The organism is Polaromonas vacuolata (genome assembly GCF_012584515.1).
GTDB classification, from domain to species: domain Bacteria; phylum Pseudomonadota; class Gammaproteobacteria; order Burkholderiales; family Burkholderiaceae_C; genus Polaromonas; species Polaromonas vacuolata.
On the sequence record NZ_CP051461.1, the window covers coordinates 1,340,269 to 1,397,257 of the forward strand.

Annotated in this window: 55 protein-coding genes and 2 riboswitches (2 of these 57 running past the window's edge); of the genes, 30 read left to right on the forward strand and 25 right to left on the reverse strand. The window is 52.7% G+C overall.

Features of this window, described 5'->3' with window-relative positions:
• Positions 1-1,074, forward strand: partial view of a DNA repair helicase YoaA gene (locus HC248_RS06255; RefSeq protein ID WP_168921755.1) — the 3' portion only. It extends 942 nt beyond the left edge of the window; only the last 1,074 of its 2,016 coding nucleotides appear in the window; the start codon falls outside the window, past its left edge; the stop codon is at positions 1,072-1,074.
• Here the strand turns inward: HC248_RS06255 and HC248_RS06260 are convergent.
• Entirely contained in the window at positions 1,049-1,873 is an 825-nt protein-coding gene (locus HC248_RS06260; RefSeq protein WP_168921756.1) for an outer membrane protein assembly factor BamD, read from the reverse strand. The genes HC248_RS06255 and HC248_RS06260 overlap by 26 nt on opposite strands.
• Positions 1,874-1,991: 118 nt before the next feature.
• On the opposite strand from HC248_RS06260, the gene HC248_RS06265 reads away from it, so the two are divergent.
• The 20 genes from HC248_RS06265 (at position 1,992) to HC248_RS06360 (ending at position 22,682) form a co-directional block, all read left to right on the forward strand.
• Positions 1,992-3,002, forward strand: coding sequence for an RluA family pseudouridine synthase (locus tag HC248_RS06265; RefSeq protein WP_168921757.1), 1,011 nt, complete (start codon positions 1,992-1,994; stop codon positions 3,000-3,002).
• Between the two features lie 118 nt (positions 3,003-3,120).
• A complete protein-coding gene (gene scpB, locus HC248_RS06270) occupies positions 3,121-3,963 on the forward strand; it encodes an SMC-Scp complex subunit ScpB (RefSeq protein WP_168921758.1) in 843 nt (280 codons plus the stop codon).
• Positions 3,964-4,003: 40 nt separating this feature from the next.
• On the forward strand, positions 4,004-5,656 hold the full coding sequence (locus tag HC248_RS06275; protein ID WP_238342741.1) for a pseudouridine synthase: 1,653 nt from the start codon (positions 4,004-4,006) through the stop codon (positions 5,654-5,656).
• 201 nt (positions 5,657-5,857) lie between these two features.
• A complete protein-coding gene (gene ndk / locus HC248_RS06280; RefSeq protein WP_168921759.1) occupies positions 5,858-6,283 on the forward strand; it encodes a nucleoside-diphosphate kinase in 426 nt (141 codons plus the stop codon).
• Positions 6,284-6,404: 121 nt separating this feature from the next.
• A complete protein-coding gene (gene rlmN / locus HC248_RS06285; RefSeq protein ID WP_168921760.1) occupies positions 6,405-7,553 on the forward strand; it encodes a dual-specificity RNA methyltransferase RlmN in 1,149 nt (382 codons plus the stop codon).
• Positions 7,550-8,386, forward strand: coding sequence for a type IV pilus biogenesis/stability protein PilW (gene pilW, locus HC248_RS06290; RefSeq protein WP_168921761.1), 837 nt, complete (start codon positions 7,550-7,552; stop codon positions 8,384-8,386). The genes rlmN and pilW overlap by 4 nt, the downstream gene beginning before the upstream one ends.
• A complete protein-coding gene (locus tag HC248_RS06295) occupies positions 8,379-9,356 on the forward strand; it encodes a helix-turn-helix domain-containing protein (RefSeq protein WP_168921762.1) in 978 nt (325 codons plus the stop codon). The genes pilW and HC248_RS06295 overlap by 8 nt, the downstream gene beginning before the upstream one ends.
• Positions 9,357-9,415: 59 nt before the next feature.
• On the forward strand, positions 9,416-10,678 hold the full coding sequence (gene ispG, locus HC248_RS06300; protein WP_168923705.1) for a flavodoxin-dependent (E)-4-hydroxy-3-methylbut-2-enyl-diphosphate synthase: 1,263 nt from the start codon (positions 9,416-9,418) through the stop codon (positions 10,676-10,678).
• Between the two features lie 8 nt (positions 10,679-10,686).
• Positions 10,687-11,982, forward strand: a complete 1,296-nt coding sequence (gene hisS, locus HC248_RS06305; RefSeq protein ID WP_168921763.1) for a histidine--tRNA ligase — start codon at positions 10,687-10,689, stop codon at positions 11,980-11,982.
• A 68-nt stretch (positions 11,983-12,050) separates the two neighbouring features.
• Entirely contained in the window at positions 12,051-12,740 is a 690-nt protein-coding gene (locus tag HC248_RS06310; RefSeq protein WP_168921764.1) for a YfgM family protein, read from the forward strand.
• Positions 12,737-13,903 carry an outer membrane protein assembly factor BamB gene (gene bamB, locus HC248_RS06315; RefSeq protein WP_168921765.1) on the forward strand — a complete coding sequence of 389 codons (1,167 nt, stop codon included), beginning with the start codon at positions 12,737-12,739 and terminating at the stop codon, positions 13,901-13,903. The genes HC248_RS06310 and bamB overlap by 4 nt, the downstream gene beginning before the upstream one ends.
• A 47-nt stretch (positions 13,904-13,950) precedes the next feature.
• A complete protein-coding gene (gene der / locus HC248_RS06320; protein ID WP_168921766.1) occupies positions 13,951-15,288 on the forward strand; it encodes a ribosome biogenesis GTPase Der in 1,338 nt (445 codons plus the stop codon).
• 56 nt (positions 15,289-15,344) lie between these two features.
• Positions 15,345-15,617, forward strand: a complete 273-nt coding sequence (gene hfq / locus HC248_RS06325) for an RNA chaperone Hfq (protein ID WP_168921767.1) — start codon at positions 15,345-15,347, stop codon at positions 15,615-15,617.
• Entirely contained in the window at positions 15,614-16,807 is a 1,194-nt protein-coding gene (hflX, locus tag HC248_RS06330) for a GTPase HflX (RefSeq protein WP_168923706.1), read from the forward strand. The genes hfq and hflX overlap by 4 nt, the downstream gene beginning before the upstream one ends.
• Before the next feature lie 44 nt (positions 16,808-16,851).
• Positions 16,852-18,216, forward strand: coding sequence for an FtsH protease activity modulator HflK (gene hflK / locus HC248_RS06335; protein ID WP_168921768.1), 1,365 nt, complete (start codon positions 16,852-16,854; stop codon positions 18,214-18,216).
• 11 nt (positions 18,217-18,227) lie between these two features.
• Positions 18,228-19,127, forward strand: coding sequence for a protease modulator HflC (gene hflC / locus HC248_RS06340; RefSeq protein ID WP_168921769.1), 900 nt, complete (start codon positions 18,228-18,230; stop codon positions 19,125-19,127).
• A 20-nt stretch (positions 19,128-19,147) separates the two neighbouring features.
• Complete coding sequence (locus tag HC248_RS06345; protein ID WP_168921770.1) at positions 19,148-19,336, forward strand: DUF2065 domain-containing protein; 189 nt, start codon at positions 19,148-19,150, stop codon at positions 19,334-19,336.
• A 179-nt stretch (positions 19,337-19,515) separates the two neighbouring features.
• Positions 19,516-20,697: an ATP phosphoribosyltransferase regulatory subunit gene (locus tag HC248_RS06350; RefSeq protein ID WP_168921771.1), complete on the forward strand. Its 1,182-nt coding sequence runs from the start codon at positions 19,516-19,518 to the stop codon at positions 20,695-20,697.
• A 74-nt stretch (positions 20,698-20,771) separates the two neighbouring features.
• Entirely contained in the window at positions 20,772-22,112 is a 1,341-nt protein-coding gene (locus tag HC248_RS06355) for an adenylosuccinate synthase (RefSeq protein ID WP_168923707.1), read from the forward strand.
• Positions 22,113-22,157: 45 nt separating this feature from the next.
• The gene (locus HC248_RS06360) at positions 22,158-22,682 is read left to right on the forward strand and encodes a phosphoribosyltransferase (RefSeq protein ID WP_168921772.1); all 525 of its coding nucleotides are present in this window, start codon (positions 22,158-22,160) and stop codon (positions 22,680-22,682) included.
• A 120-nt stretch (positions 22,683-22,802) separates the two neighbouring features.
• On the opposite strand, the gene HC248_RS06365 is transcribed toward HC248_RS06360, so the two are convergent.
• The 6 genes from HC248_RS06365 to HC248_RS06390 all read right to left on the reverse strand — a co-directional run bounded on the left by HC248_RS06365 (position 22,803) and on the right by HC248_RS06390 (position 28,712).
• A complete protein-coding gene (locus HC248_RS06365; protein WP_168921773.1) occupies positions 22,803-24,506 on the reverse strand; it encodes a thiamine pyrophosphate-binding protein in 1,704 nt (567 codons plus the stop codon).
• A 72-nt stretch (positions 24,507-24,578) separates the two neighbouring features.
• On the reverse strand, positions 24,579-24,887 hold the full coding sequence (locus HC248_RS06370) for a hypothetical protein (RefSeq protein WP_168921774.1): 309 nt from the start codon (positions 24,885-24,887) through the stop codon (positions 24,579-24,581).
• 63 nt (positions 24,888-24,950) lie between these two features.
• A complete protein-coding gene (locus tag HC248_RS06375; RefSeq protein ID WP_168921775.1) occupies positions 24,951-25,730 on the reverse strand; it encodes a MipA/OmpV family protein in 780 nt (259 codons plus the stop codon).
• Positions 25,731-25,803: 73 nt separating this feature from the next.
• On the reverse strand, positions 25,804-27,045 hold the full coding sequence (locus tag HC248_RS06380; RefSeq protein WP_168921776.1) for an MFS transporter: 1,242 nt from the start codon (positions 27,043-27,045) through the stop codon (positions 25,804-25,806).
• 172 nt (positions 27,046-27,217) lie between these two features.
• Entirely contained in the window at positions 27,218-27,964 is a 747-nt protein-coding gene (gene rlmB, locus HC248_RS06385; protein ID WP_168921777.1) for a 23S rRNA (guanosine(2251)-2'-O)-methyltransferase RlmB, read from the reverse strand.
• A 52-nt stretch (positions 27,965-28,016) separates the two neighbouring features.
• Positions 28,017-28,712: an ABC transporter ATP-binding protein gene (locus HC248_RS06390; RefSeq protein WP_168921778.1), complete on the reverse strand. Its 696-nt coding sequence runs from the start codon at positions 28,710-28,712 to the stop codon at positions 28,017-28,019.
• A 121-nt stretch (positions 28,713-28,833) separates the two neighbouring features.
• On the opposite strand from HC248_RS06390, the gene HC248_RS06395 reads away from it, so the two are divergent.
• The 4 genes from HC248_RS06395 (at position 28,834) to HC248_RS06410 (ending at position 32,068) form a co-directional block, all read left to right on the forward strand.
• A complete protein-coding gene (locus HC248_RS06395; RefSeq protein ID WP_168923708.1) occupies positions 28,834-29,463 on the forward strand; it encodes an arylesterase in 630 nt (209 codons plus the stop codon).
• Positions 29,460-30,512, forward strand: a complete 1,053-nt coding sequence (gene mnmH / locus HC248_RS06400) for a tRNA 2-selenouridine(34) synthase MnmH (RefSeq protein WP_168921779.1) — start codon at positions 29,460-29,462, stop codon at positions 30,510-30,512. Before HC248_RS06395 ends, mnmH begins: the two co-directional genes overlap by 4 nt.
• 143 nt (positions 30,513-30,655) lie before the next feature.
• Positions 30,656-31,873 carry a PLP-dependent transferase gene (locus HC248_RS06405; protein ID WP_168921780.1) on the forward strand — a complete coding sequence of 406 codons (1,218 nt, stop codon included), beginning with the start codon at positions 30,656-30,658 and terminating at the stop codon, positions 31,871-31,873.
• A gap of 21 nt (positions 31,874-31,894) precedes the next feature.
• Entirely contained in the window at positions 31,895-32,068 is a 174-nt protein-coding gene (locus tag HC248_RS06410) for a hypothetical protein (protein WP_168921781.1), read from the forward strand.
• Positions 32,069-32,281: 213 nt separating this feature from the next.
• On the opposite strand, the gene HC248_RS06415 is transcribed toward HC248_RS06410, so the two are convergent.
• The 9 genes from HC248_RS06415 to HC248_RS06455 all read right to left on the reverse strand — a co-directional run bounded on the left by HC248_RS06415 (position 32,282) and on the right by HC248_RS06455 (position 40,987).
• On the reverse strand, positions 32,282-33,934 hold the full coding sequence (locus HC248_RS06415) for an ABC transporter substrate-binding protein (protein ID WP_168921782.1): 1,653 nt from the start codon (positions 33,932-33,934) through the stop codon (positions 32,282-32,284).
• Positions 33,935-33,990: 56 nt separating this feature from the next.
• A complete protein-coding gene (locus HC248_RS06420) occupies positions 33,991-34,992 on the reverse strand; it encodes a dipeptide ABC transporter ATP-binding protein (protein ID WP_168921783.1) in 1,002 nt (333 codons plus the stop codon).
• Positions 34,989-36,026 (reverse strand): ABC transporter ATP-binding protein, encoded by a 1,038-nt coding sequence (locus HC248_RS06425; protein ID WP_168921784.1) that lies wholly within the window; start codon positions 36,024-36,026, stop codon positions 34,989-34,991. Before HC248_RS06425 ends, HC248_RS06420 begins: the two co-directional genes overlap by 4 nt.
• Before the next feature lie 22 nt (positions 36,027-36,048).
• On the reverse strand, positions 36,049-36,960 hold the full coding sequence (locus HC248_RS06430) for an ABC transporter permease subunit (protein WP_168921785.1): 912 nt from the start codon (positions 36,958-36,960) through the stop codon (positions 36,049-36,051).
• Positions 36,957-37,967 carry an ABC transporter permease subunit gene (locus tag HC248_RS06435; protein WP_168921786.1) on the reverse strand — a complete coding sequence of 337 codons (1,011 nt, stop codon included), beginning with the start codon at positions 37,965-37,967 and terminating at the stop codon, positions 36,957-36,959. The genes HC248_RS06430 and HC248_RS06435 overlap by 4 nt, the downstream gene beginning before the upstream one ends.
• A gap of 493 nt (positions 37,968-38,460) precedes the next feature.
• Positions 38,461-38,916 carry an SWIB/MDM2 domain-containing protein gene (locus HC248_RS06440; RefSeq protein WP_168921787.1) on the reverse strand — a complete coding sequence of 152 codons (456 nt, stop codon included), beginning with the start codon at positions 38,914-38,916 and terminating at the stop codon, positions 38,461-38,463.
• 286 nt (positions 38,917-39,202) lie between these two features.
• Entirely contained in the window at positions 39,203-40,021 is an 819-nt protein-coding gene (locus tag HC248_RS06445) for a sulfite exporter TauE/SafE family protein (protein ID WP_168921788.1), read from the reverse strand.
• A 346-nt stretch (positions 40,022-40,367) separates the two neighbouring features.
• The gene (locus HC248_RS06450) at positions 40,368-40,727 is read right to left on the reverse strand and encodes a cell division protein ZapA (protein WP_168921789.1); all 360 of its coding nucleotides are present in this window, start codon (positions 40,725-40,727) and stop codon (positions 40,368-40,370) included.
• A complete protein-coding gene (locus HC248_RS06455; protein WP_168921790.1) occupies positions 40,724-40,987 on the reverse strand; it encodes a DUF904 domain-containing protein in 264 nt (87 codons plus the stop codon). Before HC248_RS06455 ends, HC248_RS06450 begins: the two co-directional genes overlap by 4 nt.
• A gap of 35 nt (positions 40,988-41,022) precedes the next feature.
• Positions 41,023-41,316, forward strand: a riboswitch (cobalamin riboswitch).
• Between the two features lie 79 nt (positions 41,317-41,395).
• On the opposite strand from HC248_RS06455, the gene HC248_RS06460 reads away from it, so the two are divergent.
• The 4 genes from HC248_RS06460 (at position 41,396) to HC248_RS06475 (ending at position 47,064) form a co-directional block, all read left to right on the forward strand.
• Positions 41,396-43,393, forward strand: coding sequence for a TonB-dependent receptor (locus HC248_RS06460; protein ID WP_168921791.1), 1,998 nt, complete (start codon positions 41,396-41,398; stop codon positions 43,391-43,393).
• A 201-nt stretch (positions 43,394-43,594) separates the two neighbouring features.
• Positions 43,595-44,338, forward strand: coding sequence for an ABC transporter substrate-binding protein (locus HC248_RS06465; RefSeq protein ID WP_238342787.1), 744 nt, complete (start codon positions 43,595-43,597; stop codon positions 44,336-44,338).
• Between the two features lie 196 nt (positions 44,339-44,534).
• Complete coding sequence (locus HC248_RS06470; protein ID WP_168921793.1) at positions 44,535-45,233, forward strand: hypothetical protein; 699 nt, start codon at positions 44,535-44,537, stop codon at positions 45,231-45,233.
• 685 nt (positions 45,234-45,918) lie between these two features.
• On the forward strand, positions 45,919-47,064 hold the full coding sequence (locus HC248_RS06475; protein ID WP_168921794.1) for a hypothetical protein: 1,146 nt from the start codon (positions 45,919-45,921) through the stop codon (positions 47,062-47,064).
• Here HC248_RS06475 and HC248_RS06480 read toward each other — a convergent pair.
• Complete coding sequence (locus HC248_RS06480; RefSeq protein ID WP_168921224.1) at positions 47,015-47,995, reverse strand: IS30 family transposase; 981 nt, start codon at positions 47,993-47,995, stop codon at positions 47,015-47,017. The two genes, HC248_RS06475 and HC248_RS06480, sit on opposite strands and share 50 nt — an antisense overlap.
• A gap of 125 nt (positions 47,996-48,120) precedes the next feature.
• On the opposite strand from HC248_RS06480, the gene HC248_RS06485 reads away from it, so the two are divergent.
• A complete protein-coding gene (locus HC248_RS06485; RefSeq protein WP_168921795.1) occupies positions 48,121-48,879 on the forward strand; it encodes a hypothetical protein in 759 nt (252 codons plus the stop codon).
• A gap of 124 nt (positions 48,880-49,003) precedes the next feature.
• Here the strand turns inward: HC248_RS06485 and HC248_RS06490 are convergent, their stop codons facing one another.
• The 8 genes from HC248_RS06490 to HC248_RS06525 all read right to left on the reverse strand — a co-directional run.
• Positions 49,004-49,564: a histidine phosphatase family protein gene (locus HC248_RS06490; RefSeq protein WP_168921796.1), complete on the reverse strand. Its 561-nt coding sequence runs from the start codon at positions 49,562-49,564 to the stop codon at positions 49,004-49,006.
• Between the two features lie 10 nt (positions 49,565-49,574).
• Positions 49,575-50,402, reverse strand: coding sequence for an adenosylcobinamide-GDP ribazoletransferase (locus HC248_RS06495; RefSeq protein ID WP_168923709.1), 828 nt, complete (start codon positions 50,400-50,402; stop codon positions 49,575-49,577).
• Positions 50,403-50,455: 53 nt separating this feature from the next.
• On the reverse strand, positions 50,456-51,544 hold the full coding sequence (gene cobT / locus HC248_RS06500) for a nicotinate-nucleotide--dimethylbenzimidazole phosphoribosyltransferase (protein ID WP_168921797.1): 1,089 nt from the start codon (positions 51,542-51,544) through the stop codon (positions 50,456-50,458).
• Positions 51,545-51,571: 27 nt separating this feature from the next.
• On the reverse strand, positions 51,572-52,381 hold the full coding sequence (locus HC248_RS06505; RefSeq protein WP_168921798.1) for an ABC transporter ATP-binding protein: 810 nt from the start codon (positions 52,379-52,381) through the stop codon (positions 51,572-51,574).
• Positions 52,378-53,436, reverse strand: a complete 1,059-nt coding sequence (locus HC248_RS06510; protein WP_168921799.1) for a FecCD family ABC transporter permease — start codon at positions 53,434-53,436, stop codon at positions 52,378-52,380. Before HC248_RS06510 ends, HC248_RS06505 begins: the two co-directional genes overlap by 4 nt.
• A complete protein-coding gene (locus HC248_RS06515; RefSeq protein WP_168921800.1) occupies positions 53,412-54,275 on the reverse strand; it encodes an ABC transporter substrate-binding protein in 864 nt (287 codons plus the stop codon). The genes HC248_RS06510 and HC248_RS06515 overlap by 25 nt, the downstream gene beginning before the upstream one ends.
• The gene (locus tag HC248_RS06520) at positions 54,272-54,853 is read right to left on the reverse strand and encodes a bifunctional adenosylcobinamide kinase/adenosylcobinamide-phosphate guanylyltransferase (protein WP_168923710.1); all 582 of its coding nucleotides are present in this window, start codon (positions 54,851-54,853) and stop codon (positions 54,272-54,274) included. Before HC248_RS06520 ends, HC248_RS06515 begins: the two co-directional genes overlap by 4 nt.
• A 169-nt stretch (positions 54,854-55,022) precedes the next feature.
• A riboswitch (cobalamin riboswitch) is annotated at positions 55,023-55,282 on the reverse strand.
• Positions 55,283-55,318: 36 nt separating this feature from the next.
• A protein-coding gene (locus tag HC248_RS06525; RefSeq protein WP_168923711.1) for an ABC transporter ATP-binding protein crosses the window boundary here: on the reverse strand, positions 55,319-56,989 show its 3' portion. The gene runs 162 nt beyond the window's last position; the window shows 1,671 of its 1,833 coding nt (coding positions 163-1,833); its start codon lies beyond the right edge, outside the window — the gene reads right to left on this strand; it ends in the stop codon at positions 55,319-55,321.

The window sequence follows — 56,989 nt, forward strand, 5'->3', positions numbered from 1 at the left end:
GCTTGGCGTGCCGCGCTGTTAGATATTCATCAGGCGTTTGAGCAAGCCTGCGAAGTTTTGTTAACCGTGAGTGAAATCGCCGCTGACTTTGTGCGTCTGCACGACCGCGCTACTGAGCTATCTGCGCGCGCCTTGAAATTTTCTCAAGACGCTGTACCGGGTTGTGTGCGGTGGGTGGATGTAGGCCTTCAGCTGCGTTTGGTGGAGTCACCATTGACGATTGCAGACGCTGTCAAAACTCGCATGCTTGAACCCTCGGCGCTACACAGTAGCACGCCAGCGCTGCCGGCTAAAAGTTGGATATTTACCTCGGCAACGCTGGGTGATGATGCCAAGCTGAGTTGGTTTACCGAGCCTTGTGGCCTGAGTGATGCGCGGATTTTGCGCATCGGCAGCCCGTTTGATTATGCGAGTCAAGCCGCGCTGTACGTGCCCTTAGATTTTCCTAAGCCGGGAGATGCCGCGCATCCGGCTAGCGTCGCCCAGTCCGCTGCAGCTTGGGCTAGCCGACTTGGCGGGCGCACCATGGTGCTGACTACGTCGCTTCGTTCGCTCAAATTAATTGCGCAAGCGCTGCAAACTGCGCTTGCGCCGGTTGGCGAGATTGAAGTCTTGACTCAAGGTGAAATGCCTAAGCGCGTGTTAGTTGAGCGTTTTCGTCAAGGCAGTGCGGGCGGCCAGCGCGGCTGTATTTTGGTCGCTTCAGCGTCGTTTTGGGAGGGCATAGATGTGCCCGGTGAATCATTGCAGTTGCTTATCATCGATAGGCTGCCATTCCCGCCGCCAAACGATCCCATGTCTCAAGCTAGAAGTAAAGCGCTTGAAGCCGAGGGTAAGAGCGCGTTTAATAAATATTTTCTACCCGAAGCAGCGGTGGCGCTAAAGCAGGGTGCGGGGCGATTAATTCGCCGAGAAAGCGACCATGGCGTGCTGGTCGTGTGTGATCCTAGACTTGGCGCTATGGGTTACGGCAAACGCCTTTTAAAAGCGCTGCCACCTATGCAGCGGCTTGAGTCTCAAGCCCAGCTAGAAGCTAGGCTTGATCAACTCACCAAAATTTGTACCACGCTTTAGAGACATCTTTAACCGGGCTCATGCCTTGGCTGAGGTAATTGCTACGCGGGTAGCTTTTCTCCATCACGCGCAAGGTGTCGTCACGTAACTGGTTCATGCCTAGTGCGTCGTAGGATTTGTAGATGATGTAGGTTGCCTCTTCCAAGGCTGGCACATCACGGTAATCGGTGATGGCGGTTTGCGCCCGGTTGATAGCGGCAACATAGGCACCGCGTGAGTAGTAGTAGCGCGCCACATGGACTTCTGATTGAGCGAGCGCATTGACGATATAAGTCATACGCAGGCGTGCGTCGGGCGAGTATTTTGAGTCGGGAAAGCGGCTGACCAATTCCTTAAACGAGTCGAATGATTCTTTCGCTGCTTTCTGATCGCGCTCTGCCAAGTCTTGGCGTGAGATGAAGGAAAACAAGCCCAAATCGTCGTTAAAGTTGGTCAAACCTTTCAGATAAAGTGCGTAGTCCAGCGCCGAGCTAGCCGGGTGTAGTCTTATAAATCGGTCGAGTGTGGCTGCGGCCTGCGCATTGTCTCGGCTTTTGTACTGCGCATAAGCTTTCTCAAGCTCCGCTTGCTGGGCTAAAGGCGTGCCGGCTGCGCGGCCTTGCAGCTTTTCAAACAAGGGAATAGCTTTGTCGTAGCTGCCGGCTTGGGCTTCGTCCTTGGCTTCAGCATAAATTTTGTTGGGGCTCCAATTGGCCGTTGGATCGACCACTTTGGTAGCGCAGGCGCTCAGGGAAAGGGCGGCAATCACTGCAATAAAGAGTGGCACACCGGGAACAACCGATAATTTGGCAAAAAACATGGGAATCGACCTCTTGATGACTGATCCGGGAAAAAGCAAATTCATTATATCGACCGACAAGGCAACGCCAGTCGCTGCAACTCGCTTGCACCCTTCCAAATAACTAGAAAATGATTTTATGAATGACAGCGCCAATCAAAGCCTGGGTGATAGCTTGCATGAAAGTGCCAATGATGAGGCCGAAGCTAGTGCCGATTTCGAGCTGCGCAGTGTCAGTGTGCCAGTCCAAGGTCATGGTGAACGGTTAGACCGTGCGCTGGCCGATGCAGTGCCGGAATTTTCTCGCAGCTATTTGCAGCAACTCATTACTGCCGGCGCAGTGCAACTCAATGGCAAGCCCGCGGCTAAGTCGTCGACCAAGGTCAAAGCCGGTGATGCACTCAGCATTGAGTTAAAACCCACGCCGCAAAGCGTTGCCTTCAAGCCCGAGGCCATGGATTTGGATGTGGTGTTTGAAGATGAATACCTGCTGGTGATTAATAAGCCGCCTGGGCTAGTAGTGCATCCCGCACCGGGTAACTGGAGCGGCACGCTGCTCAATGGCTTGCTTGCGCGAGATACCCAAGCGGCACTTTTGCCGCGCGCCGGCATTGTTCACCGTCTCGATAAAGATACCAGCGGTTTAATGGTGGTGGCGCGTCAACGCCAGACCATGGACGCGCTGGTGGCCATGATTGCCGAGCGCAGCGTGAGCCGCCAATACCTAGCCCTAGCTAATGGAGCTTGGCAAGGCAGCAAGAATCGCAAAGTCGACTTACCCGTAGGGCGCGATCCACGTAATCGTCTGCGCATGGCGGTGGTCGATTTGGAGAAAAATTCCGGCAAAAGCGCTTCTACCGACATCATGTTGCTAGAGACGATTGGCGCTTATTCGCTGGTGCAATGCAAGTTGCACACCGGACGCACGCATCAAATTCGCGTGCATATGGCGTCCTTGGGTCATCCACTGGTGTCTGACGATGTTTACGGCGGCAAGCTCGCTGGTGGGCTGACACGTCAAGGTCTACATGCTTGGCGTTTAGCTTTTACCCATCCTATGACGGGCGCGCCGCTGGTGTTTAATTCTCCTTTGCCGTTAGATATGAGCTCAGCACTCGCCGTTTTAGGCCTGAGCTACAATCTGGATTGATAGCGACAAGCTACCGCAATTGAGCCATCATTGCTAAAGTGACGCGTACTACTATTGCGCCCATCTTTGAGTCGCGCCAGCAGGCGCTTTCTGCCGACTTTTTTCGGAACTAAGAAACATGAATACGACGGATGCCAAGCGCGTCCTCGAGACAGCACTTATTTGCGCTCAGCAGCCTTTGCCTCTGCGCGATATGGGGGTTCTGTTTAACGGGGTACTCGCTGCCGACAGCATCAAGCTAGTGCTTGAACAATTACAGGACGACTGGGCAGACAGAGGCGTGGAGTTGGTGCACGTCGCAACCGGCTGGCGCTTTCAAAGTCGCCCGCAGATGCGAGAGTATTTAGATAGACTCCATCCCGAAAAGCCGCCGCGTTACACCCGTGCAACGCTGGAGACTTTGTCCATCATTGCTTACCGCCAACCAGTGACTCGGGGCGACATGGAAGACATTCGCGGTGTGACGATTAACTCTTTAATCATCAAACAGCTAGAAGACCGCGGCTGGATTGAGGTGATTGGCCACCGCGAAACGGTGGGCCGGCCCGCCTTGTTTGCGACGACGCGCCAGTTTTTGGATGATTTGGGTTTGGACTCGCTAGACCAGTTGCCCACCATGGATGGTCGGGCGGCTAATGAGGCCATGATTGAGCAGATTGAGTTTGGTCTTAGCGAACCTACGCCACTTGGCGAGCTGGCCAATAGTGAGTCACCAACCACAAGCGCAGCGGTGGCAGATGGCGACGATAGTTTAAGCAGCCAAGCTGTAGCAGAAACAACAAGCACAGCGATAGTGATAGAAGAAGATATAAAAGAAGACAAAGAAGAAATAAAAGCCGCCTCACCAGAAGAATTACCCGCTGTGACCAGACCGGAACCAGCGCTGACGCAAACCTCGCAAGAAGCCGCGGCCAATCCAGACTTGAATGCAAGTGATAGCCACCGTGACCCCAACGTATAACTAACGCATAACTAGTGCATGACCAATGCACGACATCAGCATGAATGAAAACAGCATGAACCCAGAAGACAATCCATCTGCCAACGCCCAGACACCGGTCACGCCCGTGAGTCAACCATCTGAAACTGCCGCGCCGGCCAGTACTGAAACCAAGACCAGTCAACGCCCTACCAAGGCCGCGCCAGCCGGTGCTGCCAGCTTGTTTGATGAAGTCATCACCGGCCAGTTCGATGCTGACGAAGAAGACGTTGCAGTGGTATTGCCTAAGCGCGTTTTAGCGCCGCAGGCTGAGAGCCCAAAGCTGCACAAGGTGCTGGCGCAAGCCGGACTCGGCTCGCGTTTAGAGATGGAGCAACTCATTGTCGAAGGCCGTATTTCGGTGAATGGCGAGCCGGCCCACATCGGTCAGCGCGTGCAGTTTGGTGACACCGTCAAGGTCAATGGCAAGCCGATTCGCGTGCGTATTGATGCGCCGCCGCCGCGGGTGATTGCTTATCACAAGCCGGCTGGCGAGGTTGTCACGCATGACGATCCGCAAAACCGGCCTACGGTTTTCCGTCGTCTGCCTAAGCTATTCCAAGGCAAATGGCAGTCTGTTGGACGGCTGGACTTAAATACTGAAGGTTTGCTGCTTTTAACCAGCTCGGGCGAGTTGGCAAATCAGTTGATGCATCCGCGCTTTGGCTTGGAGCGCGAATACGCGGTGCGCGTGTTGGGCGCGCTGAGTAATGAAGCAAAAAAACGTCTGCTCGATGGCATCACTTTAGAAGACGGCATGGCCAGTTTCACCACGCTAGAAGCTGGCGGTGGTGAAGGTGCTAACCATTGGTACAAAGTCACGTTGTCTGAGGGCCGCAACCGCGAAGTGCGGCGCATGTTTGAAGCCGTCGGTCATGCGGTTAGCCGCTTGATTCGCATACGTTACGGCGCCATGCTACTGCCGCGTGGACTTAAGCGCGGGGCTTTTGTTGAGCTCGATGACAGCGATATTTGGGCCTTAACCAGTGCCGTGCGTCAGGCCGAAGAGCGGGGCGATCCACGCGCTGCTACTCGCCGTGGCGCGCCATTGCGAAAAGGTGGTGAGCAAGCGTTGGACGCTGACGGCCAGCAGTTAGAGACTGACGAGCCACACGATCCGCATGAATTCCAGCCGCCAGAGCCGCGCGGCAATACCTCCCGTAACGCACCCCGCAATGCGCCCCGCAACGACACGCGCAATGCGCCGCGTAATGCTGGCAATCAGCGCCGCGACAACAATGGCGGCAACTCTCGTGGTCCCGGTCCTGCGGGTGGTCGCGCTAGTGGGCCGAGTGCTTACGGCAATCCTGCACGTGGCGCGCCACGTCGCAACGACAACGGCGGCAACACTGGCTCGGGTCAGGGTGGACGGAATGAGAAGTCGCAACCCGATCCTATGAAAACCTCGTTTGGCTACATAGGCGCCGATACATTTACCCGTCAACGTCAGGCCCAAGGCCAGCAAGGTCAGCGCCGAGGCGGCAGTAGTGGTGGCATGGGCGGCAGCGGCGGTGGTGGCGGTATGGGCGGTGGTGGCTCTAGCAGCGGCCCGCGTGGAAGTGGCGGCGGCGGCGGTCGCGGTGGTAACCGGGGTGGCGGCTTTACCGGCGGTGGCAATGGTGGCGGTTTTGGCGGTGGCGGTGGTCGTGGTGGCAATCGCGGCGGTAATCGATAAGCTAATTTACCCAGTGCTAGCCCATAGAGTTGATGTGAAAAGTAAGTGCTTAAAACCAGTCCTAAGCACTGCGCAGCTATAAGCTTTGTGGGCGCATTCAAGCCGACAACATACACGCTCTGAGGTTTGACCTACAGGTTAAACTCAGAGGCTGTATTCAATTCGAATATTTCAAGCAATTTAGGCTTAAAGGAAAACCAAATGGCGATCGAACGCACTCTCTCAATCATCAAGCCAGACGCAGTGGCTAAAAATGTTATTGGCCAAATCACCGCACGCTTCGAAGCCGCTGGCTTGAAAGTTGTCGCAGCTCGTCTGGCTCATTTGTCGCGTGGCGAAGCTGAAGCTTTTTACGGCGTTCACAAAGCCCGTCCTTTCTTCAAGGATTTGGTTGATTTCATGATCTCTGGCCCAGTGATGATCCAAGCCTTAGAAGGCGAAAACGCGATTCTCAAGAACCGTGATCTGATGGGCGCTACTGATCCTAAGAAGGCTGACGCCGGCACCATTCGCGCCGACTTCGCTGAAAGCATTGATGCCAATGCAGTGCACGGCTCTGATGCTGCTGAAACCGCTAAAGAAGAAATCGCTTTCTTCTTTGCCGGCATGAATGTTTACTCGAAGTAATTTTTTAAAACCATGAAACCCGTCCCTATCCCTGCGCGTACTGCTTGCATGCAGTGCCCGGGCCAGGGCATGGGTTTTGTTTTCCACGGGGACATCTAGTCACCCAGTTAGCGCAACTTTTATGACCACCAACCTGCTCAACTACGACCTAGACGGCTTGGCCGCTTTTTGTGAGCGGCTCGGTGAAAAGCGTTTTCGTGCCACTCAGCTGTTTCGCTGGATCCATCAAAAAGGTGCGACCAGCTTTGAGCAGATGACCGACTTGGCCAAATCTCTGCGTGAAAAACTCCCCGCTTCGGCCAGCATAGAAGGTCTGAAAGTTGTCTCGCGCCACGAATCCGTCGACGGCACCATCAAGTGGCTCTTCGATGTCGGCGCAGGCGATGTCATTGAAACCGTTTTTATTCCTGAATCTGATCGCGGCACGCTATGCATTTCTTCGCAAGCGGGCTGCGCTGTGGGCTGCCGTTTTTGCTCAACGGGCCACCAAGGCTTTAGCCGCAATTTAACCACTGGCGAGATCATTGCCCAGCTGTGGTTTGCAGAACATTTTCTGCGCAAACATTTGGGCCGCGATGAACGTGTGATCTCTAACGTGGTCATGATGGGTATGGGCGAGCCGCTACAAAACTATGCGCAACTGTTGCCGGCTTTGCGTGTGATGTTAGACGACCATGCTTATGGGCTGTCACGCCGCCGTGTGACCGTCTCTACATCGGGTGTGGTGCCCATGATTGATCGTCTAGCCCAAGACTGTCCAATCGCATTGGCTGTGTCGCTGCATGCGCCGCTAGACGCGCTGCGCAGCGACTTGGTGCCACTGAATAAAAAGTACCCGATTGCCGAATTACTTCAAGCCTGCGCGCGCTACCAAGTTGCTGCGCCGCGTGACTTTATTACTTTTGAATACTGCATGCTTGACGGTGTGAATGACCAGCCGGAGCACGCCAGGGCGCTGGTGGCGCTGATGCAAACGCACAAGCTCGATGGTCTCAATTGCAAGTTCAATTTAATTCCTTTTAACCCTTTCCCAGCCTCCGGTTTGACGCGCTCTGGCATGCCTGCGGTGTTGGCCTTTGCCAAAATTTTGCTCGATGCGGGCATGGTCACTACCGTGCGCAAGACGCGAGGCGATGATATTGATGCGGCTTGCGGTCAGCTCGCCGGTGATGTGCAAGACCGTACTGGCGCAGCTCAGCGCATGGCGTCACAGCGGCAAGGTATGCTAGGCGGCATAAAGGTCGTGGTGGCCAGGGACTTAAACGCATGACAAAATTTGGCTATGGCTGGTTATTGGCTGCTTGCTCAGCAATTTTCATTGCCGGTTGTGCTGGCTCTCATGCTGATTCGCCGAACAGCGACAGCGCCAGCTATTCCTCCAATACTGTGAATGGTCGCAGTGACCTCATGACGACTTCTGACGAGCCGGACGGTCGCCGCCGTGCGCGCATACGGTTAGAGTTAGCCTCTGGTTATTTTGAACAAGGCCAAACCAATGTGGCGCTTGACGAAGTTAAAAAGTCTTTGATTGCCGACCCCAACTATGCAGACGCTTACAACCTGCGTGGCTTGGTCTATATGCGGCTTAACGATTTACCGCTGGCTGAAGACAGTTTCAAGCGCGCGCTGACACTCAACCCGCGCGACGCCGATGTGGCTCACAACTACGGCTGGCTGCTATGCCAACAATCGCGCTATCCGGAATCATTTAAGTATTTAGATTTGGCCATTACCAATTCGGTCAACACCGTACCTACCAAAAGTCTGATGGCAGAAGGCCTTTGTCAGATGCGTGCCGGTATGCCGGTTCAGGCAGAAGCCAGTTTAGAGCGCGCCTATAAGCTCGATGCCAGCAACCCAGTCACGGCCTATAACCTAGCATTTCTGCTGCAGCAACGCGGTGATGACTCGCGTGCACAGTTTTATATTCGGCGCTTAAACAACAGTGAGCTGGCCAACGCAGAATCGCTCTGGTTGGGTATTCGCATTGAGCACCGGCTTGGAAACAATCAATCCGTCCAGCAATTGGGCGATCAACTTAAAAAACGCTTTGCGCTTTCGCGCGAGGCAATTGCCTACGATAAGGGCGCATTTAATGAGTGAGTTAAGTTCAGCTTCCGTGGTGACTGATGAGTCAACCGATATCGATGTCAATGCCCAAGAGCGCGACGCCAAGTTGGCGTGTAGTGCTGGTGAATTTCTTAAACGCGAACGTGAGTCAGCTGGCATTCACATAGGTGCGCTGGCCGTACTGCTTAAGGTTCCGGTGAAAAAGCTTGAAGCGCTCGAGTCCGGCCGCTTCGATTTGCTACCTGACGTAGTGTTCGCCCGCGCACTAGCCGCCAGTGTTTGCCGCACACTCAAGATTGATGTGGCCCCGGTGTTGGAGCTTTTTCCGCATTCCAGCGCCCCGAAATTGGGTCAGCAAGCTGTTCGCGCTGCGCCACAGTTTCATGCCGCGGCGGTTGGTGCTGTGCGTCCGGGCACTGGCAGAAAAATTTCTCGCAAGGCCTTGTTTGCCGGTCTAGTTCTGCTGGGCGGTGCGCTGGTGTTGGTGTTTTTGCCGGTCATCAAAACCAAGCTCGGTAGCGCTGCACCCGTTTCTGTTAATTCCCCTAGCGTAATCTTCTTGCCGGACACCAGCCCAGGCTCGCCCGGTGCGACCACGACTAGCAATGATGTCACTACTTTTGGGCCAGCGTCAGCTTTGCCTTCAGAAGCAGCTACAGCGCCATCCATTGCCGCAAGTGGATTGGCAATAGCCGCCGCTCCGGCTTTGGTTTTGCCAGTTCCACCCGTTTTGGCAGCGACCAAAACTGTGCCTGCGCTGGCTGCAACCGGCCCCTTGGTCATAACTGCCAAGCTGCTGTCGTGGGCTCAAGTGACTGACGCTGGTGGCCAAGTCCTGTTACGTCGCAATTTAGAGACCGGTGAAGTGGTTAGCTTGACTGGCGCGCTGCCATTGAGCGTTGTGATTGGCCGAGCCGATGCTATTGCTGTGCAAGTGCGTGGCAAACCTTTTGATGTGTCGTCTGTCACGCGAGAGAATGTTGCGCGGTTTGAGGTTAAATAATGTCAATACCTATCCCTAATATTTCGTCTGACAAGATGCTTTTTGCTACACCTGCTGGCATGCCGATAGAAGTTTCTCAGACGCGTGCGCGCCGCTCTATTCAGGCTAGAGTCGTATGGGGCTCGCGCATAGTGACGGTTGGCGGCGATGCACCAGTGCGTATCCAGTCAATGACTAATACCGATACGGTGGATGCGATAGGCACAGCCATTCAGGTCAAAGAGCTGGCACTGGCCGGCTCAGAGTTGGTTCGTATCACGGTCAATACACCAGAGGCCGCCGCGGCAGTGCCCTATGTGCGTGAACAGCTTGATCGCATGGGCATAGACGTGCCGCTGGTGGGTGACTTTCACTTCAACGGCCACCGCTTGTTGACTGATTTCCCAGAGTGCGCTCAGGCCTTGTCTAAGTACCGCATCAACCCCGGCAACGTGGGTAAGGGCGACAAGCACGATCGTCAGTTCGGTCAGATGATTGAAGCGGCTGTTCGTTGGAACAAAGCCGTTCGCATAGGCGTTAACTGGGGCAGCCTAGACCAAGAGCTACTCGCCAGTTTGATGGATGAAAATAATCTCAGGCCTATGCCGTGGGATGCTAAACAAGTGATGTACGAGGCCTTGATTACCTCGGCTTTAGACTCGGCCCGCTTGGCTGAGTCTATGGGCTTGCGGCGCGACCAAATTATGCTGTCTTGCAAGGTCAGCGGCGTGCAAGACTTGATTTCTGTTTACCGTGAACTCGCGCGCCGAGACACTTATGCGCTGCACCTAGGCCTGACCGAAGCCGGCATGGGCACCAAGGGTACGGTGGCGTCTAGCGCGGCCTTGGCGATATTGCTTCAAGAAGGTATTGGCGACACGATTCGAGTCTCACTCACACCCCAACCCGGCGAGTCGCGGACTCAAGAAGTGGTGGTCGCGTCTGAGATTTTGCAAGCCCTTGGTATGCGCAGCTTTGTGCCCAGCGTCACCGCTTGCCCCGGCTGTGGCCGTACTACCAGCACGACTTTTCAAGAGTTAACGCAGCAGATAGATAACTTTTTACGCGCCCAAATGCCGGTTTGGCGCGAGCAGTATCCTGGCGTTGAAAAACTAAAAGTTGCTGTCATGGGTTGCATAGTCAACGGCCCCGGCGAGAGCAAGCATGCCGATATTGGTATCAGTCTGCCAGGCTCGGGCGAAGCGCCCGCCGCTCCGGTCTACATTGACGGAGAAAAAAGCGTCACCTTACGTGGTGACAACATTGCCGGCGAATTCCACGCAATCGTTGAAACCTATATTAAAAAGCGCTTTGGTACGGTTACCGTTACTGCGACTGAATAAAGAAAAACATGGCTGAAAAGTTAGTTGCCGTCAAAGGCATGAATGATATTTTGCCGCCCGATTCGGCGCGCTGGGAATGGTTGGAAGACAAGGTTCGTCAGCTGATGGCGCGTTACGCATACCGCAATATCCGCACACCCATCGTCGAGCCAACGCCGCTGTTCGTGCGCGGTTTGGGTGAGGTGACGGATATTGTTGAAAAAGAAATGTATTCTTTTGAGGATAGATTGAACGGCGAAGCCTTGACTCTGCGGCCCGAAAACACGGCCGGCGTAGTGCGTGCAGTGTCCGAGCATTCCATGCTCTATGAAGGCGGAAAACGCCTTTACTACATGGGCCCTATGTTCCGCCACGAGCGACCACAACGTGGACGCTATCGCCAGTTTCACCAAATCGGCGCTGAAGCATTGGGTTTTGCGGGTGCTGAAGTTGATGCAGAACTGATTTTGCTAGCCGACGCTTTGTGGCAAGAGCTGGGCATCAAGGATGTACGGCTTGAGCTCAATTCCTTGGGTGAGCCGGATGAGCGCAAGCTGCACCGCGCCGCTTTGATTGCTTACTTCGAAGCGAATATCGAGACGCTAGATGAAGAGGCCAAGCGACGTTTGCACAGCAATCCACTGCGCTTACTAGACAGTAAAAATCCAGCGATGCAGCCGCTACTAGAAGCGGCGCCAAAGCTAATGGATTTTCTCGGTCAAGCTTCGCTAGATCACTTTAATAACGTCAAAGCAATTTTGGATGCCAATGGCCTGGCTTACCGCATCAACCCGCGCTTGGTGCGCGGCATGGATTACTACAACCTCACGGTGTTTGAATTCGTCACCGATAGTCTGGGCGCGCAAGGCACGATTTGCGGCGGTGGCCGTTATGACTATTTGATTGAGCAAATCGGCGGTAAGAGAGCGCCAGCCGTGGGTTGGGCGCTAGGCGTTGAACGCGTGTTAGAGCTGCTCAAAGAACACGGTGTTGAAGTGCCGCAGCCGGTGCCCGATGTCTATGCCATCATTACCGACGCGGCCACTATGCCCCAAGTCATGCCAGTGCTGCAGCAGCTGCGCAGCGCGGGTGTCAAGGTGCAAATGCACGCTGGCGCGGGTCTGGTCATGGGCAGTATGAAGTCACAGTTTAAAAAAGCCGATACCAGCGGTGCACGTTATGCGCTGATTTTCGGCGAGGCAGAGTTGGCGGAGCAATCGGTCGCGCTCAAACCGCTACGCGGTGAAAAACTTGACTCAGCACAGGCCCAACAGCTAAAGCTACTTGCTGATGTAGCGAGCTGGGCGCAGTTGCTGCTGGCCTAGTAGTTCAGCCCTCTACAATACCCACAATTCAATCCGTGCCCATGAGGGCAGATCGCACAAGACTATTTATGGCAAAACCCCTGAATCTCGACGAGCAGGAACAGCTCGATGACATCAAGCATTTCTGGAAAAAATACGGCAACCTGATTACCGGGTTACTAACCGCTGTGCTGTTAGTGGTGGCGTCTTGGTATGGCTACCAAGCTTGGAAGAACAACCAGTCCGCACAGGCGGGCGCCCTTTTTGCAGAGGTTGAGCGTTCGGTGCAGTCCGGTGACGCAGAGCGTATGACTCGCTCACTAGAGGAGATGAAGAGCCGTTTTGCCAGCACCGTCTACGCCCAGCAAGCGGGCTTATTAATTGCCAAAACGCAGTACGACAAAGGCAATTTAGATGCGGCCAAAGCAGCATTAACTTGGCTTTCGCAAAACGCTTCGGACGAGGGTTATAAGTCGATTGCCCGTTTGCGTTTAGCAAGTATTTTGATCGAATCAAAGTCTTACGACCAAGCGCTAGAGACTTTGTCTTCCGGCATAGTCAAGGACTTCCAAGCGCTGGCCGCTGATCGTCGTGGCGACATCTTTTCGCTACAGGGTAAAAAAGCCGAAGCCAAGCTCGCCTACGAGACCGCTTACAAAGGTTTGGAAGAAGGCGCTCAATACCGCCGGCTGGTGGAAGTCAAACTCAATGCGCTGGGCGAGGACCCTACGCTTGCTGCAAAAGTAAACGCTAATGCGTCAACGGAAGCCAAAAAATGACCTCCTTAAAATTCTTAAAGACTTTGCAACCTATTCGCCGCGCATTACCAACGGCATTGCTGCTGGCTGGTTTGACTTTGCTGTCGGGTTGCTCATTGTTTGGCGGCGGCAGTCCCAAACCAAAACCCACAGAGTTGCAAGCCGTCAGCGGTGTGGTCTCGGCTAAGCAAGCTTGGTCTGCGCGTTTAGGCGTGGTTAACTTTCCTCTGACCCTTAAGGTGGTCGCAAGTACTTTGTATGCGGCGGCCAGTGACGGCAATGTTGTCGCTATCAATACCAAAACTGGTGCTGATATTTGGCGTGTCAATGTAGGTGCACCGATTGCAGCTGGGGTTGGCAGCGACGGCAAGACGGTTGCTGTAATCACTGATTTGAATGATGTTGTGGCCTTGCAAGATGGCCGCGAAATTTGGCGTACCCGCTTAACAGCTCAGGCCTACACCGCACCTTTGGTCGCGGGCGAGCGTGTGTTTGTCCTGGCTGCAGACCGTTCGGTTAGCGCTTTTGATGGCCGCAGTGGTGTCAAGCTCTGGACGCAGCAGCGCCCGAATGAGCCTTTGGTGTTGCGCCAGTCCGGTGTTCTATTGGCCGTCAACAACACACTAGTTGTGGGTTTGTCCGGCCGACTGGCAGGGCTTAGCCCCACCAGTGGCAGCGTGCTGTGGGAAGCCCCGATAGCCTCGCCGCGCGGCATCAACGACGTTGAGCGCTTGGTCGACTTGGTCGGCGATGTCAGCCGCGCGGGAGATGTTGTCTGCGCGCGCGCATTTCAAGCCACTATCGGTTGCGTTAATGCCGTGCGTGGTAACTTGCTTTGGAGTAAGCCCGCCGCGGGCTCACATGGCGTAGATGGCGATGATCGCTTTATCTTTGGTACCGAAACCGATGGCACCGTATTGGCCTTGGGTCGAGCGGATGGCGAGCGTGCTTGGATTAACCAAGGTCTGCGTTACCGTGAGTTGACCGCCCCTGTGGTGGTGGGTCGCTCGATTGCAGTCGGTGACTTTGCTGGGTTTGTGCACCTGATTTCGCGGACCGATGGCTCTATGCTCAACCGCATGCCTACCGACGGCTCCATGATTGCCGCCACTCCCGTGCTTGCTGGCAACACCTTGATTGCTGCAACCCGCAATGGCGCGCTATTCGGTTTTGTGCCTGAATAATTTATTTGTTAGTAAAAATGACCCTCAGGGTCGCATGAAGTGCTTCGATGAAACCTGTTATCGCCCTGGTGGGCCGCCCCAATGTCGGCAAGTCGACGCTATTTAATCGACTGACCAAAACCCGCGACGCCATCGTTGCGGACTTTGCCGGCTTGACCCGTGACCGCCATTACGGCAACGGCAAGCTCGGCGATCACGAATACATCGTGATTGATACCGGCGGCTTTGAGCCCGATGCCTTGAGCGGCATTTACAAGGAAATGGCCAAGCAAACGCGTCAAGCTGTGGCTGAAGCCGATGTGGTGATTTTTGTGGTCGATGCGCGTGCCGGCGTTAGCTCACAAGACCACGACATTGCTAAATATTTGCGCAAGCTAGGTAAACCCACGCTGCTCACGGCTAACAAAGCCGAGGGCATGATTGAAGGCGGACAATTCACCGATTTTTATGAGCTCGGTTTGGGCGAAGTACTGCCGGTTTCTGCCGCCCACGGTCAGGGCATGCGCTTGCTGGTGGATATGTCGCTGGAGCTGCTCAAGCTGGAAAAACCAGAAGAAGAGCCAGAACCACAAGATCCATTGGTTATACGCTTGGCTGTAGCTGGCCGTCCCAATGTAGGCAAGTCGACCTTGATTAACACTTGGCTGGGTGAAGAGCGTTTGGTGGCTTTCGATTTACCCGGCACGACACGTGATGCCATCTCCGTGCCTTTCGAGCGCGACGGACAAAAATTCGAGTTGATTGACACCGCAGGCTTGCGCCGCAAGGGCAAGGTTTTCGAGGCCATAGAAAAATTTTCTGTGGTCAAAACCTTGCAAGCGATTGAAGACTCCAACGTCGTTTTGTTGCTCTTAGATGCGACCCAAGGTGTGACCGATCAAGATGCCCACATCGCTGGCTATATTCTCGAGAGCGGTCGCGCTGTCGTGTTGGCGATTAATAAGTGGGATGCGGTTGATGCCTATCAACGCGAAACACTGGCTCGCTCAGTCGAGACGCGACTCGGGTTTCTCAAGTTCGCCACGATTCATTACATTTCTGCTATCAAGCGCCAAGGTCTGGGTCCGGTATGGAAATCGATTGCACAAGCCCATGCATCGGCTAACCGCAAGATGTCTACGCCGGTGCTCACGCGCCTGCTACTCGAAGCGGTTCAGTTCCAGCAACCGCAGCGCTCAGGTGTGTTCCGTCCCAAGCTGCGTTATGCGCACCAAGGCGGTATGAACCCTCCTATCATCATCGTGCACGGCAATTCATTAGAGTTGGTGAGCGAGTCTTATAAGCGCTATTTGGAAGGGCGTTTTCGCAAAGAGTTCGACTTGGTCGGCACCCCTATGCGCATTCAAATGAAGACTTCGCATAACCCCTTCACAGATAAAGAATAGTATTGATCGTTTAACCATGAGCTAAGGCCTGTGTTAACGTAAACGCTTCTCAACTCTTGAACACGGAAAATATCGTGAGCAACAACAAAGGTCAGTTACTCCAGGACCCATTTCTCAATACTTTGCGTAGAGAGCATGTTCCTGTTTCTATCTATCTCGTTAATGGGATTAAATTGCAGGGCCAGATCGAATCTTTCGATCAGTATGTGGTCTTGCTGCGTAACACTGTTACGCAGATGGTTTACAAGCACGCCATCTCAACCATAGTGCCGGGTCGCGCTGTTAACTTTGCAGCCGCTGACGTAGAGCAAGAAAGCCCTGCGAGCTGAATGCCGATAACAACACCGGGCGCAGTAAACCTCTAGCCATTTTGGTTGGTGTCGATTTGGGTCTACCCAATTTTGACGACACTCTTGATGAGTTAAGTTTGCTCGCGCAGACAGCAGGTCTAGAACCGGTAGAACGTGTTACCTGCAAACGCAAAGCGCCGGATGCTGCCTTATTTATTGGCAGCGGTAAGGCCGACGAGATCAAAATGCTGGCGCAACAAGTCGGCGCTACAGAAGTTTTGTTTGATCAATCCATTAGTCCTGCTCAGCAGCGCAACTTGGAGCGGCATCTGGAAATGCCGGTCAACGACAGAACTTTACTCATACTGGAAATCTTCGCCCAACGTGCACGCAGTCACGAGGGCAAACTTCAAGTTGAACTCGCACGCCTGCAATATCTGTCCACGCGATTGGTGCGACGTTGGTCTCACCTTGAACGTCAAACCGGCGGCGCCGGTGTTCGCGGTGGTCCAGGCGAGAAACAAATTGAGTTGGATAAACGCATGATTAGCGACTCGATTAAACGCACTAAAGAGCGTTTAAACAAAGTCAAAAAACAGCGTCAAACCCAACGCCGTCAGCGTGAGCGTCGTAATTCATTCACGATTTCACTGGTTGGCTACACCAATGCGGGTAAGTCAACATTGTTTAACGCTTTGGTCAAAGCCAAGGCTTATGCGGCGGATCAGTTGTTTGCAACTCTTGATACGACTACGCGCTCGCTTTATTTAGGCGATGCGCAACGTTCGGTATCGCTGTCAGACACCGTTGGTTTTATTCGTGACTTGCCGCACGGATTAGTAGACGCGTTCGCGGCGACTTTGCAGGAAGCGGTAGATGCTGATTTGCTGCTACATGTGATTGATGCTTCGAACCCTAACTATCTAGAACAGATCGAGCAAGTGCAGCGCGTGCTCGAAGAAATCGGTGCTGCAGACATACCGCAAATACTGGTTTTTAACAAACTCGACGCACTTGAAAAATCCAAGTGGCCACCTAACTTAAGTGATTGGTTTGAGCTCAAAGATGCCTTTGCAGAATCCGTCAAACGAGTTGAGAGAGTTTTTGTCAGTGCACTGACCGGAGATGGTTTGCCAGTACTGCGCGAGCATCTCGCCCGTCACGCAGCAGCAAACACTTCGGCAGATGACCCGCAGACGTCTAAGGCTGTTGCTTTAGACACCGAGTAATTTAGGCACAATGTACAAGTGTTGTTAAAAGTGAGCCCGAATCCATGAACCTGAATCCGTTTCGCGCCTTGGCAAAAATGCCAATTCGGTCGCGTCCAAATGCCAATGGCGTCTACAACCTCAATGATCCTCGTTGGGGTCGTGATGACGACAAAACCACGTCCGAAGAAACCAAGCCAAAACCGACGCAGGAAGACAACCGTCCGCGTGGGCAAGGCCCGAAACAAGGACCACCTGACCTAGATGAAGTCTGGCGTGACTTCAATCGCAAGCTGGGTAGTTTGTTTGGTGGCGAGAAAAATGGCGGACGCAATAACGGTTCCGGCGGCAATGGTGGCAATAGCGGTGGTGGCGGTTTTCAGCCGGACATGAAAAACGCTGGTATCGGCGCTGGCTTAATTGCGGGTGTCGCTGCGCTGATCTGGTTGGGAACGGGCTTTTTTATTGTCCAAGAGGGCCAACAAGCGGTTATTACTCAATTTGGTAAATACCAACAAACCGTAGGTGCTGGTTTTAACTGGCGTCTGCCGTATCCGATTCAACGCCATGAGATGGTGGTGGTGACACAGATTCGTTCTGTCGATGTCGGTCGCGACAACATCATTAAGGCTACTGGTCTACGCGAATCAGCCATGCTGACCGCTGATGAAAATATCGTTGAAATCAAATTTGCAGTGCAATACCGTTTAAGCGATGCGCGCGCTTTCTTGTTCGAGAGTCGTGACCCTACGGGTGCAGTCGTGCAAGCGGCTGAAACTGCGGTTCGTGAAGTCGTTGGCAAGATGCGTATGGATGCAGCACTGGGCGAAGATCGCGACAAAATTGCACCCGAAGTACGCGCTTTAATGCAAACAATTTTGGACCGCTACAAAGTCGGTGTCGAAGTCGTTGCGATCAACTTGCAGCAAAGTGGTGTGCGTCCTCCTGAGCAGGTTCAAGCCGCTTTTGACGATGTGCTCAAAGCCGGTCAAGAACGCGAACGCGCCAAAAACGAAGCACAGGCTTATGCCAATGACGTCGTGCCGCGTGCAGTCGGTTCAGCTTCGCGCCTAACCGAAGAAGCACAAGCCTACAAATCGCGTATCGTCGCTCAGGCAGTGGGTGATTCACAGCGCTTTAGCTCTGTACTAACCGAGTACCAAAAAGCGCCGCAAGTCACGCGTGACCGTATGTACATTGACACAATGCAACAGGTCTACAGCAATGTGACCAAGGTCATGATTCAGTCCAAGGCTGGCAATAATTTGCTCTATCTGCCGCTGGACAAAATTATGCAAATGGGTGCGACCAATGCACCGACTGATGCAAGCCTGTCAATGGGCTCTGCGACACCATCAGCAGTCCCGGCTGCGCCTACCACTACGCCAGATTCACGCGGCGCTCGTACGCGTGACCGCGACATACGTTAAGGAACACTAAAGTGAACAGAGTTGGATTTATTGCTTCCTTTCTGCTGGCTGCGTTAGCGCTTGCCAGTTCCATGCTGTTTGTAGTTGATCAACGCCAATTCGGCGTGGTCTATGCACTGGGCGAGATCAAAAGCGTGATCACCGAGCCGGGTCTGCATTTCAAGCTACCGCCACCATTTCAAAACGTAAACTACATCGACAAGCGTTTGCTCACGCTAGACAGCACTGATGTGGAACCTATCTACACTTCTGAAAAGCAGCGCGTAGTGATTGACTGGTATGTGCGCTGGCGCATTTCCCAGCCGACTGACTTCATTCGTAATGCGGGTGTTGACGAGCGTGCTGGTTCAAACCAACTTAACCGTGTGGTGCGTAATGCATTTCAGGAAGAAATTAACAAATACACCTTGCGCGATGTATTAACGCTAAAACGTGAAGCCTTGATGGCCGACGTCAAACGCGAAGTTACCGCCAAAATGCAAGGCGATAAACCACTCGGTATTGAAATTGTTGACGTGCGTATTACGCGTGTCGATTATGTTGAAGCAATTACTGAATCGGTATACCGCCGCATGGAAGCCGAGCGTAAACGCGTGGCCAACGAGTTGCGTTCAACCGGTGCAGCCGAAGGTGAGAAAATTCGTGCTGATGCAGATAAGCAGCGTGAAGTTACTATCTCGAACGCTTACCGTGATGCACAAATCGTCAAAGGTGAGGGTGATGCAGAAGCCGCTAAGACTTACGCCGCGTCCTTCGGTCGCGATGCTCAGTTCGCACAGTTTTATCGCAGTCTAGACGCCTACAAAGCAAGCTTTGGTAAAAAGAGCGACGTCATGGTGTTAGATCCATCGTCTGACTTTTTCAAAGCCATGCAGAGCCCAAATATCAGCCCTGCAGCGCCGCGTAAATAAGTCCTCTTTAAAGTTGTATCTTGGACAGCAGTAGTCTTTGGCTAGCCTTAGCGCTGCTGCTGGTTCTTGAAGGCTTGCTGCCGTTTATTTCTCCCCTCATATGGCGCCGCACATTTGCGCAACTCATGGCCTTGAGCGATGGCCAGATAAGATTTTTCGGCTTGTGCAGTGTGCTGCTCGGTCTGCTTTGTTTAATTTTTCTGATTTAATTTGAACCTGTAGTTTTCGGCTTTCATGCCCAATAGGTCTTGAATTTGTCACGCTCTAGACACGACTGCGTCATTAATTTCGCGGTTTTTTAGCTGTCATTTCTCTTTCCTGTACAACATTGCCGGAAACCGGCTCCAAGCCCGGTAAAATCCTTGTTTTAACCGTGGACCCTTTCAACATGCCCGCTTGGTCATCATCATGGCAATTGCCTGATCAAATTGCCGATGTACTGCCTTCAGAGGCGCGCCACATCGAAGAGTTGCGCCGTCTTTTTCTCGATACCGCTTGCAGCTACGGCTATGAGCTTGTGATGCCGCCATTGCTTGAGCATCTAGAGTCTTTGCTCACTGGTACCGGTGAGGCGTTAGACATACAGACCTTCAAACTTGTCGATCAGCTCTCTGGTCGTACGCTTGGACTTCGCGCTGACACCACACCGCAAGTCGCTCGGATTGATGCCCACCTCCTGAACCGTCAAGGCGTCGCTAGGCTTTGCTACTGCGGGCCTGTTTTGCACACCCGCGCCGAGTTGCCGCATGCCACACGTGAGCCCTTGCAGTTCGGTGCTGAAATTTATGGTCATGCTGGCATAGAAGCTGACCTTGAAGCCCAAGCCTTGGCCTTAGCCGGCTTGCAAGCGGCTGGAGTCACCGGCTTGTTGATTGACATGGCTGATGTACGAATTGTTAGCGGCATTCTTGCCGGCACGTCTGTGCCTGCAAAAAACTTGTCTGCAATTCACGCCGCACTTGCTGCCAAGGATGCGGTTGAACTGGCCATGCTTACCGCAGAGCTACCGCTAGCCACGCGTACTGGTCTACAGGCCTTGTTGCGCCTTTACGGTGATGAATCAGTACTCGACCAAGCAGTAGTGGCGCTTAAAGATTTTCCTGCGGTACAAGCGGCATTAGAAAATTTACGTCAACTCGCCAGCCATATTCGACACAGCAATCCGGGCGTAGAAGTGCGCTTCGATTTGGCTGATTTACGCGGCTACGCCTATTACAGCGGCACGCGCTTTGCTATCTACGGTTTGGGTGCCGAGCTCGTTCGTGGTGGACGCTACGACGAAGTCGGTGCGGTTTTCGGTCGCAATCGTCCAGCCGTGGGTTTTAGTTTGGACTTGAAAGAGCTCGTTCGCGTGCTGCCGGCTAGGTCTTTGCGCGCCGCTGTGCGCGCACCTTGGGGTCAAGACGCCGCTTTGAATGCTGCTATTACAGCTTTGCGGCAACAGGGCGAAATCGTCGCCTGCGTGCTCCCCGGCCATGAACATGAAGTCAATGAATTTAACTGTGACCGCGAGCTGCTGCTTGTGGGCGGACAATGGCAACTGGTGCCGTTGTCCAAGTCCGGTGCCTGAGCTGCCGGCGTGTTTGCCTAAATGCAAACAGCGTTTTTTTCCTTCCGCCAACCCTGAAACGAGAACAGAAGATGATGAATAAATCAGCCACCACAGCGGGCCGCAACGTTGTGGTCGTAGGTACCCAATGGGGTGATGAAGGTAAGGGCAAACTGGTCGACTGGCTCACAGAAATGTCCCAAGGCGTCGTGCGCTTCCAAGGCGGTCATAACGCTGGCCACACGCTGGTAATCAACGGCGTTAAAACGGCGTTACACCTGATTCCTAGTGGCATCATGCGCCCAGGTGTGAAGTGCTATATCGGCAACGGTGTGGTGCTCTCTGCTGCAAAGCTGTTTGAAGAAATTGAAGGCCTAGAAAAAGCTGGTGTTGAAGTGCGCTCGCGCCTGCGCATTAGCGAAGCCTGTCCTTTGATTTTGCCGTTTCACGCGGCGCTTGATATTGCCCGCGAAGCGTTTCGAGAGCAGGGTGGCAGTGCCAAGATTGGCACGACAGGCCGCGGCATTGGTCCTGCTTATGAAGACAAAATTGCGCGCCGTGCACTGCGCGTGCAAGACTTGAAATACCCAGAGCGCTTCGCCGCTAAGCTGCGCGATTTGTTGACGCTGCACAACTTTATGTTGACGGGTTTTCTCAATGCACCGGCAGTCGATTTCGATACTGTCTACAACGAAGCCATGGTTCATGCCGAGTTGCTCAAACCGATGATGGCGGACGTCTCGCGTGAACTCAATGATGCCCACAAAGCGGGTGCAAACTTGCTGTTTGAAGGCGCGCAGGGCACGCTGCTTGATGTCGACCACGGCACTTACCCCTTTGTGACTTCTAGCAACTGCGTAGCCGGCAATGCCGCCGCTGGTGCTGGTGTTGGCCCGGGCATGCTGCATTACATTTTGGGTATCACCAAGGCTTATTGCACCCGCGTGGGCGGCGGTCCTTTCCCGACGGAACTTGACTGGGAAACGCCAGGCACAGTGGGTTATCACCTGAGCACAGTCGGCTTAGAAAAAGGCGTGACCACGGGTCGTAGCCGCCGCTGCGGCTGGTTTGATGCTGCTTTACTCAAGCGCTCAGCTCAAGTAAACGGTCTGTCCGGTCTTTGCATTACCAAACTCGATGTGCTTGACGGTATAGATAAATTAATGCTTTGTACTGGCTATGAGCTCGACGGCGAAATCACCGATATTTTGCCAATGGGCGCAGAAGATATTGAGCGCTGCAAGCCAATTTACGAAACTATGGATGGTTGGAGCGACACCACTGTTGGCGTGACCGATTACGCCAAATTGCCAGAGAATGCCCGCCTTTATCTGCAGCGCATTGAGCAAGTCACCGGTGTGCCGATTGCCATCGTCTCCACTGGCCCAGACCGCGACCACACCATCATGCTGCAACACCCCTACCTGGTGGCTTGAGTTGATGATTCTCTCAAGCATTCATTTCAATCAGGAGACAGAACTATGTTGACCGAAGACGGTAAGCACCTATATGTCAGCTATGACGAATACCACAACCTGATTGAAAAGCTGGCGCTGACTATTCATCAGTCGGGCTGGCAGTTCGATACCATTTTGTGTCTAGCCCGGGGCGGAATGCGACCAGGGGATATCTTGTCACGCATCTTTGACAAGCCTTTGGCGATTATGTCGACCAGCTCTTACCGTGCCGACGCTGGCACAGTTCAGGGCAATTTAGACATTGCACGCTTTATCACCACGCCTAAGGGCGAGATTGCTGGCAAAGTCTTGCTGGTTGACGATTTAGCTGATTCGGGAAAAACCCTCAACGCGGTGATTCATCAGCTGCGCAATAACTATCAGCCGATTACAGAGCTGCGTAGTGCAGTGATTTGGACCAAGGGCGTGTCTACATTTCAGCCGGATTACTCGGTTGAGCAGTTACCCACCAACCCGTGGATACATCAGCCGTTTGAGAGCTATGACAACCTAAACCCGACACAGCTTATGGAGAAGTGGAAAATTTAAACTCTCCAGTGACTTTGTGATTTTGAAAAATCACCTAAGCTCAGAAAAAAACCTGCTTATCTTTGATTGGATTGAGCAGGTTTTTTTCGTTTCACCACAGCTGTGATGGGTTTTGAGTGCTCAAAGCTTTTGCGCTTTTAACGCCGTTTGCGTGATGGCGGATAAAGTGCCGCGGGTGGTGATGACTTCAGGGTCCAACATGACCTCAATTAAGGTGCCAGTTGATCGCTCAAGTGCTGCCAGTAACTGTGCCTCAAACTCGTGGGTTTGTGTGATGCGAACACCCACATATCCATAGGCGGTGGCGAGTGCAGCAAAGTCCGGGTTCTTCAATGCCGAGCCGCTTGAATGCTGTGGATAGTCACGTTCTTGATGCATGCGTATCGTGCCAAACATGCCGTTGTTGAGCAGCACAATAATGGTTTTTGCACCATGTTGCACAGCAGTTGCCAACTCTTGGCCATTCATTAAAAAGTCGCCGTCACCGGCAATCGTAAACACCACACGGCCCGTCGTGATGGCCGCTGCAATACCAGCCGGCACACCGTAGCCCATTGCACCGACAGTCGGGGCAAGCTGTGTTTTATGACCTTTAACCAGTCCGTGATGGACGAAAAAGCGGTGCATCCAACTGGCGAAGTTGCCGGCGCCATTGGTCAACACCGCATCAGTGGGTAAATGTTTTTGCAGCAAACCGACTATGACTGGCATATCGATATCGCCCGGAAGGCTTTGTGGCTGTAGATTGCCCAGATAGTCTTGATGGGCTGATTTTGTCCACTCGGACCACGGCAAGTTGCTAGGTGCAGTCAAAACTTCCAGTCCGCGCGCTGCCGCATTCATAGTCGCATGAATCGCTAAATCGGCTTGAAACACACGGTTAAGCTCTTCCGCACTGCCGTGAATATGCACCAGTTTTTGCTTTGGGTTTGGCGCTTCAATCAGCGTGTAATTGTTGGTCGTCATCTCGCCCAAGCGAGGGCCAATGGCGATGATTAAATCGCTTTCCTTCACGCGTGCAGCCAGTTTCGGGTTGAGGCCAATACCGACATCGCCAGCATAAAGTCGGTGGTGATTGTCAAACGTGTCTTGAAAGCGAAACGCATTGCCGACTGGTAAATTCCAGTTTTCTGCAAAAGCTTCTAAGGCCTTGGCCGACTGCGGCGTCCAGCCGCTGCCACCAGCAATCACCAGAGGGCGCTTTGCTTGAAGCAGCATCGCGCTGAGCTTTTGCAAAGAATCTGGATCGCCCCAAGTTTGTACGGCTTCAACGCGTGCTAGCGGCTGAGCGCTAGTCATCTCGGTGAGCATGTCTTCGGGTAGCACCAACACCACAGGGCCAGGCCGGCCATTCATGGCGGTGGCAAAAGCGCGGGCAATGTATTCAGGAATTCGGTCGGCTTGGTCTATTCTCTCGACACGTTTGGCAAAGCCTTTGGTGCTGGGGCCGAAAAAGCTTAGGTAGTCGACTTCTTGAAAAGCTTCCCGGTCGCGGCAATCGCTGGCCACGTCGCCGACCAACAAAATCATAGGTGTGGAGTCTTGGAATGCAGTGTGAACACCGATGGACGCGTTGGTCGCACCTGGGCCGCGTGTGACCATGCAAATACCCGGGCGACCGGTAAGCTTGCCGTGGGCTTCAGCCATAAAAGCTGCACCACCTTCTTGGCGGCAAGTGACGAATTGAATCTTCGCACGTCTTGCGTGTAGTCCGTCAAGGACAGCTAGATAGCTCTCACCAGGAACGCCAAATGCGTGGGTAACGCCTTGGGCCAGAAGGCAGTCAACAAGAAGGTGACCGGCAAGTTGGGTTTGATCATTCATATGACCATTGTGCCTGCACTAAAGCGCACGACAAGAAAGCGGCTTGGTCAGTAGACCCGTGCGTGACTTTCTTTATTCAGGTGTGCTCACGTCATTGTCAGCACCACCGGCTTCTAGTGCTTGGCGGGCGAGTTCTTCTTCGCTCCAAGGTTCGGCCGACTCTAAGGCTGCAACTTCTTCCAAAAATTCCGGCGTTGGAGATTCATGGCCAAGCAGAACTTCTTCTAATTTTTGACCAGTGGTTTCTGGGTGTATGTGGTCAGCCGCTAATATGGTGGGCGGTATAGGAAATTTCTCACCCAGTTCGTACTTAAGAGCTTGGGATTTTTCTTCTACCCAATGTGTGAATTCGCTACTCAGGGGATCGTCAGAATTATTCATTTCAATTTCCTTTAGTTAAGCGATGTTGCTTTAAATTGATTATGCAGTCTGCCGATCGCGGTTTTACTTGAAGCGGTAGGACAAAGCCGCAAATCCAGTGTTCTGCGCGCCGCCTCTGACTATAGGGCTGCTGCTGATATTGGCGTCCAGCCATTGACGGCGGAACTGAAAATTCAGCACCCAAGGCTCACCAATAGGAACGTCAATACCCAGACCGATGACAGGCGCCAGCGATGCGCCAGCATTAAAGGCTGAAAAGCCGCTGGCATTTGATTCTGCACTGGTCACACCGTAGAGATAATTGTTGTATTTGGCGCTGCGATAGTCGAGGCCGAGTTGCGGGTAAAAGGAAAACTTGCCGAGTTTGAATTCCGCCACATAAGTAGCTTCAAACAAACTGCCGTGGGATTTGTTGACATCGACAAAACCGTTAATAAAAAACGCGCCATAAGGCGTTTTTTGAAATGTTCCAAGTCCTATCGGTATCGGTGTTTTACGAGTCGTTAAGCCGGCCAATGCAGGCGTGTCGGCACGCCATCCATCTTGGCTAACTCGGGTGGTAAGTTCTAAATATCCGTTTCCCAATTTGACGGTTTTCAAACCAAAGGTATCGACTCGGGCAAAGAAACGGCCGTAATCGAGGTAGGCATAGGGTAGTAATCGGGTCTGATTGCTTTTGCTGCGAACAATGCTTTGCGTGCTGTAGAGTGCCCCGCCTAAGTCGCCGACCAGCCGATAGTCAATCGGGTCGGCTTGAGCCATTGCTAAGCCAGAGCTGGATAAAGCTAGTACCGCTAAAAGGCAGGGCTTGGTTTGAGCGGAAAAAAAATGGATTTTACGCATGGCGGTCCTGAGCGTGAGGGTTTAATCAGTATAGGTTTAGCTGCGTATAAATGCTTGCAAAAACACTGTCAATTTAAGCTGCTTGTAACAGCGTACTTCGTACTTTGCGCACATTAAAAGCGCTGACTACGAGAATTGCCTGCAACATGGCCAGACCCAGCAACACGCTGCTAAACATACGCTTATCCATTAGCGCACCGAAAATTAGCGGCGAGATGGCTTGACCAATATCGAGTCCGGCGTAGACCACGCCATAGACTCGGCCACTGGCGTTGTCCGGCGTTGAACGCTTGACCAGTAAATCGCGCGAAGGGCCGGCAATACCAGCGAAAAAACCCATCAAACCAAATAAAATTGGCACGTTGGGTGCCGCCAAGTTGGCAAAGCCCAGCATTAGCGCTGTGATAGCGGCTAAGCCCATGCCAGTGCCAACAACGCGCTCGCAGCGCGCTGGATTCGACGCCAAAAATCCACCCACCACCATGCCTCCAGCGCTGCACAACATATAGACGGTGAGACACAGGGCGACTAAGTTAAGCGGCACATCATGCAGTACGCGTGTTGCTTCTGGTGCAAAAGCTTGCACTACGCTGAGCGCCATAGCGTGGAAAAAGAAAAAAGTAAAACACATCCAAACAGCGGGTATTTGCAAGAAAGCCAAGCTACTTTCAGCTTTTTTATTGCCATCTGTTTTTTCTGCTGGAACGAGCGGCAGGATTAGCTTGTCGCGATTAAAAATCAAAATAATCAGCACTATAAAAGCCAGTGTGCCGGCGCTTGCTAACGCGACTCGCCAGGAAAAAGCCAGCGCCAGCGGCACCAGTATGGCCGGTGCTAAGGCCCAACCGAGATTGCCGGTAATGCCGTGCACACTGTAGGCGTGGCCGAGTCTGGGTGCGCTGACTTTGCGATTCAAAAGGGTGTAGTCAACTGGGTGAAATACGCCGTTCCCCAATCCCGCCAGCATAGAAAATCCGGCAAGCATGGTGTAGCTGGTGCTAGAAGCAAAACCGAATGCAGCCAAGCTCAAAATACTTAAACCAGCAAACAAAATCGGCCGCGGGCCAAAGCGGTCGACCATGAAACCAGCAGCGGTTTGCGTGGTGCAGGAAACAACAAAAAACAGCGACATCAAAAAACCGAGTTCGGTATAGCTGACGTTGAACTCGGTTTTAAGCCAGGGGAACAAAGGCGCGAGTAGCAATTGGCTGAAATGGCTAATCATGTGCGCCATGCCGACCAAGCCTATGACGCTGGAGTCTTGGTGTAGTGGCGTGACAGCCGCGTAACTGTCGGTATTTTTAGAGTCTGGCATGCTTTTATTTTAATTTGAAAGTGCTCAATTTTTATAATTGATCATGCTTGTTCACGACCTTCAATCGTCATACCATCACACATTTGAAGAATCTAGCTGTCGGCGACGCGGCGATTTTGATGTTGACGCCGAATTGGCCGCGCTAAGGCCTCGAGTAGTTAAGTTTTTTTAATCAACCACGTTGACGCAATGCCTCATAAAGGCAAACTCCGCTGGCAACCGATACGTTCAAACTCTCTACTGCACCGCGCATGGGAATGCTGACCAACTCATCACACGTTTTGCGCGTGAGTTGGCGCATACCGTCGCCCTCAGCGCCCAAAATCAAGGCGACGGGTTGGGTTAAATCGACGTCGTAAATGGTTTTGGTTGCGTCATCGCTCGTACCAATACACCAGATGTTGCGCTCTTTGAGCTCAAGCATAGTGCGCGCTAAATTGGTGACCATAAAGTAGGGCATGGTCTCGGCAGCGCCGCTGGCGACCTTGGCAACCGTGGCGTTAATCCCCGCCGCATGATCCTTTGGGGCAATCACTGCATGTGCGCCAGCGCCGTCGGCGACCCGCAGGCAAGCGCCTAAATTGTGTGGGTCGGTGACGCCGTCGAGAACCAAAATCAGTGGCTGGGCAGTGCCGGCCGCTTCGAGTTGCTCGAGCAATTCGTCTAGCGAAGTGACTTGAGCGATCACATCGACTCTGGCCACCACGCCTTGGTGGCCATGGCCACCGGCCATTTTGGAGAGCCTCACGCCGTCGCATTCGACCAGACGAATGCCAGCATCGCGGGCCCGGTCAGTGAATTGGCGCATGCGTGCATCGCGCCTGGAAACATCGAAAAACACTTCAAGTACCGACTTAGGGGCGGTTTTGATGCGGACACCGACGGCATGAAAGCCGAAAAGAACTTTAGAAGAAGACATGCATAGATTATCGCTGCTAGCCAAGTGCGAATTGACTAGAGCAGTGATTGAATTATGCGGGTACTACTTGCCCAGCTTCAATCTTGATGCGGCGTTGGCAGCGCTCGGCAATGGCTAAATCATGCGTGACTAAAACCAGCGTAGTGCCCAGCTCTTGATTGAGCTCGAACATTAGCTCCATGACCGTCTCGCCGGTCGCAAAATCTAAACTGCCGGTGGGCTCGTCTGCCAGCAATACAGCGGGCTTGACCACGAAGGCACGCGCAAGTGCTACGCGCTGCTGCTCACCGCCGGACAACACCTTGGGGTAGCTTGACAGCCGCTGGCTTAACCCAACCCGGCCCAGCATCTCTGTGGCTTGCGCTCTAGCGTTAGGCTGACCTGAGAGTTCAAGTGGCAGCATCACGTTCTCTAGTGCGCTCAGGTTGCCCATTAACTGAAAGTTCTGAAACACAAAACCCAGCTTTTGCGCGCGCAGTGCGGCTCTGTCGTCTTCACTCAAGGCAAACAAGTCTTGACCGGCCAGCTTGACCGTGCCGCTGCTAGGCGTATCAAGCCCGGCAATGATGGATAAAAGTGTGCTTTTGCCCGACCCGGATGCGCCGACAATGGCGGCAGTCTCCTTTGCGGCCAGACTGAAATCAATATCGCGCAAAATGGTTAACTTACCAGTCGAGTCGCTAACGGACTTGAAAATATGCTCTACGCAAACAATTGATGCTGGTGACGCAACTACAGGTTCAGACATGACATCCTTCTCGGAAAAATTTAAAACTATGACACAACCCCAGCAGGGATTTGCATCCAACTTTAACAAGCTGACAGTTCCAGGCTTAAAGCCAAAGTTAAAACCTTTGCACCGGCTGGCTATGGCTTTTGCCAGTGCGTTAACTGCAACTGCTGCATTGCTACTGGCCGTACCAGCATATGCAGCCAAGCCTGAACCCACCGTGCTGGTGGTTGGCGACTCGCTGAGTGCCGAGTATGGCCTCAAACGCGGCACCGGTTGGGTGCCGCTGTTGAGCGAGAAAATGGCGCTTGAAAAACCCGCACTCAAAGTGGTCAATGCCAGTATTAGTGGGGACACCACATCCGGCGGGCGCTCGCGTTTGACTGCTTTACTTGCCCAGCACAAGCCTTTAGTGGTGGTGATAGAGCTTGGCGGCAACGATGCGCTGCGCGGTCTGCCGCTGGACATGACAACAAAAAATCTCACCGTCATGACTCAGGCGGCCAAAAAGTCTGGCGCCAAGGTTTTACTCGTCGGCATGCAGGTTCCGCCCAATTACGGCAGTGCTTATTCGGCTGATTTTGCGGCTTTGTTTGGCAAGGTTGCGAAGGCGCAAAAAGTCAGCCTAGTCCCCTTTTTGCTCAAAGGTATTGCTGATACCGACGACTACGCCAGCCGCTTTCAAGCTGACCGGATTCACCCTAATGAGGCGCAGCAGCCGGCCATGCTGGCCAATGTCTGGCCTGAACTTGAAAGACTTTTGCCATGAGTTTGGAGAAAATTAGCGCGCAAGATTTACTGAGTCGACTGGCAGATTTTTCAGCGGTGATTGATGCGCGCAGCGAAGGTGAATTTGCTGAAGACCGCCTGCCCAGCGCCGTCAACTGGCCCAGTCTTAACGATGCGGAGCGCCAATTAGTGGGCACCGAGTACAAGCAGATTAGCGCATTTGATGCGCGTAAATTGGGCGCGGCATTGGTGGCAAAAAATATTAGCGCCCACATTTCCCGCGAGGTGCAAGACAAACCGCGCGAATGGCAACCCCTGGTTTATTGCTGGCGTGGCGGCAAGCGCAGCGGATCGCTGGCCTTGGTACTCGATCAGATTGGCTTTAAGGTCACGCTGCTTGAAGGAGGCTATAAAGCTTTTAGAGCTGCCCTGGTGTTAGATATGCCGCAACTCGCTGCTAGCTTTGACTACCGCGTGATTTGCGGCACGACCGGGTCAGGCAAAACCCGGTTGCTGCAGGCACTCGCCAAATGCGGTGAGCAGGTACTTGACTTAGAAGCCTTGGCGAATCATCGCAGCTCGGTACTCGGTCTAATACCCGGCTCACCCCAGCCTAGCCAGAAGTCTTATGACTGCCAGATTTGGGCCGCGCTTAAAAGTTTTGACCGCAGCCGGCCAGTCTATATTGAGAGTGAGAGCAAAAAAGTCGGTAATGTCGCCGTGCCAGAAGGCTTGATTGCAGCAATGCGCAGCAGCACCTGTTTGCAACTAGAACTGTCTGAGGACGAGCGCGTCAAGTTGCTGCTCCAAGACTATGATTTTTTCGTCAAAGATATCGAGTTTTTCTGTGACCGACTGGGGGCTTTGACCCAAGCCCGCGGTAAGGAAACCGTCACCGCTTGGCAGCAAAGCGCCCGCGGTGGTGATGTGGCCAGTGTGGTGCGAGAGTTGCTGGTTAAACATTACGACCCGGTTTATCTGCAATCTATGCAGCGTAACTTTACGCAATATGAAAAGGCCGAAGTGCTAAGGCCTAATGACCACAGTTTTGAGGCCATGCTGGCTCTGGCTAAAAGCATGGCGGCCTAAGTTGCTATTGATCATTTATTTTGCAGGCTTTTAACTATTTTTTTGTTTGATTTTAAAAAGCAGCAGACCAATGATTGGCCACAAACTTTGAGTCTGAGCTGATCTTTTTCTGGCGCTTGGTAATCAGCCGTTAACATGGGTCTATGAGTGATGACCACAAACTTCTCCCGGCCCAGCTACAGACCCAATTAATCCACCACCCTTACCGGCCACCCGCTGGTTTTGAGGCCTTGCCACCAGCGGTGCACAAGGCTTCTACCGTGATATTTTCGAATGTCGCGGCCATGCGTTCGCGTGACTATCGGCACAAAACTGGCTATACCTACGGGCTGCACGGCACACCGACTACCTTCACCTTAGAAGCCCGTATTGCCACGCTGGAAGGCGGTCAATTTTGCGAACTGGTACCCAGCGGCTTGGCAGCGCTTACTCTGGTTGGTATGGCTTTTCTTAAGGCTGGTGATGAGGTTTTACTGCCAGACAATTCTTATGGTCCGAATAAATCTTTTGCGCAGGTCGAACTCGCTGCTTGGGGCATTACGCACCGTTTTTATGATCCTATGGATAGCGCCGATTTGGCCGCCAAGCTCAGTTCTAAAACGCGTCTGGTTTGGTTTGAGGCAGCGGGCTCTTTGACCATGGAGTTCCCCGATGTACCGGCTGCTATCGCCGTGATTAAAGCGTTTGCGCAACCGCATGCGCGAGGAATTCTGACAGCAATGGATAACACTTGGGGATCCGGCATTGCTTTTTGTGCTTTTGACTTGGGCGTGGATGTTTCTGCCCATGCCTTGACCAAATACCCCAGCGGTGGCTCAGATGTGCTGATGGGCTCTGTGGTCACGCGTGACGAGGCTTTGTACCTGCTGCTGCACTTGTGCCATATGCGGCTGGGTTTTGGCGTTTCAGGCAATGATGTTGAATTAGTGCTGCGCGGCCTTAACACCATTGCGCTGCGTTATGCGGCCCAAGACAGCGCGACTTGCGCCCTTGCGTTGTGGTTGCAAAAACAAGATCAGGTAGAAGCAGTGCTGCACCCGGCGCTGCCCAACTCACCCGGTCATGCGACTTGGGCGCGTGATTGCAGCGCGGCAGCTTGTTTGCTCAGCATTGTTTTTAAACCCGAGTATGACCAAGACCAAATCGACGGTTTTTGCGATCAGCTTAAGCTGTTTAAACTTGGCTACAGCTGGGCTGGGCCGATTAGCTTGTGCGCGCCCTATGACATCGCCTCTATGCGAACCACGGCCTGGCCTTATAAGGGCGGATTGGTGCGTTTATCGGTGGGTCTGGAAGCGCTGGACGATTTACGCTCTGATATTGCTCAAGCGCTCTCGGCTATGCATTACAGTAAGGGTTGAACATTCATGAAAGCACCTTAAGTGGCAACTCCTAATTATTCCTACGAAAAACGCCAGAAAGAGCTCGCCAAAAAGCGTAAAAAAGAAGACAAGCTCAAACGCAAAGCAGAAGGCAAGCCTGATGAGCCAGATGATGAATCATCTGAAGACGCTCTTGACAACCCGAGCGATGGCATGCCACCGGCTGCTGTCTAAGGCGCAGGCTCTCGCTCTCTTTAGTTTTGTCCCCGTCTGATTTTTACTTGAACTTATCAAGTAAAAAAGCCCCTATTGAGATTGCTCAACGGGGGCTTTTTTATTGACGGTCTTCGGCAAAAAGCAAAGTAAAAAAATGGCTGGTTAAACCAGCCACTTTTAAAACATTGAAAATCGAGCGGGGCTTTAGCCTTTGTTCAACTCTTCAATCTATTACTCTTTGATGTCCACACCATAAAAGCTGTGGCGTCCAAACGGGCTGAGTTTGAAGTCAATGACTTCCTTGCGCATAGGCTTGATCTGCACCGCGTGGGCAATCGTATACCAAGGCGCTTGCTGTTTGAAAATCACCTGTGCTTGCTCATAGAGTTTGGTTCGCTCGGCTTGATTGGTCACCGTTTTTGCTTTGAGGACTAAGTCTTCGTATGGCTTGTAGCAAAACTTGGCGATATTGCTACCGCTAGCCGATTGCGCGGAAGCGCAGCCCAGCAAGGTGTAGAGGAAGTTATCTGGATCGCCATTGTCACCAGTCCAGCCCAACATACCCATTTGGTGCTCGCCGGCCTGCATGCGCTTCCTGTACTCGCCCCACTCGAAACTTTTGATCTCCGCTTTCACGCCAATTTTGGCCAAGTCAGCTTGCATCAATTCTGCAATCCGTTTGGCGTTCGGGTTGTAAGGGCGCTGCACTGGCATAGCCCATAAGTCGGTCGTCAAGCCGTTTGGATAACCGGCGGCGGCGAGTAGTTTTTTGGCTGCAACTGGGTCAAAGACATCGTCTTTGATCTTGTCGTTGTAAGACCACATGGTGGGCGGAATTGGATTTTTCGCCGCAATTCCAGTGCCTAGATAAACACCATCAATAATGGCTTTTTTATTGATCGCCATGCTGATGGCTTTACGCACACGCACGTCGTCAAACGGTTTTTTCTGGGTGTTAAAAGCCAGATAGCCGACGTTCAGACCGGGCTGCTCAAGTACTTTGATTGCTGGGTCTTTGCGAATCGCTTCTAAGTCCGCCGGGTTGGGGTAAGGCATGACATGGCATTCGCCTTTTTGCAGCTTTGCCCAACGCACGGATGCGTCGGGTGTGATGGCAAAAATCAAGTCATCAATTTTGGCTTTGCCGTCCCAATAAGCCGGAAAAGCTTTGTAACGAATGACCGCATCTTTTTGGTATTGCACCAGCGAGAACGGGCCAGTGCCAATTGGGTCTTGGTCGATTTTTTCCGGTGTGCCGGCCTTGAGCATGGCGTCAGCGTATTCCTTGGACTGAATCGCTGCGTATGGCATGGCCAGATTGGCTAAAAACGGTGCTTCTGGATTGGCCAGTGTGATCTTGACGGTGTAGTCGTCAATTTTTTCTACGGTTTGGAGCAGCTTGGGCATGCCCATGTCGCTGAAGTAAGAGTGGTTGGGGCTGGTGACTTTGAAGAACGGATTGTCTTCTTTCCACTGGCGCTCGAAGGCGAAGACCATGTCGTCGGCATTGAAGTCACGCGTCGGTTTGAAGCTGCGCGTGTTGTGCCATTTCACGCCCTTGCGCAAGAAAAAAGTATAGGTCTTGCCGTCTGGCGAGACTTCCCATTTTTCAGCCAAGCTTGGCACGACCTTGGTGCCGCCGCGTTCGAATTCGACTAAGCGGTTATAAATCGGCTCGTTAGCATCAAAAGATGTGCCGGTGGTGTTGATGCCGGGGTAGAAGTTTTCTGGGCTGCCCTCAGAGCAAAACACCAGTGTCTTAGCGGCGACTGGTGTGGCTACGCCAAGCGTGGTCAGCACGAGCAACGCTGGCGCGGCAATCGCGCCCAGCATGGCGCGCTTGAGTGGGAGCAAACGCCCGGCGCGGATTGGGGATTGAATCATTCGACTAACTCCTCTGGGGTAATGCTGCTGGGCAGCGGGAACGGTAAAAAACGCGATCAAACCTGAGTCAAAAATATTTCTGCGTGATGGCAGGCTACTTGCCGGCCAGCGAGTTCGCGCAGCACGGGACGCTCTTGCTTGCAGCGCTCAGTGACATGCGGGCAACGGGTGGAAAACACGCAACCGCTAGGTGGGTTGAGCGGGGAGGGCAGCTCACCCGTGAGGACTACCCGCTGTTTCGCATCAGTGCTGCCGGCAAGGGCTGGCGTCGAGGCCAGCAAGGCCTGCGTATAAGGGTGTAGTGGCTGGGCAAACAAAGCGTTTTTCTCGCCTTGCTCGACCGCATGGCCCAAGTACATCACCAACACGTCGTGGGCAATATGCCGCACCACGCCTAAATCGTGAGAGATGAATAAATAGGCCAGACCGAGACTTTGTTGTAAGTCTGAAAGCAAATTCAGCACCTGCGCTTGAATCGATACATCCAGCGCCGAGACCGGTTCGTCTGCCACGACTAACGCAGGCTTGAGCATCAGCGCACGCGCAATCGCAATGCGCTGACGTTGACCGCCTGAGAACATGTGCGGGTAGCGGTCGTAGTGTTCTGGCCTTAGGCCAACCAAGGCCAGCATGGCTTTAGCCGCTTGGGCCCGTTCGGCGGCGTTGAGGTCGGTATTGATTTCTAATGGGGCTTCAAGAATTGCACCCACTTTTTTACGTGGGTTGAGCGAGCCTTCAGGATTTTGGAACACCAACTGCACCGCGCGGCGCAATTTTTTCTTGTTCTCATCGCTGGCGCCAACGGCATCCACGCCTTGAATATTTAATTCGCCCGCGCTGGGCTTTTCAATCAAGCTAATCATCCGTGCCAAGGTTGATTTGCCGCAGCCGGATTCACCCACTACGGCCAGCGTTTTGCCGGCTCGCACGCGAAACGATACGCCGCCTACGGCTTGCAAAATCGCTGGGTCTTTGAATAATCCGCGCGGAATTTTGTAGCTGCGTTTGAGGTCTCTTGCCTCGACTGCAAACTCTGTTGTGGTGTTGGCAGTTGTCATTGGAAGGCCTCGGATAAGGCGGGTTTGCTGGCCGCCATCAACTCACTGCGCTGCGGGTCATCGAGTGCGTAATGGCAGCGCACCAGTCCCCGTTGCTGGGTTTTTAATTCTTCGATTTTGCGCAGCACTGGCCGCTCGGCCAAACAGTGCTCGGTTGCATAGCTGCAACGCGGCGCGAACAAACAGCCTTGTGGTCTGTCATAAAGACCGGGCACCATGCCGGGTATGGTGGCGAGCCGGTCTTTGCCTATGCTGCGTTCTGGCAATGCGGCGAGTAGCGCTTCGGTATACGGATGCTGAGGTTGGTTGAAAAGCTTTTGCGCGCCACTTTCTTCCATGATTTGACCGGCATACATGACGGCTACTTTTTGCGCCATTTCAGAGACCACGCCCATGTTGTGCGTGATCAGCACCAAGGCCATGCCGCGCTCTTTTTGCAAGCTGCGTAGCAAGTCCAAAATTTGCGCTTGAATCGTCACGTCGAGTGCTGTCGTCGGCTCGTCGGCGATGAGTAAACGTGGATTGCAAGCAATCGCCATCGCAATCATCACGCGCTGATTCATGCCGCCCGAGAGCTGGTGAGGGTAAGCGCTGAGGCGGCTTTCGGCGGCTGGAATGCCGACTTGCTCTAGCAACTCTATGGATCGTTTGCGCGCCGCTTTAGCGTCCATGCCTAGGTGCTGACGCAAGCTCTCACCGATCTGAAAACCTATGCTAAAACAGGGGTTCAAGCTGGTTGTGGGATCTTGAAAAATCATCGCCACGTCTTTGCCCACCAGCTTATTGCGCTGACCTTGACTTAGGCTTAGCAAGTCATGGCCGGCAAAGCGCAGCTTGTCGGCCGTGACCTTGCCCGGAAACGGCACCAAACCCATCAAAGCCATCATGGTCACGCTTTTGCCTGAACCGGATTCGCCGACTATGCCCAGTACCTCACCCTCGTCCAGCGTCATGCTCACGCCTTCTACCGCATGCATCACACCGTTTTGAGTCGGGAACTCGACCGAGAGATTTTCTATTTCTAACAAAGCCATAATTTTTCTCTGCTTTTTCGGTTTAACGTTTTAACTTAGGGTCGAACGCATCGCGCAGTCCGTCACCGAGCAAGTTAAAAGCCAATACCGTGATCAAAATTGCCAGACCTGGGAAGGTCACAACCCACCAGGCGCGCAGCACGAATTCGCGCGCATCGGCCAGCATAGTGCCCCATTCTGGCGAGGGTGGCTGTGCACCCAAGCCCAGAAAACCCAGTGCTGCAGCATCCAAAATAGCGGTGGATATGCCCAGTGACGCTTGCACAATTAAGGGCGCGGTGCAGTTCGGCAAAATCTCTTTAAACATTAAACGCCAGCGGCTTGCACCACTCATGCGTGCAGCAGTGACGTAGTCGCGTGAGGCCTCGGTAATCACCGCTGCACGGGTAATTCGCACATAGTGGGGTAGCACCACAATCGCCACAGCCAGCATGGCATTCATCAATCCCGGGCCAAGAATAGCCACGATCACAATCGCCAGTAGCAAACTTGGCAAAGTCAAAATAATGTCCATCAAGCGCATGATGGCGATCTCGAAAATGCCGCGGAAATAGCCCGAAAGAAGTCCCAGTACCGTGCCTACTATGACCGAGATGGTCACCACCGCAATGCCAATTACCAGTGACAGCCGCGCGCCATGCATCAAGCGGGAAAGTATGTCGCGACCAATCGCATCTGTGCCCAGCAGGTAACTGGTTGAGCCACCTTCCTGCCAAAACGGCGGTTTTAAAAACACGCTGCTGTTGGTCAGGTTGGGTGGATGTGGTGCCAGCCAAGGCGCGAACAGCGCCACTAGCAATACCGTCACCACAATGATGAGGCCGGCCACCGCACCTTTGTTGGAGCTGAAATATGACCAGAATTCGCGCAGCGGATGCGGCGGCGCAGGCGCCACGCCAGCGGCGTGTGCAGGGTGTTTGGTAGATGCGCTCATCGCTGGTGCCTGATACGTGGATTGATGATGCCGTAGGTGATGTCCACCAGCAAATTAACGGCCATGACTAACAGGCCCAACAGCAGCATGCCGCCTTGCAGCACCGGGTAGTCGCGCCGACCAATGGCTTCGATGAGCCATTTGCCAACGCCGGGCCAAGAAAAGATAGTCTCGGTCAAAATTGCGCCGGTGAACAAAACGCCCACTTGCAAGCCAATCACGGTTACCACCGGAATCAAAGCATTGCGAAACGCATGCAGTCCCACTACGCGCTTACTCGACAAGCCCTTGGCGCGTGCCGTGCGTATGTAGTTCTCGCCCAGCACTTCTAGCATGGCGGATCGGGTCATACGCGCAATCACTGCGAGCGGGTTGGTACCCAGCACTATGGTGGGCAAAATCAGGTGCGAGGCGGCAGACCAAAACGCAGGTTTATTGCCTTCAAGCAAAGTGTCTATGAGTAAAAAACCAGTCACCGGCTGTATGTAATACATCACCGAAATTCGGCCGGATACCGGCGTGAGATCGAGCTGCACAGAAAATAAAAGTATCAGCAGCAAGCCCCACCAAAAAATCGGCATCGAGTAACCGGTCAGTGACACCCCCATCACGCCGTGGTCTAAAAACGAGTTTCGTTTTACCGCCGCGATAATGCCCGCCGGTATACCCAGTAGCAGCGCAAACAAAATCGCGCAGGTAGCGAGCTCTATGGTGGCGGGAAACAAGGTGGTGAATTCGGTCAGCACCGGGGTTTGTGTGATCAGCGATTTGCCCAAATCACCAGACAGCACGCGGCCTATATAGATGCCGTACTGAACCAGTATTGGCCGGTCTAGGCCATATTCTTTGAGCAACTGGGCGTGGCGAATCGGATCGATGCCGCGCTCACCAGCCAAGGTTTCTATCGGGTCCCCCGGCACCATGCGAATGAGAAAAAATGCCAGCAGTGTCATGCCCAGAAAAGTCGGGATAACTAGGCTTAGACGGGTGAAAATAAAGCGCAACATATCAAGGCTTAGCGTTTGCAGTTTGGACTTTTATCCAATGCAATTGCTGGTAATTTACGTTGATTAAGGCCTTTTTTTTTTTGCGTATTCGTTAGCATTAAGACATTTATGCTGACCATTGGCCAGCATGCTAATCGTTCTTAGCGTTGGGGTATTTTTCAAGCGCATTACCGGTAAATATTTTTTTAAAACTAGGGCTGAGACTTTTGCCATTGATCTTTTGAATCGGAGCTGTTGGTCTCAGTGTTATGAAGCGGTTCGGGCTTGATCTCCAAGGCCTTAATTTTTTATCGAACTAATTTTTTAGGCCTTCGGTTGCAAAGGTATGACTATTGCAATGTCCGTGCCAATCAAAAAGCCCGCGTTAAAAATGGCTGTACCATAGCGTAAATTTTTGGTTTGGTGAAAGTATATGCCTTGTTAATGTTGTGTATCGATGCGGCAAAAAAAAAGACCGGTTGAACCGGTCTTTTGAAGTCAGCAATAAAGCTGATTATTTGACGTGCTTGCCAATCAGGCCAGCCATCTCGAACATCGAGACTTGTGGTTTGCCGAAGACTGCTTTGAGCTTGTCGTCTGCATTGATCATGCGTTTGTTGGCGCTGTCCTGCAGACCCTTGGCTTTGATGTAAATCCAGAGCTTGCTGACGATCTCGGTGCGTGGTAACGGCTTGTCGCCGACTACTGCCGAGAGTTCTTTGCTCAAAGTCAGCGGCTTCATAAACGCGGCGTTGGGCGTGCGTTTTTTGGCGGCGACTTTTTTTGCTGCGGGTGCTTTTGCTGCAACGGTTTTTGCAGGAGCTGCTTTTTTAGCGGCTACTACTTTTTTCGCTGCTGCTGGAGCTGCAGCTTTGGTTGCGGGTGCTGCGGCTTTTACAGCCACTTTTTTTGCCGGTGCAGCCTTTGGTGCGGGTGCTTTTTTTGCCGGTTCTTTTTTTGCAGTTGCCATGATTGATTTTCCTTCTGAAAGTTGACAAATCACCAGTGAAAATAACTAGTCTTTACTGGCACAGCGGATGCTACTGGAGAAAACATGTGTTTCATAGGGCGGAGCCTATTTTTTTGCTTGTTTTTGCAGTCATTTACCTTTGAAGCGTAAAAAAACTGCAAATCGAGCTTTTTCGCAGCTGATTCGTCGTTGCTTTTGCAGCGCCAGCCAGAGTTCTTTATGCACACGGTAATTTGTAATTGTGGTTTTTGAAATTTAAAAACCGTGTTTAAAGCGCTGTAAAAGCTTAAAAACTGACTATGCCTTTGAACAGCATGTAAGCGGCAAGCACATACAGCAGACTGGCAAATATGCGTTTGAGTTTGCTAATCGGCAAAGTGTGAGCCGCTTTAGCGCCCAAGGGAGCCATCAGAAAACTACTCGTGGCGACCACAACCAGAGCTGGCAACCAGATGTAGCCAAATGAGCTGGGTGGTAAATTTTGTACTGTTTGTCCGCTAATGGCATAACCCACGACGTTGGCCAGAGCGATAGGAAAACCTAGTGCGGCTGAGGTTGCGACTGCGCTGTGCATGCTTACGTTGCACCAAGTCATAAACGGCACGCTGATGAATCCGCCACCTGCACCCACCAGTCCGGACAGAAAACCTATGAAACCACCTGCGCCTAATTGCCCGGCAGTGCCTGGCATTTGGCGCGTGGCTTCGGGCTTTTTATTCATAATCATTTGGGTCGCAGAAAAGCTCACGAATAGGCCAAAAAATATAGCCAAATAAGAGCCCTTAAGCAGCGCAAAAACGCCTAAGCTGCCGATAAAACTACCCACCACAATGCCGGGAGCTAAGCGTTTGACGATATCCCAGCGCACCGCGCCGCGCTTGTGGTGTGCTCTGACGCTGGCAATCGAAGTGAAGATAATGGTTGCCATGGAAGTGGCAATCGCCATCTTCACTGCCAGATCTGGCGATATACCGCGCCCTGACATGATGATGGTGAGAAACGGCACCATCAACATGCCCCCGCCAATACCGAGCAAGCCCGCAAGAAATCCGGTACTCAGTCCCAGGATTATGAGTTCGACTATGAGCTGTGGTTCAAGAATCATGGCAGTGCAGCCCGGTTTGCGGGCTGGTGTTGGGGGAGGGTTATGAAAGGCAGATGCCTGTGATGCAAGCTAGCCGTGCAGGCCGTTTGCGTGAATAGGTGTCTGCAAAAATCACTGGACTGTCATCCTGAACCAGGGTTCAGGTGGGCGAGGTCATTCCAACTTCGGGTCCGTCTAACGCGAGACGGTCACTCCAGTCAGAAAATTTCCAAGCCCGAGCTCAGAGAGCATTGGTTGCAGGAAATATTAAGCCCAATAGATATTGCAGACGATTTCATTGTAGGCGCTGCTGTGTCCCGGCTTAAGCTCGTGGTTATCAAAACGCTTTCTTTACCGGCGTAATTTTTCAGAGCAGTTGGCCATCAGTGCCTAGTGCATGGTCTAGGCGTTTGAGCAACACTGCCAGTTGCAGCTCGTAAGCGGCGCTATGGTTTTCTTGCAGCTTGTCGGCTGCAGTGATTTGGCCCGCCTCGGCTAGGCTGGTTGACAGGTAAGCGCTGGTTGTGCCTTGCTCGGGTAATTCAAAAGCTAAGTTAAGCGCGGCCAGAACGGCGATACGGTCGCGGGCTTTGACTTTTCCAGCGTCACGTATTTTGCACATCGCAACATCGACGCGATTGACCGCTTCTAACATGCGAGCATCACCGTTTTCCGGACAGCCAAGCAGGTAATTTTGGCCCATGATTTGAACTTCAAGTTTTTTCATTTGTCTCCCCCTGTATTGGTGTGGGGCGGTGCGGCGGCATTCTCGGGCAGGCGCTCTAACAAGGCGTCAACTCGTGCTCGCGCTGCGCTTAACCGGGATTTGAGAGAGTCTCTTTCATTACTGATAGCGCTTATCTGAGCGTTAAGCAGCTCATTGGTGCGCTGTAATTCCTCATGGCGCAGCAGTAAGCGCTCAACCCTCTCGATGATTTGCTCAATGCCGGAGCTGGCGGCGCTGTGGTTTAAGTTGGGATTATCCATTACTGATTTATTGTAGAGTGAGCCGGATTGAGTCGCGTAGAATGCTTTTTATTGGTGCTTGCAGTGTGTCTTACACGCTGCAGTTCAACGGGAAGCAGGAGGGTGATGATGTTAGTTGTGCGGGTAATTCCGCTAAACACACACAAATTTTCCTAACCTGCGCTGCCCCCGCAACGGTAAAACAGACAAGTACATCTGCCTAAATTTTTTACTAAGTGTACTTAGCTTTCATCATCAGCTACTTAGCTTGCTGATTAAAAGGAATGCTTGACAAGGCGATGTACAGCAGCTCCGTCAGCCCGGATACCGGCCAATAAAGTGACTGCGTAGCCCTTGATGGCAAACGCTGTCTTATCGCTAATGCACTGGCGGGGAAGCCGGTGAAAGTAATTTGCTGATTGTTTATCCATGTTTGCTAATAAGTTTCGCTTAACTGGCTCACGCCTTGCCGTGCTTGCTGTTTTTTTGCCCGTTGCCTCAGTCGCACTAGCGCAGTCCCAAGCTGCGCTCAAACCAATTATTGTGACTGGTGACCGTATTGCTGGCGCACGTGAATCGCAACCTTATGGCAGCAGTGTGATCAGCTCTGAAGACATTGCGCGGATTGGTGCAGTTACTGTTAACGATGCCATCATGCGGCTGCTCGGTGTAGTAGGACGTCAAGATTTTTATGGTGGCGGTGACTACTCGCTAGACTTACGCGGCTTTGGCACGACTTCAGACAATAACCAAGTGGTGATAGTTGATGGCATCCGTTTGAGTGAAGCCGACACAGGTGGCACACGCCTAGCCGGTATTGCAATTGACTCAGTGGCGCAAATTGAAGTGATTCGCGGCAGCGGTGCGGTGCTTTATGGCGAGGGTGCAACCGGCGGTGTGATCATCATCACTACCAAAGCCGGTGCTGGCTTAGCGCGTAAAAACAGTGCTTCGCTGTACGCCGGCGCAGGCAGTTTTGGCTTGCGCGAAGGTCGTGCTAACGCCACCATCGCTAGCGGTGGTTTTTCTCTAGACATAGGCGCGATGAATCGCAAAAGCGATAACTTCAGGGACAACTTTAAGTCCGAAAGCGATGCGCTGTCAGTTTCTGGTCAATGGAGTAATGACTGGCTGAGATTCGGCGCTAGCCGCTCTGAGGACAATCTGAGTACTGGTTTGCCGGGCGCTTTGAGCGCCGAGCAGTTTGCCAACAATCCGCATCAAGCACAGTTCACCAGCACTGACGATCAAGCGCGTATCGAAAATATCCGCAACAGCGTATTTGCCGAAGCCACCTCTGGCAACTGGCTGCTAGCGTTTGAAGCCGGTCAACGCACAAAAAAACTACGCAGCCAAAGTGTCAATAATGCGTCAATTTATAGCGCTGATATTAAGTCCAACAATTACGGTTTGCGGGCGATCAACACATCGACTCAAGCGCTATACAGCAGCAAACTGGTGCTGGGGTCTGACTACTCGCGTTGGACGCGTGATGTGGCCAATTCATTTCCTGCGTTTAATTTTTTCTCCGCTAACAACGCAGCGCAAACTTCACATGCATTTTATTTTCGTGAAGAATTCACGCTGACCTCGACCGGCAGCGTGTTTTCAGTAGGCGCGCGAACCGAAAATATTAAAAAAGATACGCGTGTGAGCTTGCCTGCCGCGTCGCAATCGGGTTTGGCGAATCGTCAAAACGCATGGGAGCTGGGCTTGAGTCAGCCCATTAATACGCAGGTCTCGGTTTATGCTCGTATTGGTGAGAGTTTTCGCTTAGCAAACGCGGATGAATATAGTTTCGCTACGCCCGATAAAAATTTGCTGCCGCAGCGCTCCAAAGACATCGAATTAGGAAGTCGCTATGCCGCTGGTCCGCTGAAGTTTGAGGCCCGCCTTTACCGCAGTGCGCTAACCAATGAGATTGGCTTTGACCAAAATGCGAACGGACCTTTTGGTCCCGGTTCTGGCGCCAACGTTAATTTTGATCCCACACGCCGCAGCGGTATTGAGCTAGACGGTAGTTACGCACTGAGCAAAGTTTTGAGCTTTCGCGGTAATGCAGCGCTGCGCAAGTCTACGTTTACTGCGGGTCAATATGCCGGCAAAGATGTGGCGCTTGCACCGCGCAAAAGTCTGGCGATTCATGCAGATTGGATTCCAACGACAAACCATTTGCTCAGCGGCGGTGTTAACTGGGTTTCAACTCAGCATCCAGACTTTGCTAATCAGTGTTCCATGCCCGCCTACACCACGGCTGACGCACGCTACGCCTACTCTTGGTCAAACATGGAAGTCTCAGTCGGTCTGCGTAATGTGTTTGACCGCAAATACTACACGCAAGCTTTTGCTTGCACGGATGGTGTGACTAACAGCGTCTATCCGGAGTCAGGCCGTGCTGCAACGGTTGCCCTTCGGATTAAGTTTTAAGTGCGAATTTATAAGCCTGACGCTCCACTACCTTGACCATACAAACCGGATCTGATCATGACTGCTCCAGTGCTTGACTCGACAATTTCAACAATTGAAAATCTTGCATCTATTGATTGGCGCAACCCGAGAATTGATGGCCAAGTTTTGGGCCCACAGCGCATAGTCTGCCTGACCGAAGAGCCCACTGAGTGGCTTTATATGTTGGGCGAAGAACACCGCATCGTGGGCATTTCTGGCTACACCGTGCGTCCACCTAGAGCACGTGCAGAAAAGCCCAAGGTCAGTGCTTTTCTCAGCGCCAAAATAGACAAAATAGTGGCACTTAAGCCGGACTGTGTGATTGGATTTTCCGATCTGCAGGCCGATATCGCCGCACAGTTAATCAAGCACGGTATACAAGTCTGTATTTTTAACCAACGCAGTGTGGCTGAGATTTTCTCAATGCTTTACCAGCTCGCCGCCATGGTTGGTAAGGTTCAGCGAGGGCTTGAATTAATCACGCAAATGCAGTCTCGGTTGCTAGAAATTGAATGCGCTGCCAAAAGCCTCAAACGCCGACCACGCGTTTTTTTTGAGGAATGGTATGAGCCGCATATCAGCGCGATTGCTTGGGTTTCTGAACTTATAGGAATTGCTGGCGGTGATGACTGCTTCCCAGAACTCGCCTGTCAAGCCATGGGCAAAGGCCGCATTATTGCCGACGGCGATGAGATAGTCAGACGCAACCCAGAAATCATTTTTGGCTCATGGTGTGGTAAAAAATTTCGGCCTGATCAAGTACTTGCCAGAGCCGGTTGGCAAGACGTTGCAGCGCTTAAAAGCGCGCATGTTTTTGAAATTAAATCAGCCGAAATTTTGCAGCCTGGACCGGCTGCTTTGATCGATGGCGTCGAGCAAATTCACCGCATTATCATGCGCTGGAGTCAAAGCTATGAGTCCTAAAATTTGGTTCAAATCTGGGCTTTGTGAAGCGGCTAATAAAATAAAAACTTATTTTTGATGGCAACTTATATTGCGGCTCGTGTGTCGGCGCAATTTCCAACTTTAAAAAGTATTAATATGAGGTATTGATTGTGGCTAGTTTTTTGCTGCAACTACACCTACACCTTGCTGCTAATCCCAGCTATCTAAGACTCGAATGTCCCAGTCCAACTTATCTGAGTTTAGTGTTGAGCCTCAACAACGCCTTGATGAGCGCCTTCAAGCGCGCTTGGTCGAGGCCGCAAGGTATGCGCTGCTAAGGCGTTTATCGCCGGCTTTGCGCCACGACCTTGCCGGCAGTTTGCAGCCCATCAGCATGATCGCCGCCATACTTGAACGGCGCCTGCAAATGCCTCAGCCAGACCTAATGTTGTTGGCAAAAAATGCTAACGTGATTGGCAACTTATCGCGCGAGGCAGTCAACGCTTGCATGAGTCTTATGACTTGGCTGGCGCCACAAGGCCAGCCGATACAGGCGATCAACGCCGGTGTGGACGAAGTAGTCAAGCTACTCGGGACGGATTTTTCTATTCGCGGCTTCACCCTGCAAAACGATACCGGCCAAGCGCAAGGACATGTTCTGAGTAGCGCTCTGCGCAGTGTGTTTGTCGCTGCGCTGCTAGCCTTGAGCGATGAAGCTCAAGCACCAGCGCTGATAAGTCTCGGTGTGGTGCAGACAGCGGAGTCGGGTATGACGCTGACATTGACGATTTTGGCGACAGCCGGTGCAGCGCCGCCGGCGTTAGAGCCAAACTACAGAAATATTGACTGGGACGATGTTCAAGCACTCGCTATCGCCGAGCGAGTGACGCTTTCCCGTGACAAGCACAACGTGTCACTTTTTTTTGGTGCGTAATCCAGTGTGATGTGACTTAAAGCGCTTTATTGCGTGTGATTGAATTCGATTACATGTGATCGTGCGTGAGGCCCTTCAGTGCACGCACTGACGCACTGACGCATTCAGCGCATACCTTTTGAGCGTTGGTTAAATGCTTTCTTTTTTTTGCCAGAGCTACGCCGATATTTTTGGCTGTCACGCTCGGGTTCATCCATAACCACTATTGCTCACATCTGTAGCTGCATGCGTGTGCAGCTGTACAGATTCGTCCGCTGACGATAGCTGCTTATTTTTTGACCAACGTAAGTTAAAACTTTTACTTGCATTAAATATTTGCAGTTGTGTTTCAAAAAGAATCATTTTAGGTTATTGACGTTTTTTTACAAAAAAATACAATATTTAACAACATGGTTGAAAGAGCTGAATTGACGAATCTTTAACTTGGAATCTATTTATGAATCCGACCAATCCTAATTACATTTCAAGTCCTAGTCCTAGTCCTAGTCCTAGTCCTAGTCCTAGTCCTAGTCCCATTCAAAGTCCCACTCCAAGTCCTAGATCTAGTGCCAATTCCATTCCCAGTTCTTTATCGCCATCATCACCTAGGCACACAATAACGGTTGAGAGCAAGCACCCCCAACCTGAGGTTACCGGCCTGTCTCTTAATCCCGCCGCGCCTGCAGGGATGCATAGATCAAGTTCTTTGAGCAGTCATTTGCAGTCCAATGAATATATTAACGTTCGTGAGCCAGAAGCTTTAATCGAAATACCTAGGCGACGTTCGTGTTGTGCAAGCTTTGGTTCAGCTGGCTGGTCCGGGTTTATGACCCTCATCAGAACTATCTTTATAGTCGGCACCACAGGCTCTGTTGGTTTAGCCATTAAAACAGGTCTTGTAACTTCGTGGGATGGCAACAAAAGCACAGGTAATCACGCCATCGCTGGCACTGTTGCGGTGGTGGTTGGTGCTGGTGCAACTTTTGTTATTGGCCCGCGTCTGGCTCAATTGTCTGGCGTAAGAGGCAGTTCACGCTGTGCGACCGCTGTGCGCTTTGCCTTTGGCGCAGCACCCTTGATGATATTTGGCAGTCAGCTCTTTGCTTGTACTCAAATACCGCGTCTCCAAGCCTCCGCAATAACCGTGGTTGCGGCTAGTTTGGGACGAGTGGTTAGCGCTGTCCTTCGCGATATGGGAACTCAGTTTTCCAAAGGCTTTGTGCCTAGGCTTGACGCCTTAGATACAAAAACGGGTAGAGCCTTGCTTGGTGACAGCGAAATACGTTTAGCGATCAATCGACATCGCACGGCCATCGCTACACTTTTTTATTTGGCTATTTCATTCGTTTATTTTCACTATGAAGACAATTCCACTGTTAAATCGTGGATAGGTGTTGATGATGAAAATCATCAAAAAGGTTCATTTGAAAATTTTAATGCCATGTTTCTTGCTGGTATGCCAGATGTTTTGCGGCGCACATTGGCTGAAGCCGTCGATGACTTTGGCATCGCGATCGCCATGGCGATCGCCACTCACTTTAATGACGCGACTCTAAGCTTGAGTCCTACCAGCGGCGAAGTATTGCGCAGTAATTTTGCGCCAAACAGTCAAGCCATGGACAACGCTTTAGACGCGTCATCCATGCGCGTCCTTATGAGTTCGGTATCGTTGGCGCTAGAGAATTCTCTGAAATGGTTCCCGATCGAATCTGCAAAACACTTGAATGTCGAATTGCTCAATACATTTCTAAGAACTATTTGGGGTGGATTCACAGAGCTAAGGGGATTTTTTGTAGGCGGATTCAAGCTTGAAGTGCAACCGTATGCTGATAGGACTCTAACTGTTCCATAAAAACCTGATGCGGCGTTCGATACCCTAAACATTTTCTAGGACGATGATTGAGCCTGTGCATCGCTAAAGCAATGTCATCGTCGGTGATGCAATTAAAGCGCATCCCCTTTGGGAAAAACTGGCGAATCAAACCGTTCATATTCTCGTTCGCCCCACGCTCCCACGAGGCGTATGGATGGGCGAAAAAGAAATCTGCACTCAGCGCAGAAGCTATTCGTTCATGCTGGGCAAATTCCTTGCCGTTATCAGTCGTGAGAGTGTGCACGCAATGAGCGAACGGTTTGAGTAAAGTGATTAACGCGTCCCCTACGGCTTGCGCTGTTTTGAATGGCACGTGGAAAATTATTGAATAGCGAGAGACACGCTCATTAATCGTCACTAGTGCTTGCTTCTGCCCGGCACCAATCACCAGATCAGCCTCCCAGTCGCCAAAGCGCGCACGCTCAAGCACGATGTCGGGTCGCAGTTCTATTGAGACCTGGCGAGAGATGGTGCCGCGCCGTTCACGGCCACTGCTGCGTTTTTTTCGCGTCTTCTGGCAACGCAGTGTTTTATGCAAGGTGCCGCCCGCGCGTTTGTCAGCGTAGATGTACTGGTAAATGCTCTCATAGCTAACACCGGGTTGGTGGCTAGCTTCGAGGTGGCCGCTGATTTGCTCGGGGCTCCAAGCCTCAGCCAACTTTTCCTCCACTACAGCCCATGTCGAGTCAGCAACTCTAGGACTATTGGCGCAGGCAAGTCTACGTTCTTGGGCTTTGTCATTTGCCTGCTTAGGGCGATAGCCTCGTAGACCGCGGTTACGACGCAACTCACGGCTGATGCTCGATTTATCACGGTCCATCATTTTTGCAATTTCACTTTGATTGAAGTTTGCTTTGACGAGGATTGCAATCTGGTAACGTTCGTCACGGGTGAGGTGTGTGTAAATCATTCTGGGCAACTTTGACTTGGTAGTCGGGAAGCTTGGATGCTCTCACATCTCACCCACCCGTACGGTTAATTTCAAAGTTGCACTTCAGACTTGAATCCGCGGTAGAAAAAGCCCAGCGAGGCCGTTTGGAAGAAATTTTAAATAATCCGTTGGATAGTAAATGGGTAGCTGCAAGTATTAGCGGTGGCGTTGATCGCGAGTTTTTAACACTACTTTCCCCCAAGATTCTTAATGCTGCTAATCGACTTCGGCAGTCAGGGGAAAGAAAAATTATGGCAGATCCACTTGATGCGGCGGGGGGAGGGGCTAATTTATTTTTGGTTCCAAACAGTCTTCCAGCTTCAACAAGTTCGGAAAGTTCGCTTCAAGTTTTAGAATCATCATTACCTCAAGATGACAAGCACGGCTTAGGCAATAGAGTGGTGTTTGCTGGTGACGGAGAAAATCGCGAGGGAACTCCTGATACTGATGAGATTAAAAATATTGATTTTTTGACCAATACTACGAGAGCCTTAAGTTTGCAGGAAGAGGGGCTACGTTGGAAATTCAAAGTTGATAGAAGTTTAGATTCATCTATCGATAATAAATACGATTTAGTAAGTTCGGGTTCTGATTCACCAAGTATTTCAGTCGCTATCGACATTGTTAATGGATGGGAAACCAACTTGCATGAACGCCTTTCTGCTCTGCAACCTGGTGCAATTTTCCAGATTCAAAATGTGGCTGCTACCTTTGTTAGTTACAACCAGAGAAGTCAGGAGTTGAAAGCTAACGCATCGAGAAGTCCTTTGCTGGAAGACCGATACATAGTTGTTAACTTAGGTGCAAGTGATACTTATTCTTTTCGACCTAACAGCGGAGTAAATATTACATTCAATGGCTAGCTGTATGATGTATTCCGCTGCCAATCAGTGCTTCTCCGCATTAGTTTTTAATTTTTTCAATCTTAATTTTGAGCACTAATTTTTTTAATCTAAACATCATTTTAGGTGTTGTAGATTTTAATTTTTACGCTAGATTAGATAAGACTTCTGTCTCACACCACCCACCCCAGCTTGGCGCTTGAGTCGGCCATTCGCTAGCACTTTTAATATCTGCTTGACCGCTGAGAATTAGATTGGTTGCGCGTATCACACCCGCATGCGTGATCCACGCTGTCGTCTGGTTATTTGTGCGCGTCTCGTTAACAGCTGCGCCAACACGGCGCAAAATGTCGTCAACGCTTTCTGCACCACCGCAGCGCCAGTAGCGAAAGTTAGCAGTCCACGCGTCAAGATCAGTACGCGCAATCTTGTCCCAGCGCTGGCCTTCCCAAACACCAAAATTCATCTCCACCAGCCTCTCGTCTATGCACAACTTTAGCTCTGGTCTTTGTTTGATTAAGCTTTGCGCTAGTTGCCGACATCTTTGCATGGGTGAGCAAACCAGTTTGATGCCTGGCGGTAACTCTTTGGCTAAAGTGTTCGCCGATTGCTGTGTTGACTCTGCATCCGCCGCCATGTCGGTAGCGCCATAGCAGACTCCGCTTTTAATCAGCGGCAAGGCGTGGCGAATTAAATAAAGTTTCATCGCCGGCCTGTCATAGCGCCAGCGCTAGACCAAAGTAAAAGGCGATTTCGCAAACCTGCTGAGTTGCGCCCAAGCCGTCGCCAGTAAAGCCTTGCAGACGCCGCCAGAGCAAGCGCCACATATATAAAAATCCTAGGCCAGATGCAAGCAAAGCGGCGGCCATGGTCAGCAGAAAATTCCAGAGATAAAAGCCTGCTGTGAATGACTGCTGCACAAACGCCAAGCCCAGACCTACTAGCACCCAAAGCAAAGCCGTGAGTAAACTTAGGCCAGTTATTTTGTCTGCCAAGGGTTTTGATTTTGAGCCTGCCGCGTCACCCACATGCGCCATCAAGCGAACCAGTAGCAAAGGCCAGCCGCGGGACACCACATGGGCGGTAAATAGGGCCAGCAACATTGCACTTGAACTGATGCTGCCTATTAGCGCGAGCAAAGCGACTTTGCTGAGTATTGCCAACACCAGCGCCAGCGCACCAAATGCGCCTACCCGCGAATCTTTCATGATGATGAGGGCGCGCTCACGCTCGTAGCTGCCGCCCAAACCATCGGCTATATCGGCTAAGCCGTCTTCGTGAAAAGCTCCCGTCAACATCACGCTGAGCAGCGTGCCCAACACCGCCACCACCAGCGGCAGCATCGTGCTGGCCGGTAAGGCGGAGAGTAACAAAGCGCTAAAACCCGCCACTATTGCGCCCACCAAAATGCCTATGCCGGGGAAATGCCCAGCGCTGGCGCGCAACATGGCTGGGCTAAAACCGACCCACGCGGCCAGACGGCCAGTCACCGGTATACGGGTGAAAAATTGCAGCGCCAATAAATAGTGACGTACAGCAATCATGACTTTAGACATGACATTGGACATAAAAATTAGCCTAACTTTGAGCGTTGGCTTTACCCAAGTTCAGGCGCAGCAGAGGTTTTTTCTGACACACCTGCCGCTTCAAAACTAGCCATTTCATGGAGTATTAAACACGCTGATTTCAGCAATGGCCAAGCCAGTGCAGCGCCGGAACCTTCACCCAACCTAAGGCCTAAATCGAGCAACGCTTCTACGCCCAAATGTTGGAGCATAAATTCATGGCCACGTTCACCCGAGCGATGCGCAAAGATGCAGCGCTGCAAAACCAGTGGCTCTAACGCATGGGCGAGCATGACGGCGCTGCTGGCAATAAAGCCGTCCACCAAAATCACGCGTCGCTCGTGGGCCGCTTGTAGCACTGCGCCTGTCATGGTGGCGATCTCAAAGCCGCCCATAGCGGCGAGTATTTCCAGCGGCTGATTTAAGTCCGCGTGGCGATGCAGCACTTCACGCAGTACAGCCGTTTTGCGCTGAACCGCCGCTGCATCCAAACCCGTGCCCGCACCGGTGCACTGGGCGATGTCTAGCTTGGCGATGCGAGCCAATAGCAGTGACGCCGCCGAGCTATTGCCAATCCCCATTTCGCCCAGTAGCAAGGCATTACCGGGCAGTGATTTAACCAGCTCGCGGCCGTGGATCAGCGCCTGCTCGCACTGCGCCATGCTCATGGCAGCTTGGCTTGAGGAGTTGTGCGTGCCGTGTTCTGCACCATCGGCTTTTCTGACCTGCAAGCCTAGGCGTACTGAGCCGGCTGGCCGGCCAGCGAGAAAGTCGTGTTTAACACCGCAGTCGACCACCGTCAGCGCCAATCCATGCTGGCGTGCCAAGACACTGACGGCTGCGCCACCGGCAAGAAAGTTCTCCACCATTTGCCAAGTGACATCACTGGGAAAGGCTGAAATGCCGCGCGCGCAAAGTCCGTGGTCTGCCGCAAAAACAACCATTTGTGGTGCCAGCAAAACCGGATATTGCGTGCCCAGAATTTGCCCAATTTTGAGCGCCAAGTCTTCCAGCTGACCGAGCGAGCCGTGCGGCTTGGTCTTGCTATCCAGCACCTTTTGCAGTGTGCGGTTTAAGTCTTGATTGTTGATGTCTAAGAGTTTTGGAATGCTAGTTTTCATGCGCTTGATAAGAAAGATTAAGGGCTATCAAAAAGTCGGTGATTTTGCTAACTTAGGCAAATTCGGTAGCGCCAGCCACTGACCAGCGAGTTGGTGGACTGCAATGCGGTGGTCAAACACCTGTTCAAGGGCTGCGTGGGTTTTAGCCTCTGCGCATTTGCCTTGGTGTACGATTTTTCCGCCGGCCATGATGAGTAAATCATCGGCATGCAAGGCCATAGAGATTTCATGCAGCACGCTGACCACGGTTTTACCGCTGGCGACAAGCTCGCGCACCAATAGCAGCCAGTCGGTTTGATGCGGCGGGTCGAGATTGGCCAGCGGCTCATCCATCAGTAACACCTGAGCATCAACGGCCAGGGCACGCGCTAGCAGCACGCGCTGGCGCTCGCCGCCTGAGAGCTGGCTCAAGGCTCGGCCACGCCAATCCCAAGCCTGAGTAGCGCGCAAAGATTTTTCGACTTGTTCATGGTCTTGGGCTGACGGTGCGGCCAGCCAAGACTGGTGCGGCAGTCGCCCCAACATCACCACGTCATAGGCGTTGAGGTCATCGGCTGAGGCTTCGTTCTGGCCTAACCAAGACAGCTGTCTAGCCTTGTCCTTGGCACGCAGGCCGGCCATCGCTTGGCCGAGTAAATAAATCTCGCCGCTGTGCGCCAACAAGCCGGCCAGCACTTTAAGAAAAGTCGATTTACCCGCGCCGTTGGGGCCAACTATGCTGGTCCAACGACCACTCGTTAATTTTGCCGATAAGCCATGCAACACCTGAGCACCACCTAAGCTGGCGCTGATATTGCGTGCTTCTAAAGCTAGACTTTCAAGCTGTAAAGAGGTCACGCCGCACTCCTGTTGTCAGCGCTGCTACGCGGGTTGTTTTGCCTATGCATCAACCACAGCAAATAACCGCCGCCCAGTACTGCGGTGAGCACGCCCACGGGCAACTCTTGCGGCGCGATCAACCAGCGTGCGAGTATGTCGGCACCGGTGAGCAAGGCCGCGCCCATCAAACTAGACAGCAGGCTTAGCCGACCATAAGTGGTCTTCACGATGGAGCGCACCAAGTGCGGCGCAGCCAGTCCGACAAAGGCGATTAAACCGGTTTGCGCCACGGCTGTGCCGGTGCTAAGTGCTAGAACAGCGACCAGTGCAAAGCGCATTTGCGGTAGCCGCAGACCTAGGCTATGGGCGGTCGCTTCGCCTAGCGACAAACCGTCCAGCACATGGCTCATCAAGCCTGTCGCAGCCAAACACAGTGCAAGCAGAGCAGCCATCACGGCACAAGCGCTCCAGCCAACAAAAGCAGTACTGCCGAGCATAAAAGACTGCATGGCCTGCATTAAGTCGGGGTTTAACAGCAGTATCAAAGCCGTGACTGCGCCCAACACCACGCCGACCACGACTCCAGCGAGCAGCAAGCGCAGCGTGTGCTGCACGCCCTTGGCCAGCAGCAATGTGAGCAACACGGCAGCAATCGCGCCGAGAAAAGCCGCACCGGTTAAACCGATGCGCGCCAGCCAAACATTGGCCATGGGCGAGACCCCAAAAAGCGCCATCGCGCAAACCACACCCAGTGAAGCGCCAGAGGCACTGCCAAGCAAATAAGGATCGGCTAAAGGGTTGCGAAACAGGCCTTGAGCGACGGCACCGGCCAAGCCCAGCAAGGCACCGGCCAGCAGCGCGCCTAGGGTTCTGGGCAGCCGTATTTGCTGCACGATTTGCAGTGCTTGCGGGTCGCTTTGCATGTTGATCAAACTTTCAAAACCACTGCTGCCTACGCTCACCCCCAGCAAAAGCAGCAGTACGCACAGCAGCAATAAGCCCAGCGTCAACAGCAAGGCTATACGTTGATGGCGTAGGTGCGTGTCTCTCACGGGTATTGGTCTTGCAAACATTTGGCCATGATGCGGGCCGCTTCTGCCAAGCGCGGGCCGGGCCGCACCACGGTGTCGGAGTCGCGTAGGTTAAACACACAAATGCGATGCTCGGCGATTGCCTTGATGCCAGACCAGCCGGGGTAATCAACCCGGCCTTGCATGCTGCGGCTGCCCAGCATGATGAGGTCAGGGTTGGCGCGCAGCACGAACTCGGGGTTGAGTTTTGGGAACGGGCCTAGCGCTGCGGGGACTATGTTGCGCACGCCAAGGGATTGCAACGTCTCGCCGATAAAGGATGACTCACCGGCTGCATACGGGCCGCGGTTGACCTCAAAGTAAACCTTGGCGTTTCTAGCCTTGGGTGGGATTGACTGTGTGGCCGCGGCAAGACCGGTCTGAATCTCGCGCCAGATTTTAGCGGCGCCGATTTCTTCTGGTACCGCCAAAATCACGCCCACAGTGTGCAAAATGCGTTTGACGTCGGCATGATTCTTGGTCTCTAGCGCAACGACTTTAATGCCTAATGCTTCCAGTCTTGTGCTCACACGGGTAGCGCGTGAAAGCAGTACCAAGTCTGGCTTTAGCCGCACAATCGCTTCTAAATTTGGGTCTATTCCACCGCCTAATTGCGGCAAGCGATTGACGCTGTCTGGGTAGTTGGAATAGCGATCCACACCGACTAAACGTTGGCACTGGCCTAGGGCACAGACCGTTTCGGTCAGCGATGGCAGCAGACTCACAATGCGCTGCGGCGTTGTCTCAAAAACGCTGGTGACGCCGCGGTCATCAGTGACTTGAAAAGCCAGTGCTGGGGCTAAGCAGAGCAGACCTAAAAGGGTTGCGAGCAGCGCTTTCATGCGGCGGGCTTGAGGGTTAGCGGCAGACCTGCGGCCATAAAAGTAACCCGCTCGCAAGCACTGGCGACGCCTTGATTGAGCAGGCCTAGCGCATCGACAAAAGCGCGCGTCTCGCGCCCCATGGGGATTACGCCAAGACCGATTTCATTGCCGACAAATACCAAAGGGCCGGCAGAGTTTTGAATCCCGGTGATCAGTCTAGAGATCTGCACTTGGGCTTTGTCATGTCGGGTTTTTTCATCATCCGTGTTGGCAAGCGCCGGCATTAAGAGATTGCCTAGCCATAAGGTCAGGCAGTCTATGACTATTAAGTTGTTGGCATGGCTGAGTTGCTCAATAGCTTGGACTAATCTTAGCGGCTCTTCTAAGGTCGTCATCTCGGGCACCCGACTAGCGCGGTCTTGTTGGTGACGCTCGATACGGGTCTGCATTTCATCGTCCCAAGGCTGGGCCGTGGCAATCAGCATGGCTTTGTGATCTGTTGAGTGGGCTAGCCAAGCGCTGGCTAGCATTTCAGCGCGGCGCGATTTGCCACTTTTTTGGCCGCCCAATATCAGCTCATTGACTTGGCGGCTCATGCGCAGATACCTAGTGAGCGAAAAAAACGGCGTGCGTACGCTTTGGAAATTGGCAAAGCGAAGACTGAAAAAATACAAAATCATGAACTCACGCGCAGGCAAATAGGCCCTTACCGACTTCCCCGTCAGTGCTTGGGCGACAAGAATAAGCCCTGCGTTTATTTGGCGCACGGCATTCAACTTGTTGGCCGGTATCCGGGCTAACGAAGCCTACCTTCATCGCCTTCCCAAACGCTTGTTCAGGGCGCTCAGTGGCTTGTGATGAAAGCTAAGTACACGTTGCAAAAAGCTGCGACGTATTTGTTCGTTTACCGTTGCGGGGGCAGCGCAGGTTGGTTGTGGGGCTTAGTGCCAACACATTTTTTCCTGCTTCCCGTTGAACTGCCACCTGCGAACCAAGTGGCGAGCACCAACTTTTCGATTCTACGCTGTGCGCTATTGGCGTTTGGCTCGCAGGTCGAGGTTTTAGTGAATATCTTCGTCCAAAAATCCACCGCTCTGGTGTGTCCATAAGCGCGCATACAAGCCGTCATTGGCGAGCAATTCTTGGTGCGTGCCTTGCTCGACAATCTTGCCTTGGTCTAAGACTATCAGTCTGTCCATTGCCGCAATGGTTGACAGGCGGTGGGCAATGGCGATAACGGTCTTGCCTTGCATCAAGGTCTCTAAGCTGCTTTGAATCGCGGCTTCGACTTCTGAATCGAGTGCGCTGGTGGCTTCGTCTAGCAGCAATATCGGTGCGTTCTTTAGCATCACGCGTGCAATCGCTATGCGCTGGCGCTGACCGCCCGAGAGTTTGACACCGCGCTCGCCGACTTGCACGTCATAGCCGGTTCGGCCTTGCAAATCACTGAGCGTGCTGATAAAGCCCTCCGCCTGTGCGCCCTTGGCCGCGGCGTGCAGTTCCTCGTCGCTGGCGTTGGGGCGGCTGTAGCAGATGTTGTCGCGTACTGATCGGTGCATTAACGAGGTGTCTTGCGAGACCATGCCGATGTGGCTGCGCAAGCTGTCTTGCGTGACCAGCGTGACATCTTGGCCATCTATGCGCAGCGTGCCGCTGTCAAGCTCATGAAAGCGCAGCAGTAAATTAACCAACGTCGATTTGCCAGCGCCTGAGCGTCCAACCAAGCCGATTTTCTCGCCAGCGCGCACAGTGAGCGTCAAGTCATCAATCACTGGTTTGCCGTTGCCGTAGCTAAAGGTGGCATGGTCAAAAACCACTTCACCGCGGCTGACCGTTAAATCTTTGGCATCTGGCGTATCGACTATGGTGCGTGGTCGCGACAAGGTGTTTATTCCGTCTTGCACCGTGCCTACGCTTTCGAACAAGCTGGTCGTCTCCCACATAATCCAATGTGACATGCCTTGCAAGCGTAGCGCCATTGCGGTGGCTGCAGCGACTGCACCGGCACCGACTTGACCTTGGTCCCAGAGCCATAACGAAGTGCCGGCCATGCCCAAAATAAGGCCCATGCTGAGTGCGTGGTTGACGGTCTCAAAACTCGATACCAAGCGCATTTGCTTGTAACCGGTTTGCATAAATTCATGCATGGCCGAGCGCGCAAACGCCGCTTCCCTGTGCGTGTGCGAGAACAATTTGACGGTGCTGATATTGGTATAAGCATCGGTAATGCGGCCCGTCATGGTCGAGCGTGCATCAGCTTGGGCTTTGCCCACATGGCCTAGGCGCGGCACGAAGTAAGTCAGTGCCGCTATGTAGCACACCAGCCAGACCAGAAACGGTAGGCTCAGGCGCGGATCAAAAGAGGCGGCCAACAGGGTCATGGTGATCACATAAATCACCATGGCTATAAGTACATCGGCCATTACAAACAAAGTGTCGCGCACTGCCAGCGCGGTTTGCATGACTTTGGTGGTTAGGCGGCCGGCGAATTCGTCTTGGTAAAAAGACATGCTTTGCCCGAGCATTAAGCGGTGGAAATTCCAGCGTAAACGCATAGGAAAATTCACCGCCAAGGTTTGGTGTTTGAGAATGGTTTGCACCGCCACCACCACAATACTGGCCAGCACTACGCCGCCCAATACCAAGAGCAAGGTGCTGTTATCGGCCCAGAGTTTGCCGGGGCTGGCCTTTGACAACACGTCGACGATGCGGCCGAGGGCGGCAAACAGCAT

Excerpts from the sequence above, each read along its gene's own strand:
- HC248_RS06260 (WP_168921756.1), bottom strand. The coding sequence starts at position 1,873 with ATGTTTTTTGCCAAATTATCGGTTGTTCCCGGTGTGCCACTCTTTATT.
- HC248_RS06265 (WP_168921757.1), top strand. The coding sequence starts at position 1,992 with ATGAATGACAGCGCCAATCAAAGCCTGGGTGATAGCTTGCATGAAAGT.
- scpB (WP_168921758.1), top strand. The coding sequence starts at position 3,121 with ATGAATACGACGGATGCCAAGCGCGTCCTCGAGACAGCACTTATTTGC.
- HC248_RS06275 (WP_238342741.1), top strand. The coding sequence starts at position 4,004 with ATGAATGAAAACAGCATGAACCCAGAAGACAATCCATCTGCCAACGCC.
- ndk (WP_168921759.1), top strand. The coding sequence starts at position 5,858 with ATGGCGATCGAACGCACTCTCTCAATCATCAAGCCAGACGCAGTGGCT.
- rlmN (WP_168921760.1), top strand. The coding sequence starts at position 6,405 with ATGACCACCAACCTGCTCAACTACGACCTAGACGGCTTGGCCGCTTTT.
- pilW (WP_168921761.1), top strand. The coding sequence starts at position 7,550 with ATGACAAAATTTGGCTATGGCTGGTTATTGGCTGCTTGCTCAGCAATT.
- HC248_RS06295 (WP_168921762.1), top strand. The coding sequence starts at position 8,379 with ATGAGTGAGTTAAGTTCAGCTTCCGTGGTGACTGATGAGTCAACCGAT.
- ispG (WP_168923705.1), top strand. The coding sequence starts at position 9,416 with ATGCCGATAGAAGTTTCTCAGACGCGTGCGCGCCGCTCTATTCAGGCT.
- hisS (WP_168921763.1), top strand. The coding sequence starts at position 10,687 with ATGGCTGAAAAGTTAGTTGCCGTCAAAGGCATGAATGATATTTTGCCG.
- HC248_RS06310 (WP_168921764.1), top strand. The coding sequence starts at position 12,051 with ATGGCAAAACCCCTGAATCTCGACGAGCAGGAACAGCTCGATGACATC.
- bamB (WP_168921765.1), top strand. The coding sequence starts at position 12,737 with ATGACCTCCTTAAAATTCTTAAAGACTTTGCAACCTATTCGCCGCGCA.
- der (WP_168921766.1), top strand. The coding sequence starts at position 13,951 with ATGAAACCTGTTATCGCCCTGGTGGGCCGCCCCAATGTCGGCAAGTCG.
- hflK (WP_168921768.1), top strand. The coding sequence starts at position 16,852 with ATGAACCTGAATCCGTTTCGCGCCTTGGCAAAAATGCCAATTCGGTCG.
- HC248_RS06350 (WP_168921771.1), top strand. The coding sequence starts at position 19,516 with ATGCCCGCTTGGTCATCATCATGGCAATTGCCTGATCAAATTGCCGAT.
- HC248_RS06355 (WP_168923707.1), top strand. The coding sequence starts at position 20,772 with ATGAATAAATCAGCCACCACAGCGGGCCGCAACGTTGTGGTCGTAGGT.
- HC248_RS06360 (WP_168921772.1), top strand. The coding sequence starts at position 22,158 with ATGTTGACCGAAGACGGTAAGCACCTATATGTCAGCTATGACGAATAC.
- HC248_RS06365 (WP_168921773.1), bottom strand. The coding sequence starts at position 24,506 with ATGAATGATCAAACCCAACTTGCCGGTCACCTTCTTGTTGACTGCCTT.
- HC248_RS06370 (WP_168921774.1), bottom strand. The coding sequence starts at position 24,887 with ATGAATAATTCTGACGATCCCCTGAGTAGCGAATTCACACATTGGGTA.
- HC248_RS06375 (WP_168921775.1), bottom strand. The coding sequence starts at position 25,730 with ATGCGTAAAATCCATTTTTTTTCCGCTCAAACCAAGCCCTGCCTTTTA.
- HC248_RS06380 (WP_168921776.1), bottom strand. The coding sequence starts at position 27,045 with ATGCCAGACTCTAAAAATACCGACAGTTACGCGGCTGTCACGCCACTA.
- rlmB (WP_168921777.1), bottom strand. The coding sequence starts at position 27,964 with ATGTCTTCTTCTAAAGTTCTTTTCGGCTTTCATGCCGTCGGTGTCCGC.
- HC248_RS06390 (WP_168921778.1), bottom strand. The coding sequence starts at position 28,712 with ATGTCTGAACCTGTAGTTGCGTCACCAGCATCAATTGTTTGCGTAGAG.
- HC248_RS06395 (WP_168923708.1), top strand. The coding sequence starts at position 28,834 with ATGGCTTTTGCCAGTGCGTTAACTGCAACTGCTGCATTGCTACTGGCC.
- mnmH (WP_168921779.1), top strand. The coding sequence starts at position 29,460 with ATGAGTTTGGAGAAAATTAGCGCGCAAGATTTACTGAGTCGACTGGCA.
- HC248_RS06405 (WP_168921780.1), top strand. The coding sequence starts at position 30,656 with ATGAGTGATGACCACAAACTTCTCCCGGCCCAGCTACAGACCCAATTA.
- HC248_RS06415 (WP_168921782.1), bottom strand. The coding sequence starts at position 33,934 with ATGATTCAATCCCCAATCCGCGCCGGGCGTTTGCTCCCACTCAAGCGC.
- HC248_RS06420 (WP_168921783.1), bottom strand. The coding sequence starts at position 34,992 with ATGACAACTGCCAACACCACAACAGAGTTTGCAGTCGAGGCAAGAGAC.
- HC248_RS06425 (WP_168921784.1), bottom strand. The coding sequence starts at position 36,026 with ATGGCTTTGTTAGAAATAGAAAATCTCTCGGTCGAGTTCCCGACTCAA.
- HC248_RS06430 (WP_168921785.1), bottom strand. The coding sequence starts at position 36,960 with ATGAGCGCATCTACCAAACACCCTGCACACGCCGCTGGCGTGGCGCCT.
- HC248_RS06435 (WP_168921786.1), bottom strand. The coding sequence starts at position 37,967 with ATGTTGCGCTTTATTTTCACCCGTCTAAGCCTAGTTATCCCGACTTTT.
- HC248_RS06440 (WP_168921787.1), bottom strand. The coding sequence starts at position 38,916 with ATGGCAACTGCAAAAAAAGAACCGGCAAAAAAAGCACCCGCACCAAAG.
- HC248_RS06445 (WP_168921788.1), bottom strand. The coding sequence starts at position 40,021 with ATGATTCTTGAACCACAGCTCATAGTCGAACTCATAATCCTGGGACTG.
- HC248_RS06450 (WP_168921789.1), bottom strand. The coding sequence starts at position 40,727 with ATGAAAAAACTTGAAGTTCAAATCATGGGCCAAAATTACCTGCTTGGC.
- HC248_RS06455 (WP_168921790.1), bottom strand. The coding sequence starts at position 40,987 with ATGGATAATCCCAACTTAAACCACAGCGCCGCCAGCTCCGGCATTGAG.
- HC248_RS06460 (WP_168921791.1), top strand. The coding sequence starts at position 41,396 with ATGTTTGCTAATAAGTTTCGCTTAACTGGCTCACGCCTTGCCGTGCTT.
- HC248_RS06465 (WP_238342787.1), top strand. The coding sequence starts at position 43,595 with ATGTTGGGCGAAGAACACCGCATCGTGGGCATTTCTGGCTACACCGTG.
- HC248_RS06470 (WP_168921793.1), top strand. The coding sequence starts at position 44,535 with ATGTCCCAGTCCAACTTATCTGAGTTTAGTGTTGAGCCTCAACAACGC.
- HC248_RS06480 (WP_168921224.1), bottom strand. The coding sequence starts at position 47,995 with ATGATTTACACACACCTCACCCGTGACGAACGTTACCAGATTGCAATC.
- HC248_RS06490 (WP_168921796.1), bottom strand. The coding sequence starts at position 49,564 with ATGAAACTTTATTTAATTCGCCACGCCTTGCCGCTGATTAAAAGCGGA.
- HC248_RS06495 (WP_168923709.1), bottom strand. The coding sequence starts at position 50,402 with ATGATTGCTGTACGTCACTATTTATTGGCGCTGCAATTTTTCACCCGT.
- cobT (WP_168921797.1), bottom strand. The coding sequence starts at position 51,544 with ATGAAAACTAGCATTCCAAAACTCTTAGACATCAACAATCAAGACTTA.
- HC248_RS06510 (WP_168921799.1), bottom strand. The coding sequence starts at position 53,436 with ATGTTTGCAAGACCAATACCCGTGAGAGACACGCACCTACGCCATCAA.
- HC248_RS06515 (WP_168921800.1), bottom strand. The coding sequence starts at position 54,275 with ATGAAAGCGCTGCTCGCAACCCTTTTAGGTCTGCTCTGCTTAGCCCCA.
- HC248_RS06520 (WP_168923710.1), bottom strand. The coding sequence starts at position 54,853 with ATGAGCCGCCAAGTCAATGAGCTGATATTGGGCGGCCAAAAAAGTGGC.